Source organism: Pseudoscardovia suis (assembly GCF_002797875.1).
Lineage (GTDB): Bacteria > Actinomycetota > Actinomycetes > Actinomycetales > Bifidobacteriaceae > Pseudoscardovia > Pseudoscardovia suis.
The window spans coordinates 1-57,671 of the sequence record NZ_PGFC01000002.1; the positions used below are offsets into that span (position 1 = coordinate 1).

Below are 57,671 nucleotides of genomic sequence, written 5' to 3' on the forward strand. Positions count from 1 at the left end.
TCATTGTCTAGCGACTGAAAATCGTACCCGGCGCGGCCCATGTCCTTTTCCATCAAGGCCGGAATCCGAAAATGCGCAAGAATTCGGACGTTATCCGACAAAGAACGCCACTGTTGTGCGTCTCACATTAATTTAAGAAACGTCATCAATCGAACTGCAACGTCAAACAGACCAAGTCGGTTTGACGAGCCGATTCTCGGCGAAACGTCGAGGATCCCGCAGTGTTTTTGAGAGGAGGCATATGAGATTTACTGCGGACCTAGACAGAGGCATTTGCTCTTTCCTTGTGATTGTGGCATTGTCATCAGGTGCTTTGGGGCTCGGAACGGGTTCTGCTGAGGCGCTTCCCGTTGATTCAGCGTCAACTCTTCAGGTGGGTTCTGCGGAATCAGCTGAGGTCAGTCGACGCATCGGTGCCTCGGCCGTGGCACGCGCTGTGATAAAAGCATGGAGCAGAATCCCCGCTCCGGTGCGAAAAACTGTCGAAAAATATGCCGGAGCAGGAGGGTTCTTCGCAGCTCTCAACAGATTTACCGGTACAGAAGAACATGTGATTTATAGCGCATGTCGTGCAGTGGGCATGGGAGAGCCGGTTGCGCGATGGGTGACGAAAATTATTCTGCTCTTCATCTGACTGTATGAAGAAGAGACGATTCCTATTTCAAGGAGAGACAAATGAAATATATCAAGATGCTTGCAGCGACGGCAGTGACAGTTGCATTGGCTTTTTCAAGCGTGAATGTGGCAAATGCCGCTGAAGTGACGCAGTTGGAAGCGATGACTCAAATTGTGGCGGTTGACTCTTCCTTAAGTGAGCGAAAAGCTGAGGATTTGCAGCGTGGCCTTACATTGATTATGGCTATTCCTGATGCTGTTCTTCTTCAGGGGGATGAGGCGACGCGTAACTGGATTCAGAGCAATGTGCAACGGGCGCAGAATGGTTCTATACGGCGTGCTAATTTTTGGAAGTGCGCTGCCGCTATCGCGGCCTTGATCGCGTCTACTGCCTTTCCGGCTGCGAAAATCTTAAAAATTAAGAAGTTGATTAAGGCGCTGGGCGGTGTGGCGAATGCTGTGAGAATTATCGCTGGTGCCTCGTTCAGCTACGAGAAGTTGCGGGCGCTCGGTGGCGCTGCCGCGGCGCTCGCTGCTGAACTTACGGGTATCGGAAGCGTCAGGTCGGCTTGCTTCGCATGATGACAGGGGCGTAGGCTGTTTCCGTGCCGAAACAATGTGGATTCGAGAAGGGAGACTCGTGAAGGATTCTGGAAAAGTCTGGAAAATCGTCGGGACGGTCATTGTGTGGGCCACGTTGATTATCGGTCTCGTCATGAATTTCAAAATGCACATGGCTTTGCAGGGCGTCGAGGTGATGCTGCTCGGTGCGCTCATCGGCGATATCGTGAATCGACGGGCCGGTGGGAGCGTGGTAGACAGGCTGACTGCGGAGAGCCAGGCTTCTGCGCAGGCTGACGCTCAGGGGCGTGTGCAGGGGGATGCGCAGGGGAAGCAAGCGCAAGGGCAGGCAGAACTCGCACATAACCAGGCTTCAACGTGGCGAATCGTGCTGTGGGTGGTCCTCGCTGTGCTTGCGGTCGTTGGCATCGTGCTGCTGTGCATGCACCTTTCTGATGCTGCGATGTTTGCCTTCGCTGCTGGCTTTGCGATATTTGCCGTTGCTTCGCTCATAGAGACGGTTCGCGCCTGAAACAGATGCGCGCCAGCCGTGTGCGCGCTTGCGCTGTGTACACAGACGCGCGGCGTAAGAGCTGTGTGTCCAGGCGCGCACGCGGTTGAGGGATGGCATGAGGTTGGTTGCCGGCGGAGTTATGCGCGGGGTGGTGGATACTGGAGGCATGGAATATGCGCATGGCGATGATTATGAAGGACTCGTGTCAGATCGTGGCGAATCGTCGAGAAGGGTGGAGGCATCCGCAGACAAACCAGTACTGAGCAATCAGGGCACGCTCGCGGCGCCTGCAGCTTCCGCGGCGCCTGTGATTCCCGCTGATTCCACGACATCCGCTGCGTTCGCTCCTGATTCCGCTCCTGCGTCCGCCGATGTGCAGGACGATGCGACGCCGATCCAAAGCCGCGACGGCGAAGTTGCCGCAGGCATCCCTGTTCCGCATGGTTGCGTGGTGCTCGCCGCAACGCCTATTGGCAACACCGGTGACGCCTCGCTGCGCCTCATCGCTCTGCTGCAGCAGGCGGATATCGTCGCTGCGGAAGACACGCGTCGCCTCTATGACCTTGCCCGCCGCCTGGGTGTGCACGTCAACGGCAGGGTGGTGGCAAACCATGACCACAACGAGCGGCAGAAGGCCGATTCCTTGCTGGACGAAGTGGAGGGCGGCGCCACTGTGCTGCTTGTTTCCGACGCCGGGATGCCCACGATCAACGACCCTGGGCTGGCGATTGTGCGCCGCGCCATTGAACGCGGTCTGCCCGTGACCTGCGCCCCGGGTCCTTCCGCCGTGCTGGATGCATTGGCGCTCGCCGGCCTGCCCACTGACCGCTTCTGCTACGAGGGTTTTGTGCCGCGCAAGGCGAGTGACCGTGAGCAGCGGCTGCGCTCGTTGCACAACGAAATGCGCACCATGGTGTTTTATGAGGCGCCGCATCGCATCGATGAGACGATGGATGCGCTGCTTGCGGCGTTTGGTCCCGACCGTCAGATGGCGTTGTGCCGTGAGCTCACCAAGGATTACGAGCAGGTGCGCCGCGGCACAATCAGGCAGGTGCGCCAAAGCGTGGTGGACGATCCGCCGCGTGGCGAGATTGTGCTGGTGATCGCCGGTGCCTCCACCGAGGAGGTCAACGAGGCATCCGCCGAAGTATTGACGGACGAGCAGCTTGCGCACCTCGCCCAAGAACGCTCCAAGGCTGAAGGCATTCGCATGAAGGATGCGATTGCTGAGGTCGTCAAGGAACATCCCTTGCCTGACGGCTCGTTCCCCAATCGCAAGAAGGTGTATCAGGCGTCGCTGTCGTTGAAGTGAGCGGCGGTGCCTCCGCGCCGGGTTCTTGCAGTGAATCGTGCAGCAGCTGCATGGCTTGGCGCACACCCGGTCCACCGGCGCGGGCAATCGCATTGATGAGTGCCGCCGGGGCAGCGGTGTTTGCGATGATCCACTTGCGCAATTCAGGGATGCGTGCCAATTCCCACAGGTCTTGCGGCGGCGTTCGCGGGTCGGACGCGCATTGCGCGGTCGCGGACACATAGATAGCTGCGGCAGGCGCGCTGGGGACTGCAGATACGCTGGCTGCAGCAGCAGGTGCGATAGGGGCTGCAGGTGCGATGGGGGCTGCAGGTGCGCTGGGGGCTGTGAGCGCCGGCGCGGACATGCCGTGTCTGCTGCTTTTGTGTTTGCTGCGCCATGAAAACGCTGAGCTCATCGCGTGTTCGGCCATCGTTCCTCCTGCATCTCTGGCCACTCAATCGCATGTGCAGTGCCTTGTTCCTTGTCGTGCAAACTGGCATGCGCCGGCACCATGACGGCGGGATGCAGCGTTGGCATCGATGGCAGTGGCGGCTCCTTTGCGCGGTCATGGATGATGTGTCTGAGCCGTTCCTCTTCGTCGCGCATATCGCGGAATAATCTCACTCCTTCGGGATGGCCCATAGTGTGTGGATTGTTTTGCAGCGCATGGATGCACGTTTGCGGTGCGAGTGCGCACTCCCTCATGAGCGTCGCCACCGTGGCTCGTTGCGTGGCATGCGATTCGACATCGGCATCATCAAGGCATGCAATGTCGCATGCGGTGCGCAACGGAGAAGACACACGCAGCCTGCGCAATATCACGAGGTCGCGTCCGTTAACTGTGCGGTTATGCAGTCTCAGCGCCCGGTTGTAGGCATCCGACATGTAACGGGTGGGCGCCACCACATCCAGCGCTTCGGGGAATTCGCCTCCCACCCAGATCCATGCGGCAAGCCACAGGCATACGGTGATGCCGTAGGGAAGCAGCGGTCGTACGAGTTCGGCCCTGCGCCAAGGCGACAGTCCGTCGCTTGACCGATACAGTGTCTTTCGCGCTGAGGCATTGACGGCGCCGGCATGGTGCAGCACGATGTGGGACATGCCCCCGGGCAGCTCATCCGGCTGGTAAATCGCGTCGAATGATTGCGTGATGTCATGGGTGATGGTGTGGGTAATAGTAGCCATGTCTGAACGCTATTCGATTTGTCGCGCGTGGGGGAGGCGCATGACGAAAATTGTGGATAAGGGGATAAATTGTGCGCCATGTGGAAAATTCTGCACGCTATGTGGAAAGCCAGTGTGGAAATCCAACGTGGAAATCCTGGGCGGAAAGCTCTTGCGGGAAGCCAACGCGGAAATCCCATGTGGAAGGCCAGCATGGAAAGCTCCTGCGGAAAGTGCATGCGGAAGGCTCATGCCGGCCACCGTCCGCGCCCGTCCTGCCGTCCGCGCCCCCACCGTTCGCATACCGTGCAATGCTCGCCCCTTGTCTGCGCAAACATCGATAATCGCAACTATGACTAACGTTCTTGTTTCCGTTGCTTGGCCGTATGCAAACGGCCCCCGACATATCGGCCACGTAGCCGGTTTTGGTGTGCCGTCCGACGTCTATGCCCGTTATGCCCGCATGAAGGGCGACAACGTGCTCATGGTCTCCGGCACCGATGAGCATGGCACGCCGATCCTCGTGCAGGCGGAAGCCGAGGGCGTGAGCGCGCAAGAGCTTGCCAACCGCTACAATGCGGTCATCGCGAAGGACCTATGCGATCTGGGCCTGAGCTACGACCTGTTCACCCGCACCACCACCGGCAATCACGAGCACGTGGTGCAGGAACTCTTCCGCCAGTGCCTCAAGAACGGCTACATCTACAAGGGCACGCAGCAGGTCGCCATCTCGCCCAGCACCGGGCGCACGCTGCCTGACCGCTACATCGAGGGCACCTGCCCGATCTGCGGCGCGGATGGCGCTCGCGGCGACCAGTGCGACAACTGCGGCAACGAGCTCGATCCAATCGATCTGATCAACCCCGTCTCCAAGATCAACGGCGAGACGCCGATTTTCAAAGAAACCGAGCACTTCTTCCTCGACCTGCCGGCATTGGCGGACGCGAACCTCGCCTGGCTCAACACCCGTGAAGGCTGGCGCACGAACGTCATCAACTTCTCCAAGGGGCTGTTCAAAGAAGTCCGTCCCCGCGCCATCACGCGTGACATCGACTGGGGCATCCCGGTGCCGGTGGACGGCTGGATCGACAACCCCAACAAGAAGCTGTATGTGTGGTTCGACGCCGTGATCGGTTACTTCAGCGCCTCCATCGAATGGGCCCGCCGCAAGGGCGACCCCGAAGCATGGCGCAAGTGGTGGAACGACCCGAACTCCCTGGGCTACTACTTCATGGGCAAGGACAACATCACGTTCCACTCCCAGATCTGGCCGTCTGAGATCCTCGCCTACAACGGCGAAGGCAACAAGGGCGGCGAACCGGGCGAATACGGCCATCTCAACCTGCCCACGCAGGTGGTGGCGAGCGAATTCATGACGATGGAAGGCAAGAAGTTCAGCTCGTCGCGTGGCATCGTCATCTATGTCAAGGACATCCTGGCGCGTTACCCCGTGGATGCCGTGCGCTACTACATTTCGGTGGCAGGCCCGGAGAACTCCGATTCCGACTTCACGTGGGCGGAATTCGTGCGCCACAACAATGAGGAGCTCGTGGCGAGCTGGGGCAACCTCGTCAACCGCGTCGCCGTGCTGCTGCACAAGAACTTCGGCGAGATTCCCGAGACAAAGCCCGAGGCGTTCACCGGCACCGACCATGCGCTGCTTGACGAGACGCTGGCCGCGTTCGACACCGTGGGCGACCTCATTGGTGAGCATCATCAGAAGGCCGCGCTTTCCGAAGCGATGCGCATCGTGCAGGACATCAACAAGTATGTCTCGGCCGAAGAGCCGTGGAAGATCAAGGACAACCCCGACCGTCTCGCCGCCGTGCTCTACACGGCTGCGCAGGCTGTGATGGATGCGAACGTGATGCTTGCGCCGTTCCTGCCTCATTCCGCGCAGAAGGTGTGGGAGACGATGGGCGGCGCGGGCGTGTTCTCGCCGATGCCACATATCGAACAGGTGGAGGACCTTGACAAGCCGGGCTTCACGTATCCGATCATCACCGGCGACTACAAGCTAGGCGTAAACGTGCATCCGTGGGCGCGCGAAGAGCTCAAGCCCCATACCCCGATTGCCAAGCCGACGCCGATCTTCCAGAAGATTCCGCCGGAGGCAGTGGAAGAGGAGCTGGCCCGTTTCCAGGCTGACCTTGACGCCCGCCGCGCCAAGGAAGCCGCCCGCCTCGCCGCCGAGAAGGCCAAGCTGGCCGCCTCTGAAGGCGCCGGTGCGGCTGACGGCGCAGCGGAGTAATCGCGTCAGTCATCGAACGACGGCCGTGTGATCGGCCGAATCTCTGGGACCTCGTAGTGCTTTCCGCGCTGCGAGGTCTTTTCTTGCTGTGCAGTGGAATCGGTGGAATCATTGGCAGGCTTATCGGCGGGCAGCACGTACTCGACGTTCGCCGAAAGACCGGTGGTCGTCAGGCGCATGCGCAGCTCCGATTCCGTCATCGCCGTTGCGAAAACATCGCCCAGCACCGTCGAGCACCCGAGCTTGCGCAGCTGTTGCACTTGGCGCGGCTGCGACACTCCGCTGAAAAACAGGCTGAAATCGTGACGCTTGGCCGATTGCAGCATTTCTGCCACGATGCTGTGCGTGCGGGGATTGTCAATGTCCTGCGTCACGGAGGAGTCAAACACCATCGAATTTGCGGGAATCGTGGACAACGCCGATAGCTCAGAGAACGACGTGCCTGCATCCGCAATGGCGATGCTCACGTTGGGCAGTGCTGCGAGCGTGAGTAGATCCTCCGTGAAATCAGGCAGCGACGGCGCCTGCTGCATGGCGTCATGCCCGAACTGCAGGTGAAGCGTGATGTTGGGGTGGGCTTTGCTTGTGTTCTCTATTTGCTCGTAGAATGCGGGGTCTTCGAGTTCGCCACCGTTGAGGATTATCCCCAAACTGTTCAGTCCCTGGGTGGTGGATTGCAGCTGCGTCAGGAAGGTCACGCCTTGCTGGATGATGCTTGTTGTGAGCTTCGCGCCCAAAGACAGTCGCAGCGCCTCGTTCACGATGAAGTCATGTGAGAGAACGTGTCCGTCGGCATCGGTGATATGCGGGATGGCGATGACTCCGATGATCGTGTCGTGATCTAGGTTGAGCACCGGTTGGTAACGCAGCGTGAACGATCCGCTTTCGATGGCTTCGCGCAGCGATTCGGATGGCATTGTGGAATGGCTGGTGTCTTCCTGGACGTCCGTCGACTCTTCCCCAAGGTCCACGCCGGCGCTTTCCAGAATTGAATTGAGCTGCGAGAAATTGCTGGGTGCCAGCACGGATGTGCTGACGATTGTGGAGACCGACACGATGTCGTGATCCACATGCAGCGGCAGTGACGTGGCGTCATGGAGCTTGCTGGCAAGGTCAGGCAGGTCGAGGTCGTTTGACTTGTCTTGCAGCACGACCACGAATCCATCCCCGCCCACGCGCACGAGCATGCCATCGTCGGGCATGAGGCTGCGGATTCTCGCAGCGGTGGTGCGCAGCACCATGTTGCCGGTGCGCCTGCCGTAATGCTCATTGACATGACGGAAGCGTTCAAGCTCCACATAGATGATGGCGATGGTGTTCGCGCTGTTTTCAGTCTGCAGCGTCTTGAGGTATGCGACCAGCGACGCATAGGTGTAGGCGCCGGTGAGCGGATCCGTTTCGCTTTCCGTGCGCAGCATCGTGACCTCGCGGTGCGCGCGAAGCTCTTCGGACAGGATTGCGGCGGCGGATGCAAGCACCTCCCCGTCCGCTGTCAGGAACGGGCGATTGAGCATGCTGCGTTCGAAGACGATGACGCGCGGGTTGCGCGTGTTGCCGATGGGCTGGGATACGCGGTATGTGTGGAATGTGCGGTAGGGCAGGTGGTGCGGTTCGCACACGAAGCATCGCACGTTCGGGAGCGTGTTGTTGATGATGGAGACGATGACGTCTTCTGGCTTGTCGTGCGGCAGCGGAAGGGCATCGGTTATTGCGGTGATGCTGTGCAATGAGTTGCGGGTGCGTGCAAGGTGACGCATCGTGTAGTAGCTCATGAGCGCCAAGGCATAGATATCCAGCAGCGACAGGAACAGCACGTGCACGTCGAGGATGTTGGCCAGATCGAAGGAGAATTCGAAGATAGCAGGAATCCAGATTGTGATAATGGCAGCGGCGAGGTCGGCGACGGCTAGGCCAGTGGTGCGGGTGACGCTGAACTCCTGCAATGCCGCGCGGATTGGACTCCCCGTGGCGATGAACACGATGATGTCGCACAGGAATCTCGTGGCGATGAAGGCGAAGGCGAGGATGACAAGCGGCACGATCCAATGGCCGATCAAATAATGGAACGCTGCGTCGGTCGGCACGGAATTTACCAGTATGTCGCGCAGCTTCCCAGGCTCGTCTCCCAGAACGAGGTAGGTCACAGGCACGATTGCCAGAGCGCTTGTAGCGCTTATGGATCCGAGGAGCACGCTACGAGCCGTCCATGCGGAGCTGAGCAGCGTCACGATGATCAGCGGCAGGAACAAGCCGTTGAACGTGCCGGTGACGAGCAGCATGATCGTCAGCAGCGGGATGACGCTGTGTCGGCAGGAAAGAGGGACGCTGGAAAGCTCCGTTGCATAAGCCAAGCACAGGATGAACGACATGATGGAAGCAAGCGTTGTATGCGGATGGGCTGATGCAAACGCCACCGTCGAGGGCCAATAGCTGATTGCGGTTCCTGCGAGCAGCGCGAGGCAGACGATGCTGAGCAGCCACACGCGGACGTTGCGGTTGCCGGCATGCGGCATGAATGACGGTGCGCTGGGCTGCATGGTCGGCTGCGCGTTTGACTGTGCGTTTGGCTGCGCGCTCGGCTGCGTGGAAGCTAGCTGCGCCGGTGATGGGGTGATCGGGGGTAATGCCATGATGCGCTCCTTGAGAGAATCATTGCATGGATTGCGAGTTGCATGGATTGTGCTTGCGTGAATTGTGCGGATTGTGTTCGGGTTGTGCGGCAGCGGTATTGCGCGGCACAGGCGCGGCAGTGCCGCCGCTTACTGATGCGGCTGGTCTAGCTTGTCGGGCCGATGAGCCTCCAGGGGGAGTCGGTGCCTTCGGCGGTGCTGTCGGGCTTGATACCGATGTTGGGCGAGAGCGCTTCGTAGATTTTGCTGTCCCAGACGACTTTATCGCCCTTGGAATACTGCGTGGTCTCGTTCCACTGCGGGTAGGCGCTGCCGTTTTGCTCCCATGTGGTGTTCATGTCGACGAGCGTGCCAGGCGTTCCGCGGAATCCCGAGCCTAGAATCGTGGCGAATTCGCCTTTGGTCTGCTTCACGCCGCTGCATGCGGTTTGCGTGGAGGTGACGGAGGCGTTTTCACCGCATTGCTGGTCGCGGTTGAGCGACCACATACTCACTCGTCCCAGATTCGCTTGCATGGCGAACGTGTTGATTTGCTGCGCGTCGTCAAGCGTCAGATATTCCCCGTCCGTGTCGTTTTGCCCGATGAGCACGGTCACGCCCATCATCTCCCAAATCTGCGTGTCGCTGAACAGCTTGCCGCGTGAATACAGCATGCTCTTGTATTGGGCGTGCACGGCGTTCAGGGCTTGCTTGATCAGTGTGACTTGGTCCACTTTCGTGGATTGCACGTTGAAATCCATCGCCATGACGTTGAGCGAGCCGAGGTTCACGCCTGCGTCGAGGAAGGATTCGACGGTATCCTTGCCTTCGCTCGTCAGACCATTGGTGTCGACAGGCAGCGTGAGGCCGACGGTGAGGGGATTGCCGGATTCCTCGGCTTTGCTTTGCAGCAGGGCGACGGCTTGCGCGCGCCGCGTGGCTGAATCGCTGTATCCGTCGAGATTGCTTTCTTCAATGTCGAAATCAAGGGACGACACATGATAGCGGGAGATGACGGATTCATAAGCGTCCGCGAGGTCCTGCGCGGTGGAGCATTGCGAAGCCAGTTCCGTACCCGCTTGCCCACCGAAGCTGATGGTGACGGTGCGCCCGGCGCGTGAGACGCGCGCGATGCGGCTGTCCATGTCGAGCTGTGATGCGGCGTCGTCCATCGTGTAATACCCGCCCCAGGTGGGCGTGCAACCGGAGGATGCCGTGATGAACCCCAGCACCACGTTCTTGTATACGTCGCCCACGTCGGACTCGAATGTGTAGCTGGGCGTGGATGTGACGTCGGCATAGCCGCCGAACCATGGGTAGGGAAGTTTCTTTGACGAAATCTTCGTGTAGGTGAGCCATCCCCACACGCTTGCGACGATGAAAATCAGCGCAACGAGGAATATTGCGAAACGAGCAACGGAAAAGCGGCGGCCTGGGAACAATGGTTTATTGCGACTCATGCATGCTTCTTTCCGCGTCCTTTTATCGCGCTAGCCTTAGTGTATCGATAAACGTTGCCAAGCGTTGGGTGGCTTCCAAACTGGAATCAAACCGGAATGCAGCCATGGGATAGAGCGTTTGGTATAACGTTGCAGCTCACTGTTTCCGTCATTCTATGCGGACAGTGTGAAAACTGCCCGTGCTCTGCATGGGCCTGTGTGAAAACCGAACTTGAGGTAGAGAAAATGGCAAGTCATAAAGCCGCGAAGCGTGCGCATGACGGCCGTAGCAGACAATGGGGCGCGGAACGCTCCACACAGCCGCTGTCCATCATGCATGACCGCCCGACCGGTCGGAAAATCGTCACGGGATACTGTGCGATGATCATGACCGTCGTGTGCTACGTCGTGTACATGGTGAGGATGGTGCTCACGCTTTTCGTGCACAACCCGAACATAACGCTGAGGTTTGTGCTCGAAGGCGTGTTGTATTTGCTGATCGTGACGGTGCTGATATTCAGCGCAATGGTGTATCTCGTCACGCGACAGGGCGCCATGCGGCGGTTCATCAAGCATCACCGCATCCCGCGCGCCATGCTCGATGAGCATTTCGACCACGGGTATTCCAAGGGGATCACCGTGCTCATCCCCTCATACGTGGAGCAACCCAAGGTGGTCGAGAAAACCATCTGGTCCGCCGCCCTCCAGGAATTCCCGGACATAGCCATCGTGCTGCTCATAGATGATCCGCCGAATCCCAAGGACGACGAGCACCGACGCATACTCAAAGCCAGTCGCGACCTTGTGCCCAAGGTGATGGACGAACTGGCGGCGCCCGCCGCCCGCTTCCGCGATGCCCGCGACAAAGCCCGCGATGAGATGCAAGACCACACGTATGCCCGACGCGGCATTGTGGCACAATGCGCGGAGGATTATTCCGCTGCCATCGCTTGGCTTGATGCGAAGGCAGATTCTTGGGTGGTGGAAGACCACACGGATGAGTTCTTCTGCGACCAAGTGCTGCGCGGCCTCGCGAGGGAATTGGGTGAAACCGATGAAGCGCTGCGGCAGGCCGTGAACCTTAACGAACGGATTCCCGCCGAACGTCTGCTTCAGCTGTACAACCGCCTCGTGCGAATCTTCACAGCCTCCGGCTGGTCGTTCGAACGCAAGCAGTATTGCTCCACCTCGCAAGAAGGCAACAAAGCCATGAACCTCAACTCGTTCATCGGCTTGATGGGGCATAAGCTCAAGCGAGAGCAGTCGGCGGACGGCATCGTGCTGCGCGACATCCGCCCGGGCGAAGCGCCGGACTTCGTGATGCGCGACTCCGAGTATGTGCTCACGCTCGACGCTGATTCCATGCTGTTGCGCGACTACTGCCTGCGCCTCGTTTATCAGCTTGAACAGCCCGGCAACGAGCGCATCGCAGTGATCCAGACACCGTATTCGTCGTACCGTGGCGCGCCCACGCGCATCGAACGCATCGCCGCAGCCACCACGGACATCCAGCACGTGCTGCACCAAGGCATGACGTATTACGACGCCACGTTCTGGGTGGGTGCCAATGCGGTGATTCGCAAACGCGCGCTGGACGACATCTGCGTCGTCTCCACGGAAGGCACCCGCACGATCAAGACATACATCCAGGACCGCACGGTTATCGAAGACACCGAGTCGAGCGTGGACCTGGGGTATTACGGCTGGCATTTGGTCAATTATCCCGAGCGTCTGAGCTACAGCGCCACGCCGCCGGATTTCGGTTCGCTCGTCGTGCAACGCCGCCGCTGGGCGAACGGCGGCCTGCTCATCATCGGCAAGTTCTTCAACATTGTGCGCGCGCGCAAAGCCGGGCCCGAGCCGGTGAAACTCGGCGAATGGTGCCTGCGTGTCAACTACATGGCGTCCATCGCATGGTCGAGCTTCGGCCTGATATTTCTGCTCGGATACCCGTTCGACCAACGCCTGCTCAGCCCATGGGTGGTCGCCGCGTCGCTGCCGTATTTCGCCTCATACGCCTCGGACCTCAAATACAACGGCTATAAACGCACTGACATATTCCGCATCTACGGTTTCAACATCGTGCTTCTCACCGTCAACCTCGCTGGCACCCTCAAATCCATCCAGCAAGGCATGACGAATACGAAAATCCCGTTCGTGCGCACGCCCAAGGTCTCGAACCGCACGGCTTCGCCGCCGCTTTACGTGGCGATGCCATGGGCGATCGTGATCTTCTCGTGCTTCGTGTTTTACTCCGACTACCTGTCTCAGAACTGGGGCAATGCCGTTTTCGCCGGCTTCAACGCCATCGTGACCACGTGGGCGATTGTGTCGTATATCGGCGTGTGGCATTCCGTGCAAGACATGGTGGTGGGCTTGGTGCGGTGGTTCTTCGTGCCGATCAAGCCCAAGGTGGAGCCGGCGCAGCGTGTGGCGCAGGATTCGATGACCAAGGCTTTGGGCGGCAACGAATCGTGGCGAGACGCGCTGTATTTCGGCGATCGCTCGATGGTGTTCGAGTCGCGGCTGCGCTAGGTGTGGTTGCTTGGCAGGGCGGTTTGCGGCGGGTTTGCGGTGGCTTGCGGCTTGCGGCGAGCGATGCGGCTTGTGGCGGATGATGCGGCTCGCGGTAGGCGATGCGGCTTGCGCTTTGCTTGCGGCAAGCAGGGTCTTATCCTCGGTGCCCGTGCCTGATTAAACTAAGCGCCCGCCTAGCTTGCACTAGACGGGCGCTTATTCGCGGCGGGCGGTGTGCCTTGCGCTATGCGCGCACGACGGAGATGCGTTCACCAATGTGGTTGCCATTGGCGATCTCATCCACGATGGCGATGGCGTAATCGGCATAGCTGATGATGGATTCGCCGCGATCGTTGAGCTTCAGCTCTTCGCCGGCGAGAATATACTTGCCGGTGCGCTCGCCGTCAGCCTGGAAATCGGCAGCCGGGGAAACGAAGGTCCAGCGCACGTCCTTGCGCTCGCGCAGCTCGGCGAGGGCCTTGCCCTGTGCCTTGGCGAGCGGCTTGAACGCGTCCGGGAAGTCCGGGGTGTCAACGAGCTGTGTCTTGTGCTCGGGATCCACGTACAGCGAACCGGCGCCGCCGACCACAATGAGGCGGGTCTGCGTGCCCGAGAGGATGTCCGCCAGGTGCTTGAGGGAAGTGGAGTGCTGCGGCAGGGTGTCGGGGGTCCAGGCGCCGAATGCGTCCACAACCGCGTCAAAGCCCTTGAGGTCGTCGGCGGTCAGGTCGAACAGGTCCTTGGTGATGACGTGCTGGGCGACGGTGTGGTTTTCGCCGCGCACGACCGCGGTGACGTCGAAGCCGCGATCGACGGCTTCCTTGACGATGAGCTTGCCGGACTTGCCGTTTGCTGCGACTACTGCGATGGATGTCATGGTTGTTCTTCTTTCTTTAGGGCTTCTAAGTTCCTCGGCAGGTGTTTGATCTGCCGCCTCCTGGGGGAGTTGGAGCTGGCAGGTGTTTGATCTGCCGCGGCGGCATTTGATCGGTTTCCCGCCGCCTAGGGTTGGTGGGTGTTTGATCAGTTTTCCGCCGTTGGGGCTGGCAGGTGTTTGATCTGCCGCTGCGGCACTTGATCGGTCTCCCGCTGCCTGGGGCTGGCAGGTGTTTGATCTGCCGCTGCGGCATCTGATCGGTCTCCCGCCGCCTCTTGGTTTCTTTTTGACACTATTGATGATACTGCGTAAACTATCAAAAAGTAACCAAGACTGTAAAAGTTACTCAGTCACCAAAAGGTAAGAATTTGATGATTTCAGGTATGAGGAGTGATAAAAATCATGGCAAATACAACGTTCGTCGGCGTGTCGCGCAAGGAATTGCCAGCATGTCCAGTCGAGACGACATTGCAGCTGATCGGCAACAAGTGGGAAGTGCTGATTCTGCGCGACTTGATGCCAGGGAAGAAGCGTTTTAGCGAGCTGCGCGCATCAATCGGCTCCATTTCGCAGAAGGTGCTCACTGCGAAACTGCGCGAGATGGAGGCGAACGGCTTGGTGCAGCGCAAGGTATACGCGGAGGTGCCGCCGCGCGTCGAGTATTCGCTGACGCCGCTCGGACGCAGCCTCAAGCCAGTGCTTGATTCCTTGGAGAAATGGGGCTATCAATACAAGGCGCAGATGGCTCAGTCGAGACCCCAGCGTTCCCGCTGAGCGCACAGCAGTGCAGGGTGGCGCGGTATGGTGCGGCACTGCAGGCGGCTATGTGTGAGTGCCGGCTGTCACATAGGGTCCTGTTGCGTCGGATTCCCCGCTATGTGTGAGTGTCGGCTGGCACATTGTGATGTTGTTGCATTGAATCTCTGCTATGTGTGAGTGCTGGCTGACACATTGGGTGTGTTGGGTGGTGTGGGGTGAATGTGGATTGGCTTGTTTCCTAGGGTTCGTTGTGTGGCTGGCGTTGCGATGGCGGTTATGTGTGAGTGCTGGCTGACACATTGAGTCCTGTCACGCCGGATTCCCTGTTATGTGTGAGTGGTGGCTGGCACATTGGGGGATTGGGCGTGGTGGTTGCTGTCTTGGGTGTTGGGAATTGTTGCGGTTGCTGGCTTTCGGGGTTCCTGTTGCGGTGCCCTGCCTCCTTGCCGGTGCTATGTGTGAGTGCCGGCTGTCACATTGGGTGTGTTGAGTGGTGTGGGTGAATGTGGATTGGCTTTTTCCCTGGGGTTCTTTGTGTGGCTGGCGTTGCGATGACGGTTATGTGTGAGTGCCGGCTGTCACATTGGGTGTTTTGGTGCTGCCGGTTGGTGTGGGGTTGGCTTGTTTGCGTGGTTCGTTGTGTGGTTGTCGCCGTTGTGTCCGTTATGTGTGAGCGGTCGCTGGCACATTGGGGGCTTTGGCGCTGCTGGTAGGGGAGGATGTGGCAGGTTTGCTGGGCTTTGTGGCTATGGCGGTTTCAGATGGGCGGTTATGTGTGAGTGCTGGCTGACACATTAGCCGTTGTGTTGGGTTTGCCTTGGTGAGGGTGGCATGGGAATGGCTTGTTTGCTGGCTTTTGTGTCCTGGATCTTTTTGGGCGGGCGATTATGTGTGAGTGCCGGCTGGCACATAGGGGCCTGTTGCGTCGGGCTCCCTGCTATGTGTGAGTGCCGGCTGTCGCATTGGAGACTTGGGGTGACGACTGACGGGGTGGAACAATCCGGACACGGTGGTCCCAGGGTTGATGGCGATGTGAAAATTGCGCGGTCGCGGCGTCACTGCACAATCCAACACAATTCCGACACAAAATTTGCAGCAGACTCTCAGGTTATTGCATGTGTTTCTCAAGCAAGGCGTGGCTTAATAATAACTGTCAGCAAGAAGCTGACCGGCATGAGCCGATAATTCAATCCCTTCTTCTCTCTCTCCTTTTTCTCTCCAACCCGGCGATTTCCCTTCCGCCGGGTTTTCTTTTGCTTTTCAGTGCCTTAACTCTTCGGGGCTCAATTCTTCCGACTAACTTCCTTCCGCCGCGCCCTCTGTTACTCCCTCCGCTCAACTCCTCCTTTCCCTCTCCTCCCGGTCGTCTGTAGTCGGCTCCTCCCGTCTCCCGCCCAACTCCAGTTCCCAGTCTCAAGCCCCGCCATGCCGCCGAACGCCGTGCGTAGACTGGAAACATGACCCATCACAAGCATCGCGATCGCAGCTGGCCGGCACTGCCGCAGCCGCTGCCGGAAGGCGCCCAGGTAATCGACAACCACACGCACGTGGCATCCGTGGTGAACTACTCGCAATACATGAGCAGCGAAGCAGCGGCGCGCGGCCAATACGATGTGCCGGTCTATTCGACGGAAGAACTGTTGCGTCGCGCGGCAAGCGTGGGCGTGACGGGCATCATCGACGACGCTTGCGAATACCCGCATCTGCGCACCGCCATCAACATGGCCAAGGCATACCCCGGCCAGGTGCACGCGGGCGTCGCGATTCATCCCAATGAGGCGGTGGCGCACGGGCATCGCGCGCAAATGGGGCCGGATGGCCTGGAGCCCCATTACATGCCGTGGCATGACATTCCCTTCGACGAAGCTCTCACCGAAGTGGACCGTTTGGCGCGTGAAAATCCGCGCGAAGTCGTGGTGATCGGCGAGACGGGGCTTGATTACTTCCGCTGCGGTGAGGATGCGCGGCGTTACCAGATCGAGGCATTTCGCGCGCACATTGCGCTCGCCAAGGAGCTGAATCTGCCCATGCAAATCCATGACCGTGACGCGCATGAGGATTGCATCGCAACGCTGCTGCGCGATGGGGCGCCAGAACGCACGGTGTTCCACTCGTTCTCCGGCGATGCGCAAATGGGCAGGATTTGCAAGGAAAACGGCTGGTACATGAGTTTCTCAGGCACGGTGAGCTACAAGGGCAATGACGGGATTCGCGAGGCGTTGGCGCTTGCGGATCCGACGCGGATTCTGGTGGAGACCGACGCGCCGTATCTCACGCCGATGCCGTATCGAGGGCGCACAAATTCGCCGTCGATGATTCCCTACACGCTGCAGGCAATGGCGCAAGTGCGCGGATGCAGCGTGGAGGAGATGGCTCGCATTACGCGCCGCAATACGCGTGAATGCTACGGCATCTGACGTTGGTGGCGTAGCCGCCGGGGCGTTATGTGTGAGTGGCTGCTGGCACATAACGCCCTTTTGTTTCTGATGCCCTGCTATGTGTGAGTGCCGGCTGTCGCATTGGGCGCGTTTGTGGTGTGGGCGGATGTGGAATTGGCTTGTTTGCTGGGGTCTGGTTTGGGGGTGGTTTCGGAAGAGTGGCTATGTGTGGGTGGTGGCTGGCGCATTGGGCGGCGGTGATGTTGAATCCTTGGCTATGTGTGAGTGGCGACTGACACATAGGGGGAGGGTGGTTTGCTTGTGGATGATGGGGCTATGGCCCACTACCCTTGGCACTGAGCGTACATCTCCACCCGCCCTCCATCCGCCCTGGCGCCAGGCCTACATGCCGCGTGCCCATCCGGGCAGGATCATGCGGAACAGCCATGCCGTGGTGGTCATCGGAACGAAAGTCCACAACGGCAGCAGGTAGATGCCTATGGCAATGGTCGCCACATCCAGCACAACAGCGGCGTTGCGCAACGAATTCACGTACCGCCCGCGTCTCGCCAGCCAATCCAGCCAATAGCATGTGGCGAGAATCACCCACGGCAAAAACGCTATGGAGTAGAACGAATACGTGGTGCGATTCATATACAGCAGCCAGGGTGCCCAGCCCGCCAGCATGCCGGACCACACGGCCAGCACGCGCCAGTCGCCGCGGCGGATAATGGCCATCACGAGCGCCGCCACCAGGCATGCCACGCCGGCCCACCACACCACAGGATTGCCTACATTCGCAACGGTCACCAGGCAGTCAGAGGAACCGGCTGATGGTCCGCACAGCGTGGGGAAGTCAAACGACAGCGGCTGGACGTGGTATTTCCCGATGAAGAGCGTGTCGGTGAGCTGCAGCGGCCAGGCGAGCGCCGTGGACGATGAGGGGCGAGGTGCGCTGATTGCGCTGGCGACTTGCACATCATGAATATGCAATTGCACAAGTGAACGCAGGGTGGACGGCAACCATGCGACGCCGCTTCCGGGGTTCTCCTCGGCCCAATGGCGGTAGAACGCATCCGGTGTTAGGAACCAGCTCATCCAGCTGGCCAAGTATGTGGCAATGCATAACGGCAGGGCGTACAGGGCGGTCAGCAGACCGTCCTTGGCGACCATGGCGCCGAACCATCCGCGATATCCGACGATGCGGCGGTTATAGCCGTCCCACAGCACGGAGATGATGGCAAACACCGCGAGGAAGTACCCTCCGCTCCATTTAATGCCGGTAGCCAATGCGAGCAGTATGAATGCCGCCAGCCGCCACCCGCTGAATGCTACGATCGGTCCGCTTGACGCAACCACAAGCCTGACGGACGGTTGGCCGGCGACAGCGTTCGCCTTGAGGCGGTCGCCGCCTTCGCCGCGGCGCTCGCGAGGCGTGAGAGTGACGGATCGAATCACCATGCCGGGGCGCGCAACGTCGAGTTCGTGCGCCATCCGCAGCGTGGCGAGCGCCCATTCGCGGTGATGCAGCAGGCAGAGGAATGCGCCGAGCACAAACACCATGAGGAATCCGTCGAGCATGGCGGTGCGGCTCAGCGTGATCGCTTGTCCGTCGAACGCCATGAAAATGGCCGCCGTCGTGGCAATTGTTACATTGTGGAACAACCTAAACGCCACTCGGGCAATCAGCAAAATCGCGAGAGTGCCGGCCAAGGCGGCGGTGAAGCGCCATGCGAAGGGATACGCCCCGCCGAACACCTTCATGCCAATCGCAATCAGCCATTTGCCCAGCGGCGGATGCGTGAAAATTTCTTCGGGTTGCGACAGGAAGATGTTCACGTTGCCGTTTGCGAATTCGTTGTCGATTTTCGCTGCACCCGCGCCCAGGTTGAGGATTGAGCCGGCGTCTGGGTCCGGCCATGCTCTTTCGGTGCCGGTTTGCAGCATTGCCCATGCATCTTTGACGTAGTAGTGTTCGTCGAACACGAGGACATGAGGTTGGTCCAGGCGGAAGAAGCGCAGGAATCCGCCGATGAACGTGACGATAAGTGGTGCGATCCACCCCAACGCCCGGGTGCTGGGGCGGTGGGCGCGCCACCATCGCACGAAGCGGCCTGGTTGGGGCGAGCCGCCGTTTGCGTATGCCTTAGCGCCGCGCTGTTTCGTGAGGAATTCCAGCACCGGGTTCGTGGCCTCCATGCCTCGCTCCTTTTCTCTCGGTTTCTGACCTCATGATAGCTTCAATCGGTCATTGTCGCGGGCTCGCACGTGGGGCGTTATGTGCGCGTGGCGGCTGTCACTTTGGGGGTTGGGATGGTGGTTGTGGTGTTGGGCGTTTGGGGGATTGTTGTGTTTGCTGGCTTTGCGGGTTCCTGTCGTGGCGCCTTGTCCTCTCGCGGGCGTTATGTGTGAGTGGCGGCTGGCACATTGACGGGTCGGTGGGATGGGTGTGTGCGGGGAGTGGCTTGTTTGCTGGGTTCTGGGCTGGGGTTGGTGTTGTTGTGGCGGTTATGTGCGAGTGGCGGCTGGCACTTTGGGCGGTGGTGGTGCTGAATCCCCGCTATGTGTGAGTGCCGGCTGACACATTGGGGGTTGGGATGGTGGTTGTGGTGTTGGGCGTTTGGGGGATTGTTGCGGTTGCTGGCTTTGCGGGTTCCTGTCGTGGCGCCTTGCTCTCTCGGGGTCGTTATGTGCGAGTGGCGGCTGGCACATTGGCGGGTCGGTGGGATGGGTGTGTGCAGGGAGTGGCTTGTTTGCTGGGTTCTGGGTTGCGGGTGGTTCCGGATGGGCGTTATGTGCGCGTGGCGGCTGGCACTTTGGGGGTTGGGATGGTGGTTGTGGTGTTAGGTGTTTGGGGGATTGTTGTGTTTGCTGGCTTTCCGGGTTCCTGTCGTGGCGCCTTGTCCTCTCGTGGTCGTTATGTGCGAGTGGCGGCTGGCACTTTGGCGGGTCGGTGGGATGGGTGTGTGCGGGGTCTGGCTTGTTTGCTGGGGTCTGGCGTTGTGTTGGTTCCTGACGGGCGGTTATGTGTGAGTGGCGGCTGGCACATTTAGGCCGAGGATGAGGTTGAATCCAAGGCCAAGGCCGAGGGGCGGACCGGAGGGGGCGAGGCCAAGACCGGGCAGAGCGGAACCGAGGCGGCGAACGATCCCCCGTGGCGTTTTAAGGCGACGCCATGAAATCTTCCAGACAAAATCGAAGGATATAGCATGAATCGATAACCGCACGCTGTGTTGTGCGGTGCTCATCGAATAGAGTGGAATTCATGTGTAGATTGCTGGGATACGCGACGGCGGGGACGAACAAGAGCCTGGAGGATGTGCTGGGCGAGGGCATCGTGCGCGAATACCTGCGCCTTTCCCTCGTGCATAACGACGGGTGGGGAGCCGCATTGGTGGCGGATTCCTCCCGCCGCGCTGGCGTCGATGACGGTGGTGCAGCGACCACCGGTAGCTATACGACGCTGTACAAATCCACGGAACCCGCCTACCTCGATCCCGCCGCAAGCTTGCTCGCCCAGCAGGGCGCCCGCGGCGCGCTGTTCCACTTGCGTCTAGCGTCATCGAACCTGCCTCTCATCATCGAGAACCAGCAGCCATTCAGCGCCGATGCCATTTCATTCATCCACAATGGCGACATTTCCGATGATTCCGGCCGCAACCTCGTGCATGACCCTGACCTTCCGGTCACACGCGAGCAGATCCTGGCAACGGGCGGCAAGTCGGATTCCGCCATCTACTTCGCTGTCGTGTTGCATCACCTGAGCGAAGGCAAAACGCTGCCCGAAGCGGTCTCGGCAGCCATCGCCGACCTGCGCAAGCGCTACCCGCACAGCTCCTATAACTGCATGGTGCAGACGGAAAACACCTTCATCGTCGCCAATGCGGCGGGCCGCGTGGAGACGAGCCCGCGCATCGTCGAAATCTACAATCGTTTCGGGCTGGGGGAGCGCTCCAAAGGCTACCGCGTGCTGCGATACCGCGACATTGATGGCGGCGGCGTGGTCGTGGCATCCAGCGGATTCCCCCAGGACTCGCGCGACGGTTGGCGCGAGCTGCCCAACAACCACATGCTTGTGGCGTCCAACCGCACCGGACGCTATGAAGTGCATCCGCTGTGAGCTTTGCCGTGGTGATTTCCCGGGTGAATTTCGAGAGGTGAATTCCGGGCGGCTCGGCGCGCGTTGCGATAGGGCAATGCCTATGGCGCCGCGCTCGTCGCGATTGCACCGTGCATGCATGCAACGGCAATAACCACCCCGCACGGTAAACAAAGGAACCATAAATAATTCATAGAGCTAAAGGCGCGAGTATCTGCGCGCCTATCGATAGGCTGGTGCCATGACGATTCACGAGTTTGATTACTTTCATCAAGACCGTTCGGTCAACCCCAAGCATCTGAGCAGCTTGGTGCATTTTTTTGAGGGCGGCATCCTCCAGCCCAAGGATTTCGGTTTTGGTGTGGAAATCGAGCATCTGCCAGTGCGCGTGGGCACGAATGATGCCGTGACGTATGCCGAGAAGGATGGCGTGCACGAGGTCCTCAACGAGCTGTCGGCGTTGTACGACCCGGCAACGCGGTATGTGGAGAACGGCCAATTGCTGGGATTTTCCAAGCCGGGCATCGCCGTGTCTCTCGAACCGGGCGGCCAGATCGAGTGCTCCCTCGGCATCGCCCACAGCGATGAGGATTTCGCACGCTTCTACACGCAATTCCGCCGCGACATCGACCCAATCCTCGCGCGTCACCACATCCGCCTCGTGAACTACGGTTATCAGCCGCACACGCATGCCTCCGACATCACAATCATCCCCAAGCCGCGCTATGACGGCATGACCAAGTTCTTCGGACGCACGTGGCGCCTGGGCTGGAACATGATGCGGTGCTCCGCGTCCACGCAAGTGAGTTTCGACTACTCCAGCGAGGAGGACGCCATCTCCAAACTGCGCATCGGCGTGGCGATCGGCCCGATTCTCGCCCTGTTCTTCCGCAACACTCCGTATTTCGAAGGTGAAGAGAACCCGTGGCCGCTGCTGCGCCAATACATGTGGGACGGCCTGGACCCGCAGCGCACCGGTGTGCCGGCGGGACTGTATGACGACAATTACACGTGGGAGGAATACGCCTACGACGTGCTCGCCACGCCGCTCATGGTCACCGACCTCACGCACACGCCCGAATACACAGGCGACGAGCCGGTGCGCGCAGCATGGCACGACAACGCGGCGGATGTTTACCCTGACCGTGAGCTCAACAAGGCCGAGATCTCGCACATCCTCTCCACGCATTTCCCGGACATGCGTCTGAAGAACTTCCTCGAGATGCGGCATTGGGATTCCCTGCCGTTCGAACGCGCGCGGCGGCTCGCCCAAGTGGTGCTGAGCAACTTCTACGACACGAAGCAGCTCGACAACCTCGCCACGTACTTCGACGGCGTGCGCACGGTGGACGTGTTCGCCGCGAAAGCTGACCTGCTCGCCAATGGCACGGACGCCCGACCGTACGGGCAGTCGCTGGACTTCTGGCGCGAATTCCTGCGCGTCGAAGGCACCATGAGCGATGTGCCGGGCGATCCGGAGCATCCGGACGTATTCCAGCGGTAACGGGCGCGGGGTGGCGGGGTGGCGAGAAAGCCGCCCCTGCCCGTCGCGTTACGCTGACAGCGGAGGTGCATGCGGGCGGCACGTGACGGGCTCCGTTGTTCCGCTGCTACCGCTAAAATCGGCGGTGTTCCAATAATTCCGCGCCTCCAAGCGGTGTCATGCATGCAGCGCGGTGTCGTATATGCGGCCGATTCACGCTCGACGGCCGCATGAATCCTATGGAAGGCTTCACATGGCAGAAAACACAAATGCAGGGAACGCCGGCAAGAAGGCAAACATCGGCGTCGTCGGCCTCGCGGTCATGGGCTCCAATCTCGCCCGCAACCTCGCTCACCACGGCAACACCGTCGCTGTGTTCAACCGCACGTACGCCCGCACCGAAACGCTCATGAAGGAGCACGGCACCGAAGGCGATTTCATTCCGGCCAAGACGATTGAGGAATTCGTGGCAAGCCTGTCCAAGCCGCGCACCGCCATCATCATGGTCAAGGCAGGCGCTCCGACCGACGCGATGATCGAGGCTCTGGCGGATGCCATGGAGCCCGGCGACATCATCGTCGACGGTGGCAACAGCTTCTACAAAGACACGATTCGCCGCGAGAAGGCGATTCGCGCCCGCGGTCTGCACTTCGTCGGTTGCGGCATCTCCGGCGGTGAGGAAGGCGCGCTCAACGGCCCGTCCATGATGCCCGGCGGCACCGAGGAATCATGGAAGACCCTCGGCCCGATCCTGAAGTCCATCGCCGCGGTTGCCGAAGGCGAGCCGTGCGTGACCCACATCGGCACTGACGGCGCCGGCCACTTCGTCAAGATGGTGCATAACGGCATCGAATACGCCGACATGCAGCTCATCGGCGAAAGCTATGACCTGCTGCGCCGCGGCCTGGGTATGACGCCGCAGCAGATCGGCGACGTGTTCGATGAATGGAACAAGGGCGACCTCAACTCCTACCTCGTCGAGATCACCTCCGAGGTGCTCCATCAGGTGGATGCCAAGACCGGCAAGCCGTTCGTGGACATTGTGGTGGACAAGGCAGGCATGAAGGGCACCGGCACGTGGACCGTGCAGACCGCCCTCAGCCTCGCGGTGCCCGTTACCGGCATTGCAGAAGCCGTGTTTTCCCGTGGACTTTCCGGCATGAGCGAGCAGCGCGCTGAAAACGCCCGCACCCCGCTCACCGGCCCCAACGGCGACCTTGGCATCGACGACGCTGACAAGGCTGCGTTCGTGGAGGCCGTGCGCCAGGCGCTGTATGCGTCGAAGATCGTGGCATACGCCCAAGGCTTCGATGAGATTCAGGCGGGCGCCAAGGAATACGGTTGGAAGATTGACCTGGGCGCCGTGGCACGCATCTGGCGCGGCGGCTGCATCATCCGCGCCAAGTTCCTCAACCGCATCTCCGAGGCTTACGACAACGTGGCGGCAGGCAAGCAGGAGGCGTTCAGCTCGCTGCTGTTCGACGATTACTTCACGAAGGCCGTGGAATCCGCGCAGGAGGCGTGGCGCGAGGTCGTGGCGAAGGCTGCGCTCGCGGGCATCCCGGTGCCGGCGTTCTCCAGCTCGCTGTCGTACTACGACGGCCTGCGTTCCAAGCGCCTGCCTGCTGCGCTGATCCAGGGGCAGCGTGACTTCTTCGGCGCCCACACGTATGGTCGCGTGGACCAGCCCGGTGCGTTCCACACGCTGTGGAGCGGCGACCGTTCGGAGATTCAGACCGCCTGATGCGGCGTGAAGCAGGACTGACTGGGGCGGCTGAGCGCAATGACGGCCGCCCCAGCCACGTGCGCAAGCACATTGTGGTAACCGGCATGGTGCAGGGCGTGGGATTCCGCTACGAATCCGTGCGTGCCGCGCGACGCATAGGCATCGTCGGTTGGGTGCGCAATTGCATGGATGGTTCTGTGGAATTGGAAATCCAGGGCGAGCCGGAACCGGTTGCGCAGATGATCGAGTGGCTGTGGCATGGCCCCCAATGGGCGCGCGTGGATGACGTCACCGTGGAATCCGAACTGCCCAAAGACCCCATTCATGCCGAGCGCACGTTCCTTGTCGTTCGGTGAGTCTCGCGTCTTGCGTCGTGACGGTTTCGTCTTGTGTCGCGCGTCTCTCGTCTCGTCTTTTCGCCCCTCTCCGTCATCCTGTATCGCCGATGACGGAGCATAGGGCTAGATAGCAAAGCCCCCATTGCCGTGATTGCGCTGTGCAAACGGCAATGGGGGCTTTGCTGTATCCGTGAAGCTTGCGTGAAGCCTGTATGTGGTGAAGCCCGCTCGTTAGCTCAGGATGTGCTGCTGAGCGGAGAATGCGTTGCGGTCCACCATCCACAGGGTCTGGCGATGGCCAGCTGCGAAGGAGCTGGGAATGTCCGGATCGCCGGGGCGCTCGATGGCGGAGTGCACGGCATCGGCCTTGGAAAGACCGGAGGCGACCATCCACACATAGTTCGTCTGCTGGATGAACGGCAGCGTGAGGCTCAGGCGCAGGGGCGGCATCTTGGGGGAGTGGCTCACTCCGGTCACGCGCTGATTGGGGTCGTGCACTTGCATTGCGTGATGGTGCGGGAACAGCGATGCGAAGTGACCGTCCGGGCCCACGCCGAAGAGTGCGATGTCAAGCGTCTTGCGTTCCTTGTTGCCCAAGGCGACGGAGAGTTCGTCGTTGTAGCGTTCTGCGGCAGCATCCAGGATTTCGTCATTCGTGCGTGCGGGGGCAACGTCTGCTTCGCGGCGCGGACGGGTGTCTGCGGGCATTTCGTGGATGTTTTCTTCGGGCAGCAGGCCGTTGCGCACCAGCCCGTCGAGCCATGCTTCTCGTGCCTGCTTGGCGTTGCGGTCGTCGGAATCCTGCTGCACGAAGCGTTCGTCGCCGAACCAGAAATGCACGCGAGGGAATTCGATGATGCCCTGCGCGGTGCTCACGCTGGCGGCCTTGAGCACGTCAATGCCGGTAGTGCCGCCGGTGAGAGCCACGTCCACGCGTTCCTGACGGGTCAGCAGGTCGCTGATCTTGAGCAGCATGCGGGTGGCGACCGCGGTCACGAGGATCTGCTTGTCGGGGTAGACCACCATCTCGCGGCGCGCCAGCGCTTCCTTCAGGCCTTCATCGGAATCGTCCGAATCTGAGTGATTGATGTAAAAAATTGAATCATTCATGTTTGTTTATTATTTCTATGTTGTTTGAATTATGTTCAATAATGTTTGGAACTTGAGCGTATATGAACAAAAGTGCATCGCGTCGCCAGCGAATCACCGTATTCGTGGCAACGCGATGCAATTCAGCCTACATATCACGGCGCTGGAGCGCCACCGCAGCATCACCGCATCTCGCAGCATCACCGCATTTCGCAGGATGCTGCACTGCCGCGGAATGCCGCAACGTCACGCAGGGCGTCGCACCAAATCCCAACCTTTGTCTACAACCTCAGCATAAATCTCATCCGGGTCAAGACGGCGCAGTTCCTCGCTCAGACAATCCTCAAGCGTGCGGCGCGGCACGGAAAGCGTCTGCGGCTTCTGATTCGGCAGCGAGATGATGCACTTGTCCTCATGCGGGCGATCAAGCGACATCTCGCCATCCTCGCGCCACAGCGACACACCCGTCACGACTTCGCCATCGGGATCGGTCTCCAGCGTCACCGGCACTTTCAGCGTCAACGCAAGCCATGCGGCCAGCAGATACGCGGGCAGATACGCGGGACCGGAACGCACGGTCGCCTTGAGCACAGGCGTGTAGGGCGGGCGGTCGAGCAGCGACGCCACCAGCGCGCGCCACACGGTCAGTCGGGTCCACGACATATCGGTGTCTTCGGGCGTGCGGTTCTCGCGCAGCTCCGCGAACGTCGCGGCAGGCGAGTCGCTGCGCAGCGCATCGGTCACACGTGCGGTTGCCATGCGGCCGAGCGAGTCAGCGGACGGATTGAACGGCGGATTTGTCGGCCACCACGCCACAATCGGCACATCCGGCACGAGCAGCGGCATCACGAGCGTGTCGAGGTGATCGTTCAAACCACCATGCGGGTGCAGCACAATGCACTCGCCGGCACCAGCGTCCGCGCCAAAGCGCACCTGCGCGTCCAGCGGATGGCAGGTGCCGTCATCGTCCACGATCGGGGTGCGCGAGCTCGATGGCACCACCGCGATGATGCGGCACGGATGCTCACGGCTCGCAGCGTTGGCGGCCTCCAGCGCGTTCTCGAGTTCGGCGTCCGTCGTTGAAATGATCAGTGTGAGCACGCGGGATTGCGCAGATTCGCCGCGCTCCTCGTGCAACTGGTCGATTTTGCGCGAAATCTCGGACGTCGTGCTGTCAGGCATTTCCACAATCATGGCATCCTCCACATCCTGCCCTCGCGGGCAAGCATCTCGTCGGCTTCCTTCGGGCCCCACGTGCCGGCGCGGTACGGTTGCGGCTGGCCGAGCGTGGCCCAGTATTGTTCGATCGGGTCAAGAATCTCCCACGAGAGCTCCACTTCGCGGGTGGTGGGGAACAGCGGCGGATCGCCGAGCAGCACGTCGAGAATCAGGCGTTCGTAGGCTTCCGGCGATGCCTCAGTGAACGAGCTGCCGTAGTTGAAGTCCATCGACACGTCGCGCACTTCCATGGCGGTGCCGGGGACCTTCGCGCCGAAACGGAGCGTGATGCCTTCGTCGGGCTGCACGCGAATCACGACGGCGTTCTGCCCCAGCTCACGCGTGGCGGTTTGCTCGAACGGAAGGTGCGGGGCGCGCTTGAACACGACGGCGATTTCCGTCACGCGCTTGCCCAGGCGCTTGCCGGTGCGCAGGTAGAACGGCACGCCAGCCCAGCGGCGGGTATCGATGTCGAGACGAATCGCGGCGTAGGTCTCGGTGCGGGAATTGGGATCGATGCCCTTCTCATCCAAATACCCGATGACCTTCTCGGAGCCTTGCCAGCCGGCGGCGTACTGGCCGCGGGCAGTGGTGTGCGCCAGGTCGTGGGGCACCCGCACGGCGGAGAGCACCTTCGTCTTCTCGGCGGTAAGGTCCGCGGCGCTGAACGACACCGGCTCTTCCATGGCGGTGAGGGCGAGCAGCTGCAGCAGGTGGTTCTGGATCACATCGCGTGCGGCGCCGATACCGTCGTAATAGCCGGCGCGGCCGCCGATGCCGATGTCCTCGGCCATCGTGATCTGCACATGGTCGACGTAGTTGGCGTTCCAGATCGGTTCGAACATCATGTTGGCGAAACGCAGCGCCAGCAGGTTCTGCACGGTCTCCTTGCCCAGGTAGTGGTCGATGCGGAACACGGAGCCGGGGTCGAACACGTCGGAAACCACGCGGTCGAGCTCCTTGGCACTTTGCAAATCATGGCCGAACGGCTTCTCGATGATGACGCGACGCCATGCCCCCGATTGCGAGTGCGACAGGCCGGAATCGCGCAGCATCTTCGACACTGTGGGGAATGCGCGTGGCGGCACCGACATATAGAACGCGTGGTTGCCCTGTGTGCCGCGCTCCGAGTCAAGTTCGGAGACCGTCTGCGACAGGCGCTGGAATGCAGCGGGGTCGTCGAAGGTGCCTTGCACGAAGCGAATGCCGCCGCTGAGGAACTTCCACGTGGCTTCATTGAATGGCGTGCGGGAATGCGCGCGCACGTTCTCTTCGACGAATGCCGCGAACTGCTCGTTCGTCCAGTCGCGGCGGCCGAAGCCGACCAGGCCGAAGTTCACCGGCAGCAGGCCGCGGTTCGCCAAGTCGTAGACGGCGGGCAGCAGTTTCTTCTTGGATAGATCGCCGGTGACGCCGAAGATGACGAGCGAGCACGGTCCTGCGATGCGAGGCAGCCTCAGGTCTCGGCTGTCGCGCAGCGGATTATGCCACGGTGTTGAAGCCTGCTGTGCTGAAGCCTGCGGCTGCGCTGGTTTCGGTTCTGCCATCGTTCCTCCTTTGAGCTCAATGTGCAGATGTATGGACGTATATGGTGTGGCGCTGGCCTGCCGGGCTGCCTAGCTGTGGCGTGCGCGTGGGCCTGCGGTGTGCGGCCGCGGTGGGCGGGCCTGTGGCGGCCTGCCTTGTCTGGCGGGTCGCTGCCTTTATGGGGCTAGCTCCTGTCCGGTGTGATCCTCGCCAAGGTTCACTTACGATGACGTGAATGCAATACTTCCTTCGTTTGTGGCGCTGTGTTTCCGCTTGGCGCGCCTCGCGCTTGGCGAAGCCCCGCATTTTCGCTGCGGCGTGGCCTTTGCGGAGGTGCGGCTTTCGCTGCGGCACGGCAATCGCAGAAAGTAACCAAACCTATGGCAAGTCTATCCAATGGTCTACGAAATCGTCCGATGTGAATCGCTACGACAGCGTCTATTAAGCCCAAAGCGAAGCGCGCCGAAGACCTGAAGGGTGCTGAGCAGCTGCCGACGTGTCATAGAGGGGGGCTATGTGTGAGTGGCGGCTGGCACATTGGCCGCTGTCGTGCCGGATTCCTCGCTATGTGTGAGCGGTGGCTGTCACATAGCAGGTGTTTGTGGTGCGAGTGGGTTAGGGGTTGGCTTGTTTTCTGGGGTTCGTGATGTGGCGGGTGCCGTTGTGGCGGTTATGTGTGAGTGGCGGCTGGCACATTGGCCGCTGTCGGGTCGGATTCCTCGCTATGTGTGAGCGGTGGCTGTCACATAGCAGGTGTTTGTGGTGCGAGTGGGTTAGGGGTTGGCTTGTTTTCTGGGGTTCGTGATGTGGCGGGTGCCGTTGCGGCGGTTATGTGTGAGCCGTGGCTGTCACATTGGGTGTGTCGGTGGTGTGGCTTGATGCGGGAGCGGCCTGTTTTCAGTGTTTGCTTGTGTCTCCGGTGCTGCTGTGGTCGCTATGTGTGAGTGGTAGCTGGCGCATTGCGGTGGGCGTGCGGCTTCAAATATGGGGTGGTGTACATCATTGATGCCGACCGATGATGTACTGGTAAGAATCAAATAACCCGCATCAATACCACCAGAGGGTGGTACCGAAACGGGCTATCTGTTCCCAGAGTATCACGTTCTTTGCGGGCTGGCTGAGCTGCGGCACATTGAGGGATTTTGGTGGTGTGGATGATATGGGGGATTGGCTTGTTTGTTGGGGTTCGTGGTGCGGCGGGTGCCGTTGTGGTGGCTATGTGTGAGCGGTGGCTGGCGCATTGGGCGCGCGGGTGGTGTGGGTGGATTCCGGATTGGCTTGTTTTCGGGGTTTCCTTGTGCGGTGGGTGTTGTTGTGGCGGCTATGTGTGAGTGGCGACTGGCACATTGGGTGTGTCGGTGGTGCGGGTGGATTCGGGAGTGGCCTGTTTTCAGTGTTTGCTTGTGTCTCCGGTGCTACTGTGGCGGCTATGTGTGAGCGGTGGCTTGCACATTGCAGTGTTGATGCGCTGGATTCCTGCTATGTGTGAGTGGCGACTGGCGCATTGGGTGTGTTTGTGGTGTGGCTCGATACGGGAGCGGCCTGTTTTCGGGGTTTCCTTGTGCGGTGGGTGTTGTTGTGGTGGCTATGTGTGAGTGGCGGCTGACACATTGGGCGGTTGGTTCGGTGTCCTGCTGCGTAGCGGTTTTGCTGCGGCATTGCCATCCGCCGCCATGTCGGGAATGCCGTGGCACTATGGGGAATATGGATACAACAACTCCTGGCACCGCAACCCCTGGCACCGCGATTCCCGGCACTACTTCTGGTACAACAACCCCCATCACCACAACCCCTGGCATGACCGGAAACATGGACTTCCTCCCGCTCACGGAAGCCACGGGACTCACCGAGTTCGACATCGAACGTGTCGCCGCGCTGCACCGCGCACTCGCGCCGTCACAGCACGCTTACGACATCATCCACACGCATTGCGTCATCGTCGCACGCCTCGCGCTGAGCCTCGTCCGCGCCGACGCCATCACGCACGCCGACGGCACGCCGCTCGACGAACGCCTTCTCGCGCTGGGCGGCATGGTGCACGACATCGGCACGTACCAGCTCATCAAATCCGATGGCAGCGATGGCGAACCGCTGCGGTTCAAGCATTCGAAATACATCCAGCATGGGTTGCGCGGCTACAAGTTGCTCAAAGCATGCGGATTCGGTGAGGATTTGGCGCAGTTCGCGCGCAATCACACGGGAATCGGCCTGACCGCCAAGGCTGTGAAAGAACAAGAGCTCCCGCTCCCGGTGGCGGATTATGTGCCGGTCACCGCGGAGCAGAAGCTCGTCATGTACGCCGATAAATTCCACACGAAGTCAGATCCGGCGGAATTTGTGGGCTTTGATCGCTGCATCCGCCGCGCCGCAAAGCACGGCGAGGCGAATGCGCAGGGTATGCGCGACCTTATCGAACGCTTCGGTATGCCGCCGATTGAACAGGCCGCGCGGGAATACGGTATGGAACTGCGCTGAATCAGTCGAACCGGTCGCGCTGTGCTGCGCCGCGCTGTGCCGCACCATGCCGTGTTGCACCACGCGCTGCCGCAATCAACCGCCACCTCAGCCAGCCGCTGCCTCAGTCAACGACGCCGTACAGCCTGTCGCCGGCATCGCCCAGACCGGGCACAATATAAGCCTGCTCGTTGAGGTGGTCGTCGAGCGCACACGTGAGCACGTGGAAGTCAATCGAGGGGTCCACGGTTTCGCGCAGCCGCTTGATTCCTTCGGGCGCAGCGATGATGTTAAGCGACGTGATGGTCTTCGCACCGCGCTCATGCAGGTAGTGGATCGCTGCCACGAGCGTGCCGCCAGTGGCGAGCATCGGATCGAGCAGGAAGCACTGGCGACCGGAGAGGTCGTCGGGCAGGCGGTTGGCGTACGTGATGATGTCAAGCGTGGATTCGTCGCGCTTCATGCCGAGGAATCCCACTTCGGCGGTTGGCAACAGCGACGTCATGCCGTCGAGCATTCCCAGTCCGGCGCGCAGAATCGGCACGATGAGCGGGCGCGGTCCGGCGATGCGCTTGCCCACGGTGGGCGCCACAGGCGTTTCGACGGGCACATCCTCGACGGCGAGGTCTCGCGTGGCCTCGTATGCCTCAAGCGTTACGAGCTCCGAGACGAGGCGGCGGAAAAGGGACGACGGCGTGTTTTTGTCACGCAGCACGGTGAGCTTGTGGTCCACCAGCGGGTGGTCAAGCACAGTGAGTTTCATGGTCATGCTTTCAGGATACTTCGCCGGCGGAGTTCAGCCGACAGGTGGGGTGTCCGTGACTGGTGAGATCGGGGATTTCTGGCGGAGTGGATGTGGCCGGTGGCGTGGAGCTGGTTGCGGTTCGGGCTTAGATAGCATGGTGGCATGGCAGATGACAAGGGACGGATTACGCAGGGAACAGACACGGCTGTGGTCACGTCCGTGGAGATGGCCACAGACATGACTGCAGACGATGCCGCCCACACTACGAATGCGCACACTGGCGCGCCGATTCCTGTGCGCGCGGATACCAAGCAGCGCTCGCCTTATGAAGGCGCGATGCGCGAGGCGTTGCGCCAGGCACAATCCGCGGCTGTTGCCGGAGACATGCCGATTGGCGCAGTGGTGCTGAACGCCGATGGCGCGGTGATTGCGACGGGCCGCAATATGCGCGAAGTGCATTGCGATCCGCTGTCCCACGCCGAGGTCGAGGCGATGCGTGCGGCGGCTCGTGCGCTGGGCACGTGGAATCTTGCGGATTGCACGCTCGTCGTGACGTTGGAACCCTGCCCGATGTGCGCGGGAGCGGCGGTGAGCGCTCATATGGGACGCATCGTGTTTGGTGCGTGGGATCCGAAGATGGGCGCGTGCGGTTCTGTGTGGGATATCCCCCGTGATCCGCATGTGGGCGCCATGCCGCAGGTTTATGGTGGAGTGCTCGAATCCGATTGTTCCCGTCAGCTCACCGCATACTTCCATACCCTCCGCACTGCCTAGCGAGGTGGTTCGTGCCATCGAGCGGCATGGGTGATAACGGCGCGGATGCTGGTGGTGTGCAGCGCTGGTGGCGCGGGCAGCGGCGTGGAGCGGCAATAATGGAAGACAGAAGCGGGCCCAAAGCCAATCCAGCCCAAGGCCATCCAGCCTCAGGCCGTACAGTCCAAGTCACTGAACTCGGGTCGCACACAGGCACCGCAACGAAGCCAAGAAGCGGCCTTGCCGAGCAGAAAGGATCATCATGACATCCACTCAGCGCATCGAACTTCCCGATAGCGTGCGCACCAACGGCGCATCGCCCAACCCATGGTGGGCCAATTGCGTGGTCTATCAGATTTATCCGCGTTCATTCCAAGACACGAACGGCGACGGAATCGGCGACCTGCGCGGCATCACCCAGCGTCTCGACTATCTGGCACGCTTGGGCGTCGATGTCATCTGGCTCAGCCCCGTCTACAAGTCCCCGCAAGACGATAACGGCTACGACATCGCCGACTACCAGCAAATCGACCCGATGTTCGGCACTCTCGCTGACATGGATGCACTGCTCGCCAAGGCACACCGGCTGGGCATGAAGGTCGTCATGGACCTCGTGGTCAACCACACGTCGGACGAACACCCATGGTTCCAAGCCAGCCGTAGCAAGGACGACCCGCACGCGGACTGGTATTGGTGGCGTCCGGCCAAGCCCGGCCATGAGCCCGGCACGCCCGGCGCTGAGCCCAACCACTGGGGATCCTACTTCGGCGGCAGCGCGTGGCAATACGATCCCAAGCGCGGCGAATACTACCTGCACCAGTTCTCGAAGAAGCAGCCGGACCTCAATTGGGAAAATCCTGCCGTGCGCCACGCGGTGTACGACATGATGAATTGGTGGATGGATCGCGGTATTGACGGTTTCCGCATGGACGTGATCACGCTTATTTCCAAGCATCTGGGCCCCAATGGCGAGATGGAGGATGGCGAGATCGGCCCCGAGGGCTACTCGAACGTGTATTGGTTCTGCGAGGACGGCCCGCGCCTTGACGAATTCCTCCAGGAGATGCATCGCGAGGTGTTCGATGGCCGCGACGGCTATATGACCGTGGGCGAAGGCACCGGCATCGAGGGCGGCCCCCGCGACGAACACATCACCGATCCGCGCAATCGCGAGCTTGACATGCTGTTTGTGTTCACGCACCTCGACATTGACCACGGCGAGGGCGGCAAATGGACCCCCAAGCCCATGCGCCTCACCGATCTCAAGCGCACGATGGCGTCGCAGCAAAATGCCGTCGCCAGCAACGGCTGGGCGAGCATATTCCTTGACAACCACGACCAGCCGCGCGTCGTGAGCCGCTGGGGCGATACGTCGAGCGACGACATGCGAGTCAGGTCCGCCAAGGCGCTCGCATTGCTGGCGCACTTGCACCGCGGCACGCCTTACATCTACCAAGGCGAGGAACTGGGCATGACGAACGCTGGTTTCACGCGCCTCGACCAGTATCGCGACCTGGAGTCCATCAACATGTATCATCAGCGCGTCGAGGAAGCCAAGGTCGAGTCAGCGGATGACATGATGGCCGGTCTTGCCGCCCAGTCGCGCGACAACGCCCGCACGCCGATGCAGTGGGATTCCACGAAATACGCGGGTTTTACGGCGGAATACGCTCCAACCGAACCGTGGATCAGCGTGAACCCAAACCACGATGTCATCAATGCCGAGGCGCAGGTGGATGATCCCGATTCCGTGTTTGCGTTCTACCAGAAGCTCATCGAGCTGCGCCACACGAATCCCATTGTGGCGGCCGGCGACTGGACGCTGCTGGACCCGGAGGATGAGCAGGTGTATGACTTCCTGCGCTCGCTGCCGGATTCGGACGGCGGCGTGGAAGGTCGTCTGGCAGGCAGTGCGGAAGGTCGTTCGGACGGCGGTGCGGCAGGCAGTACGGAAGGTCATCTGGAGGGCGGTGTGCTTGGGAATGCGCGCCGTTCGCTGCTCGTGGTTGTCAATTGCAGCTCTCGTTCGGCGCATGTGCCCGCGCAGGCCGCTGCGGCGCTCGACGGCAAGGTGGATGCTTCGCGCATTGTGCTGTCGACCACCGACCCCGACGATGCGGCTGCGAGCCTGCTGCTGGGCAAGCTTTCGCCGTGGGAAGGCGTGGTGTACGAGCTGTAAGCCTGTGAGAACCAGCGAGGCCGTAAAGAACCGGCGAGGTCTGTGAGAACCGCTAGGCGTCTGCGGCGAACTGCAAGGCGCTTGGCGGTTCTCTGAATCCCCGCGGCGCAGGCGCCCGAGGCGGCCTAGGGCAAGGCGGCCTAGGACTGTGGAGTCTGTGGTATTTGTTCTGATGCCCTGCGCGCTGTTCGACATATCTGCCCGCCACAGAGCGAAGTGTGCACAGAAAATCGAATTGTGCACATGAATTTTCGCGACACGGGGAACGACTGAGAAACGCCCGGTGTGGCGTAATGCAGCGGAACTTGCTCCCGTGTTAACATCGAAAACAGCAGATGCGCGATTGCCGAAGCCGGCACGTTCCGGTTTCGGGCGTTCGAGAGCTTGGGAGAGCGCGAGTCCTTAGGAATGCCTGATTTCTTAAGGGATTTCGCATACGCGCATATATCGAACGCAGACATACGGCGCCAGTGGCAGGGATACCACGGCGTCTACTTCCGGCACGCCGGAGGGAAGGGAGGCCGCAATGGTTGGCATGAGAGATGTCGCTCGCAAGGCAGGGGTGTCGCTGAGCACGGTGTCACTCGTTGTGAACGACACGGGTTATGTCTCGCAAGACATGCATGACCGAGTGATGCAGGCGGTGAAGGATTTGGGCTACATACCCAAGAAGAAGCTGCATCGCGCGGACGCCCAGCGTAGTGGGCTCGTGGGCGTTCTGTTGCCTACGCTTAACCATCCGTTCTTCGCTTCGCTGGCGTCGGAGATTCACAAGCAGCTTGTCACCATCGATGAAGTGCCGGTGACTCTCGGCGTGGAGCAGATGCCCGGCGCCGAAACCGTGCTGCTCGACATGCTGCGGCACAAGAAGCTTGACGGTCTCATCACCTGCTCCCACGCTGAGGATGAGAGCTCCGTGGCGGCCCTTGAGGCGCCGATCGTGGCGTTCGACCGCTTCATCGACCCCTCGATCCCCATTGTGCAGAGCGATTGGCTGCAGGCAGCGCGGCTGGTATGCACCCAGCTGCTGGATAGCGGCGCCAAGCGCGTGGTGGAAATGGGCGGCCCGCGCTCGCAATTCCGCGACATCCCCATCGATTCGCAGGGCAACGACACGTCGTTCCCCACGACCCATTACCATCGCGCCCTCGAAGAGGAGCTCGCTTCGCATGGCGTGCGTGTCGACTACGTGCAGGTAGATCACGTGGCACAGCTGCCGTTGTTCAGCAAGGCTGCGGTGGCCGCTTTCGAATCGTTTCCGCGTCTGGACGCGATTATTGCACCGGATATGGCGGCGGCGTATTCTGTACAACAAGCGTTGAAGCGTGGTCTGAAGATCCCGCAGGACGTTCAGATTATGTCGTTCGATGGCACATTGGTGGCCGATGCCGCAGGGCTGCGCATCACCACCGTGCGCCAAAACGTCGGTATGCTGTCCCACAGCTTGGTGCACCTTCTCGCAGAGGAGATGCAATACGACGGTAAGCGCCGCGATCGGCGCGCCGAACGCAAAGTCATTCCTGTGAGGCTCATCAAAGGCGATACGACACGCTGACAGCCGTTTGGCAAACGTTTGACGGTTGCTGTGCAGTGAAATGAGTCTGAACTGTGGGAATCCTTGGGGTAATCACAGTTTTCGACGTTATGCTGCGCCTCATAATTGAAACACAGATAGTCGCACATGATAGGAGGAAACAATCATGAACGACGACGCATCAGATCGCTTGGGCACTGGCAACGATGCCGATGCCCGCGAAGAGCTGCGACCTGCGGTTGATCCATCTGAACCCGCTCCAGAGGCAGCTCCCGGGTCTACGGCGGCCGACGAGGACCGTGAGGCGATTCCCGGTATCGAACGCCCGGATGTAGGCCATGCTTTCACCCAACAGCAGTTCGAATCCGTCGACAAGCTCGGCGAACCATTCATCACCAAGGAAAATCGGCCGGAGGGATCGCCTGAAACGGTCCAAAACACCGATGTGCAGAACGTTGTGGCGGCAACGGATTCCGGTGCTCCCGCGACAGCGCTTTCCAGCGTGGTGGGGGCGGAAGCATTGAACACCGAATCCGCCTTCAACGACATGCGTGACCCGATGGCAGCCGCGGATGGCAGCATCCCCACAAAGACCGAAGTGGTGCGGCTGGGCATCGGTTTCACCCTGTCCGCTGTGCTGTGCGCAATCCCGTGGGTGGCGCTTTCGTCGATCATCCTGCCGGCAGTGCTTGAAAACATCAACGCCGGCGCCAAGGAATCGATGCTCGGCACCATCAATGCAGTGGGCTCGATTGTGGCGCTGCTGGCCAACATCATCTTCGGCACGCTCTCCGACCTCACCCGCAGCAAGTGGGGCAAGCGCACACCGTGGATCATCGCCGGCGGCATCGTCGCAGGCCTGTCGGTGGGCGCCGTCTCGCTCGTGCAGCACAGCTTCGGCGCCGTGCTGTTCTTCTGGTGCATGGCACAGCTGGGATACAACGTCATGCTCGCCCCGTTCGTCGCCACGATGTCCGATCGCGTGCCCGACAAGTTCCGTGGCCGCGTTTCCGGCTTCTACGGCGCTGGCATTGCCGCCGGTCAGACAATCGGTAGCTTCGTGGGCGCACGCTTGCTGGCGCAGGGTCAGTCCGGCATGGATGCAGGCTGGGTGATGGGCCTGGCTGTGTTCGCGCTCATCGGCATTGCCGTCGTGGCCATCTGGCCTCGCGAGAAGAGCAACGAAGACGAGCCGCGCGAGAAATTCTCGCTGCGCATGCTGCTGCTTTCGTTCCGTCCGCCGCGCCACGCGCCTGACTTCTACTACGCGCTCGCCGGCCGCACGCTCATGATGGGCGGCTACTGGATGATCAACTCCTACCAGCTCTACATCGCACAGGATTACGTGTATGCCGGTGATCCGGACGGCGGCACGAAGGCGGCCGCGTTGATCGCCACGATGTCGGTGATCACACTCATCGTGTCTCTCGTCGCCGCGTTGGGCGCTGGACCGCTGACCGATAAGATCGGCATGCGCAAGGTGCCGGTCGCGCTCGCAAGCTGCATGTTTGCTCTCGGTGCCGCCATGCCGTTGCTGTTCCACAGCGCGGTGGGCATGTATCTGTTCGCCGCCATCGCAGGTCTGGGCTACGGCACTTACAACGCCATCGACCAGGCACTCAACGTCTCCGTGCTGCCCAACCCCGAGGAAGCCGGCAAGGACCTGGGCATTCTCAACCTCGCCAACACGCTGTCGACGGTCATTGGCTCGGTGTTCACCTCACTGATTGTGGTCATCGTCAAGTCCGTGATGGGTGTGACCAGCACGCCTAGCCAGGCCTACACGGTGGTGTTCATCGTGGCAATCGTCATCGTGCTTATCGCGGCGTGGCTCATCGTGCGCATCAAGAAGGTCCGCTAAGCCCGCGGTGCGCGGTGCGTGGTGCGGTGCGCGGTGTGTGGCGCTGCGGCGTGCGGTGCGGTGCCGAGCTGCACGGTACGTGCGGTGCATCGGTGTGGTGCATCAGTGTGGCGCGGTGCTTGCGTGCGGTGATGCTGTGCGGTGTGCCGTGGCGCGGTGTTGAACGTCGCCGCATGCATGGCTCATGCAGTATGAGGCGCTCGCCGCACAATGCACATGTTGCTCGGCTCGGCGCGATGTGCGCGGTGCTGCGGCGTCGTGTTGCAGCGCGGATGGTGCGATGCATAGCGGTGTGCAACGCTGATACTCACTAGCGGTGTCGCGCCTAAGCCCACGCCCTGACCCTATCCAATCCTGAACCAATCCTCGATACTATCCATTAGCCCCCGAGATTCCCGACTACGGAATCTCGGGGGTTCTTTGTTTCTAGGCTCCTCCCGTCGCGGCTTTGTCCCCTGCTGGCGGCTATGTGTGAGTGGTGACTGGCACATTGGCGCGTTGCCGTGCAAATCCCCGCTATGTGCGAGCGGTGGCTGTCACATTGGACGTGTGGCGGCGCGGGTGGATTTGGGATTGGCTTGTTTGCAGGGGTTCCTTGTGTGGCTGGCGTTACTTTGGCGGTTATGTGTGAGCGGTGGCTGGCACATTTGCGCTTGGGTGGCGCGGGCGAACCTGGGATTGGCTTGTTTGCTGGGTTCCGGAGTTGTGGAGTTTCCGGATGGGTGGCTATGTGTGAGTGATGGCTGGCACATTTGCGCCTTGGGTGGGTTGTTGGTTTCGCGGTGGGGCAGGAGTGGCTGTTTTTCGGGGTTGTTGATGTTTGGGAGTACCGGCGGCTCGGTTATGTGTGCGCGGTGGCTTGCACATTGGGTGTGAGTTAGCGCGGGTGGACTTAGGGCTGGCTTGTTTCCTGGGATCCTTTGAGTGGTTGGTGCCGTTGCGGTGGTTATGTGTGAGTGGTGGCTGGCACTTTTGCGCCTTGGGCGGGTTGTTGGTTTTGAGGTGAGGTGCAGGAGTGGCTGTTTTTCGGGGTTGTTGATGTTTGGGAGTACCGGCGGCTCGGTTATGATGTGTGCGCGGTGGCTTGCACATTGGGTGTGAGTTAGCGCGGGTGGACTTAGGGCTGGCTTGTTTCCAAGGCTCTTTTGAGTGGTTGGTGCCGTTGCGGTGGCTATGTGTGAGTGGCGGCTGGCACATTTGCGCCTTGGATGGGTTTGTCGGGGTGCGGGGTGGTGTGGGGGTCGGTTTGTTTGCGGGGGGGCTGGTGGTCGTGGTGGTTTGTGCCGGATGGTTATGTGCGAGCGGTGGCTGGCACATTAGGACGGCGGATGGGTGTTGGGTTTGTAGGATCGGCTTATTTGCTGGGTTCTGGTGTTGTGGAGCTCCCGGACGGGTGGCTATGTGTGCGTGGCAGCTGTCACATCGGGCGCGTTGTGGTGCGTGCGGGTGATGGGATTGGCTTTTTCCAAGGGTTCTTTGTGCGGCTGGTGCTGTTATGACGGTTATGTGTGAGTGGTGGCTGGCACATTGAGGCGGCGAGTGGTTACCGGGGCTTTATGTGTGAGTGGCGGCTGGCACGTAGCCGCCCCGCTCCGCCCCGCCATCCAGCCCTGCCCGCCGCCCCGCCATCCAGCCCCGCCCATCCAGCCCCGCGCCATTGCCCGCATAGCACACATAACGAACGCGAATGTGTCCACTATGTGAACACTAGCGCTCAGCCGCTAGGCGACGGTGCCTAGGTTGTAGCCAACGTCAGCCAAACAGGCTGGGATTCATCAGATACAGGGTGTCCACCCGGTGGACGCACGGTTTGCGCTTCATCGCACATCGTGCCGCACGCCGCGGGATGCACCGGACTTTTGAGGAAGGAGGTCCACCGCTATGAAGGCTCAGGGTGTCGTTTCCGCCAATGTCGCAGCCGTTGCTTCCGTTGTGCTTGCTGTCGCTAACAGCATCAACAGCACTATCAGCACCAACAGCATTACCGGCATTATTGGCGAGATTATTAGCGACGCCATTGTCGTCCTGCGCAACATTCTGGTTGTCCTGGGTCGAATTATTAACTCGCCTTCATCGTTGGTGGACTGAAAATCATACAGAGCCCGCCTGCGGTGCAGGAAGGGCTCAACAGACACAATCCGTTGTGCCCGCCTGATAGCAGGGTTTTCAACGATGCCTCAAGCAATTGCACAAGCCATGTAATTGGCACACAATCGGCACCACAGTCGATTCGCAGCAATAAAAGCTCAACGCCAACAGGCCAATGCCCAATAGGCAGATGCCCAAGGCCAGCCAGAGCAATGGCAGTAGCAATCGCCCAGACGCATCGCCTCGTCGAAAACAACGGAGGCAATACTCATGTCAATGGCAGAAGGATCAGCGGCGGCAGAAACCGCAGTCGACAAAGCCATGCAAGCCACGGCAAAAGTGGCAAGGAACTCAGTCAAGCAGGTCATCGCCGCATCAATGGTCGGCACTGCAATCGAGTTCTATGATTTCTATGCTTATGGCACCGCAGCGGCGAACTATTTCCCCAAGATTTTCTTCACGAATCTTGACAACGACCCCACGGTCGCACTGCTCGCATCGCTTCTCACATTCTCCATTGCTTTCATCGCTCGTCCGCTGGGCTCCGTGATCTTCGGCCACTTCGGCGACCGCCTCGGCCGCAAGGCAACGCTTGTTGCTTCGCTGCTCACGATGGGCTGCGCAACCGTGCTCATCGGCTGCCTGCCCAGCTACGCTGTGTGGGGCGTGTGGGCTGTCGTCGTGCTGTGCCTGTGCCGTTTCATCCAGGGTATCGGCCTGGGCGGCGAATGGAGCGGTGCGTCGCTGGTCGCAACGGAGAACGCGCCTGAAGGCAAGCGCGCAACATACGGTTCGTTCCCGGCGCTGGGCGCCCCGATCGGCTTCTTCCTGTCGAACGGCACGTTCTTCATCCTTGAGGCGAACCTCGACGATCAGCAGATGATTCAGTGGGGCTGGCGCGTTCCGTTCCTGCTGTCGTCCATCCTGGTGATCGTCGGCCTCGCCGTGCGAGTCACGATGGAAGAAACCCCTGTGTTCAAGCAGACCATGGCAAAGCACAAGGTCGTCAAGTCTCCGATCGTCACGGTGTTCCGCACCAGCTGGCGTCAGGTGCTCCAGTCCACGTTCATCGTGGCTGTGACCTACACGCTGTTCTACACGCTCGCCACATGGTCCCTCGCTTACGGCACGACGCATTTGGGCTTCAGCCGTCAGGAATACCTTGGCTTCCTCATGATTTCGATCTTCGCGTTCGCCATCTTCATCGTGGTGTCCTGCAACTTCGCTGACCGCATCGGCCGTCGTCCGGCGCTCACCATCTCGTCCGTGGCGCTTGTGGTATTCGCGATCTTCTTCCCGTACTTGCTCATGCAGCAGCACAACACGTGGCAGGTGCTCTTGTTCCTGTGCGTTGGCTTCGCTCTCATGGGCATGGCGTTCGGCCCGATCGGCGCATTCCTTCCGGAGCTGTTCAAGGCTTCGGTGCGTTACTCCGGCTCCGGACTGGGCTACAACCTTGCGGCAATCGTGGGCGCGGCTTTCGTGCCGACCATCGCTACATGGCTTTCCAGCCACTGGGGTGTGAAGTCTGTGGGTCTGTATCTCGCTGTGATGGCTGTGTGCTGCCTCGTTGCAGTGCTCACTTGCCGTGAGACGAAGAACGCCGATTACATGGATTGATCATGGATTGATTCGGTTCAGATTGATTCGCACCATTCACATTGCATGATTCCATAATTCCATAATTCAAGACTTGCCAAGCGGAACGCACGGTTTGTGCTGTTTTGCACTGCGGCGGCGGTTTTAAACAAACGCTGCGAAAAACGTGTTCCAACTGGCGGACAACCATCAGGCCATTCCCATGTAATCATGGGTATGATAGGCATCAGGTTTAGGACAAAATCCTTCGCCGCCGTGCCTTGACGGTTCCATGCTGTAGTTTAGTAGTAGCGAGTTCTGCAGCATGGATCACAGAAACTCGCAACATGCAAAAATTAATTTGCAAATATTTATTAAAGGAGTGCTAAGTTATGGCAGCTCAGATTTGGTACGAAAAGGACGCTGACCTCTCCGTTCTCGAGGGCAAGACCGTCGTCATCGTCGGCTATGGTTCCCAGGGCCACGCTCACGCTCTGAACCTCCGTGATTCTGGCGTGCATGTGGTTGTCGCTCTGCGTCCTACCTCCAAGTCCGTCGAATATGCCAAGGAGCAGGGCCTCGAGGTTATGTCTGTGCCGGAGGCCGCCAAGGTCGCTGACATCATCATGATCCTGGCTCCTGATCAGTATCAGGCTCAGATCTGGAAGAACGACATCGAGCCGAACCTGAAGCCCGGCGCAGCCATTGCATTCGCTCATGGCTTCAACATCCACTACGGCTACATCAAGCCGGCTGAGGATCACCCGGTGTTCATGGTTGCTCCGAAGGGCCCGGGCCACATCGTGCGTCGTGAGTACGCCGCTGGCCGTGGCGTCCCGGTGGTCGTGGCTGTCGAGCAGGATCCTCGTGGCGATGGCTGGGCAATCACCCTGGCTTACGCAAAGGCTCTTGGCGCTCTGCGCGCAGGCGCTATCAAGACCACGTTCAAGGAAGAGACCGAGACCGATTTGTTCGGCGAGCAGGATGTCCTCATGGGCGGCATCAACCACCTGTGCGACATGGGCTTCGATGTGCTGACCGAGGCTGGCTACCAGCCGGAGATCGCTTACTTCGAGGTGTTCCACGAGCTGAAGATGCTTGTCGACCTCGCTAACGAGGGTGGCCTGAACAAGGCTCGTTGGTCTTGCTCCGACACCGCTCAGTACGGCGATTACACCTCCACCGTCATCAACGAAGAGACCAAGAAGCGCATGCAGTACCAGCTGAAGCGCATCCAGGATGGCTCCTTCGCCAAGGAGTTCATGGACGACCAGGCTGCTGGCGCTCCGAAGTTCAAGAAGCTGCAGGAAGAGTACTCTCACCCGCACCTCGAGACCGTTGGCCCGAAGCTCCGCGCTATGTTCTCCTGGAACAACCAGAAGGATGCTGACGCCGATATGGCTGAGTCCTTCAACGGCAAGATCGCTCGTACCCAGGTTCAGTGAGCTTGTTTGATTCAGGGTTGAGGCTCTGAATCGGATTGGAAAAGGCCGTCGCTCTGATGAGCGGCGGCCTTTTGTTATGCGGTTGTTGTGGAGGTGTGGAGGCGCAGAGGCGCGCGGCGTGAGGCGTGAGGCGTGGGGCATGTGACAGGTGGCGGGTGCCAATGTGCTAGCCGCCGCTTGCACATTGTGGTCTTTCCGGATTCGTTGCGGTGGAGGAGCCTAGGGAGCAGGCCGGTTCTCGTGCTGCCGGGCCCAGTGTAGGCGCCAATGTGTTAGCCGCCGCTTGCACATTGTGGCTTTTCCGGTTCTGTTGCGGCGGCGGAGCCTAGTGAACAGGCTGGTTCTTGTGCTGCCAGCATCAGTGCGGGCGTCAATGTGTCAGTCGCCGCTTGCACATTGTGGTCTTTCTGGTTCCGTTGCGGTGGCGGAGCTTAGGGAATAGGCCGGTTCTTGCACTGCTGGGCTCGGTATGGGCGCTAATGTGCCAGTCGTTGCTTGCACATTGTGGCTTTTCCGGTTCTGTTGTGGTGGCGGAGCCTAGGGAACAGGCCGGTCCTGGTGCTGTCGGGCCCAGTGTGGGCGCCAATGTGTCAGCTGCTATTCACACATAGCGTTAGCGCAACGGCAGAGGTGCCGCGATGGGATGCGTTCCGGTCGGCAGACGCCTAAAGCATGGAGTATTCGAGGCGCGTGAGTTCGCGCGCGGTGTCGATCATGCGCTGATAATCCCTGTGTGATGCCAGACGGGCTTCGCGATTTGCGATTTGCGCTATGTGTGCTGTGATGTCCGAGAGCTCGTCGGCCTCCGAATCGGCCAAAGTCGGCCCGTACTCCAGCGAAGCAATCCAGAAGTGCGGCAGAAGCGCGGCGGCAAGCAGCCCGAGGGAATGCTGATCAGCGATGGCGCGCAATGCGTCGCTGACAGTGCTGCACTTCCCGCTGCACTTCCCGCGGCATTCTCCGCTGCACTCTCCGCGGCGCTTTCCGTCATGCTCACTGCCAGTGTGCGTCACATCGCCATCGTAGGCGCAATGCCGGTAGCCAGTGGCAGCGGCGGGAATCTGCGCGCTGACATTCGATGCGCAGTGGATGAAGAACGCACGGTCGCTTGCGTCGCTTGCCTCGGATGCCGCTGCGATAAGTGCGTGGACATAAGCCTCGAGATACTCAGCTGGATACCGCGAAGCGAGTGTCGAAGTAGCGTTATGTGCCGTGGCATCATGAGATGCGGATTCCTGCTGTGATTGCGTGGCAGTCGGATTGTGCGCGCCATCACGATGCTGGGCGGCAGCCTGCGAAAGAATTCCCCAGTATTCATCGGTGAAAAGACGGGATGTGGGCGCGGACTCCCACGTGAAATCAATCGGGCCGTGGCCTTTGCCCACATGCAGGTCATTCGCGCCTGAGATGGCGCCGACCATCCAGTCTTTCGCTGCCTGTGCGGTCTCGCGCCAGTCAAGAAAGCGCGGGCGAAGCGCGGCGAGCGACGACGAGAGGGAATCCCCGGTGCCATGCACATTCACGGTTTCCACGCGAGGGCCATACAGCGTGGTGATGCGTGGCGATCCGGCCTGTGCCGAAGATCCGCTCTCGCTGCACAATGCCGCCGGTTCCACAAGGACGTCGTTGCACTGCATTACTGGTTCCACTCCGCGAGCGTCGTTGCACTGCATTGTTGGTTCCGCTCCGCAAGCGTCGTTGCACTGCATTGCCGGTTCCACTCCGCAAGCGTCGTTGCACTGCAGCGCTGATTCCGCTTCGCAGGCATCGGTCGTGTTGGATTCGGAATTTGCCAGTTGTTTGTCTGCCGCATGGTTTTCGCTTGCCTGCAGCGCAAACATGCCGGCCTTGGCATATACGCGCACGCCAAGATCCTGCGCGACGACGCACGCCATGTTCACGGCTTCGTCCCATGTGCGTGGCATCGTCGGAGTGCTTGCGGTGTCCGGAGCGCTTGCGGTATCCGCTGCGCCTATGCCTGCCGCTGTGTGCGCTCCCGCATGTGCCAGCGCCGCAAGCTCGGGCACGTTGGGCGTGATGATGTCTGCCAAGGGCAGGATTGAGCGCAGTTCCTGCTCGGCTTCCGGGGTGAGCAGCGAGTCACCGGATTTCGCATACATCACCGGGTCAATAACGATCCATGGGCGAGGCAATCCGCGGCGTTCATAATCATGCAGCAGGTCGACGAGCCAGTCGCGCACGCAGTCAACGATTTCCGGCGTGCCCAGCATACCGATTTTCATTGAATCGATGATTCCGTCGCTGGAGACAGAAATCAGCTGTTCGCGTAGAAAATCAGGCTCCATGTTGACGATGTCCGTCACGCCTTGTGTGTTTTGCGCACACACGCAGGTCATCGCGGCATATCCAAAAACGCCGTGTGCGGTGAATGCCTTCATGTCGGCCATTGTGCCCGCGCCCCCGATGGGGTCGGAGCCTTCGACCGACAGCACGCGTGCGCGGCTGGGATACGTATCGTCAGCGCCGTTGGTACGGCTCAGCATGGTGGCAGCGTGGTGCTGGATTTGCGCCAGCGAATGATGGAAACGGTCGGCCGAACCATGCGCGGGCGAGCTGTGCGCGGCCGAATCGTGCGCGAGGGGCGAATCGGCGTGTTGCTGCGAGGATTCGCTTGTGCAAGTGGATTGCGACGACGAATGCGATTCATGAACGTTCGCGTGCTCGTATGCCATGTTTGGTCCCTCCGACTATCCCACTGGCCAATCTCTGTGACCTCTCAGCAGGATGAGCGCTGCCAAACGCGCCTGAGCTGATGCGGTCCGAGTCTGTGCCAATCTGCACACGAGTCTAGCAAAGCCTAATCCGCCTGCATACTGCAGCTCAGTGCTGCGCACGCTGCGTTTCCGCCGTTAAATGCCGCGGCGCAGCACGTTCGACGTGGCATCCTGATGGGGCACGTCCTCAATCGGCGTGGAATCGACAAGATTCCACGAATGGTTGATCGGACCATTGCCCAACCCCACGCCGAGTTCGTCAGCGTGCTTGATCGTGCCGCGAATCCACGCCTTCGAACGCTGTGCCGTCTCCAGCCAATCCTTGCATTGCGGGCGGAACGTTGCCAGAGCGCTGGAGAGCGCGCATCCGGTGCCATGCGTGTTGCGCGTGTCGATTTTCACTCCAGGCAGGCGCGTCACCACGGGGTTGCGGCTGATGGCGCGCATTGTGCACGCATCAATGAACGCGTCGGCGCGGCTGGTGGAGTTCTCCAGATGGCCGGTCTTCACATAAATGCGCGTGCTGCCGCCAAGTTTGCCGAGCAATGTTGTGCCTTGCTCCACGGCTTCTTCCCATGTCTGCGCCACAGGCTGCCCGACCAGTGAAGCGAGTTCAGGCAGATTAGGCGTGAGCACGTCGATGAGGCCGGATGTGAGCAGCTCCGCCAGCGCGCCCTCCGCCGCGGGGTCGAGCAGACGCGTACCGCTCGTAGAAATCATCACGGGATCGAGCACCACCCACGGGCGCTGCTTGTCTGAGACGCGCTGCTTGATGCCGTGGTATGCGGCCACCGGGCGGCCATCGGAATCCGTGGCGAACGTTTCCGGCGTCATGGTGGAGCCCTCGGGATTCAGCAGCGGCTGGGAGCCGGGCAAGTTCAGGGAATCTTGCGCTGCGTGGCTGTGTTGGCTGCGTTGCACAATCGGCGTTGTGATGACACCAGTGTTTTGGATTTTGTGCGAGGATTTGCGCCACAGGCCGCCCATGCGTGTGAAATCCGTCGTTTCCAGCCATTCATGCACGGCGTTGATGGCGTCGGCAGTGCCCATCATGCCGATTTTGATGGAATCGATGGATACGTCGCTGGAAACCGCCTGCAGTTGCGCTGTGATCGCCTCGGCACTTTGCGGCCAGATGCCGCTGACCTTGCACGTGTTTTGCGCCACAACCGATGTGACGACGCCCATGCCGTAGCCGCCACACGCCATGATGCTTTTCATGTCGGCGAGGATTCCCGCGCCGCCGGTCGGGTCGGTGCCTGCGATGGCGAGAACCCGAGGTTTTTGGTTGACATGGCCATGCGCGAGGTTGGAAGGCTGGTATGCTCCGTTGGCTGAGACGCTGCGGGATGTGAATGAGCTGCGTGAATCGTGGGTGGCGTAGGAGACGTTCGATGTGGCGCCGGACGAGGGGGAGATGAATGCCGTCGATCCGTAGTTGCGAGCGATGCGGCCGCGCACTGTGCCGCTTGTGCTGCCTGTGCCGCGGGACGCGTAGGCAGAATGGTCTCCATTGACGAGCGGGAGAGTGGATGAGGCGGCGAGGGACCGAGGCGATTGATGCGTCTGCTGTGCGGGGGATGCCGGTTCGGAGGTTGCCTTGACAGCGTCCACGGCGGCGGCTGGCAACGTGGGCGCGGGGACGGCTGGCTGTGAGGGCGCTGTCGGAGACTGCGCTGTTGCAGCATTCATTGCGCTGCGCGCTTCCTGTGCGTTCGTTGTGTTTGCTGTGTGTACGTTTGTTGCATGCGCATGCGGTTGTGCGGATTGCATCTTGTGATGGAATTCGAATCCGGATTCCATCAATGCTTCTCGCACTGCTTCTTCTGCTGCGTTCATATTGCCAAAGTCCTTCTGGAAAAAACCGCATGCCAAGGCGATGCGTATTTGGCGCGTTTCTTCTGGATTCTCTCGTGCACTACATTACGTGTGGCGCAATCTATCCGTGTAAACATACGAATCATGTAAACATGCGGGTAAATCATGCCACATTCGTGGGAACCGCCGATGCTGCGAGCGGGAATTCCGCTGCACAGATGAATGCATTTTGTGCAAAAACTGACAATGTGCCCATGTTCGTGTTCCATCGTAAAGGCAGGCGTGGAGAACGAGACGGTGCGCAAGTGCATGTGCGAAGTGGCAGAGAAAAAGTCTGCGTTTTTCGAAAGGCCTGCGGCCGCTACGAAGTCCTTTCAGGGAAATCGCTGAGCCGTAGGCCTTGCAAATAGACGTCAGCGGGCGTTTTCCCAGGCGCTGCGTAATTCGTATGCAGCGTGTTCGATGCTGGGGGCGCGGCAGATGAAGGAAATGACGCATAATCCGTCGCCGCCGTTCGCTGCAATCTGGGGAGCGTCTTCCGGCGTGACGCCGCCGATTGCGCAATTGGGCAAGGGGCGTGCGGCGCGGGAGACGGCGGCGAAGCGTTCGGCCCCCAAGCCATCGGGGGCGTCGGCCTTTGAAATCGTGTCATGATACGGGCCGATTCCCACATAATCGATAATGTCGGCGAGGGGAGCGGCGGCCTGCGCTTCCGCCACCGAGCCAGTGGACAAGCCGATCACAGCATCATCGCCAAGCAGCGCGCGCACATGCCGCACCGGAAGATCGGTTTGCCCTACGTGCACACCATCGACCTTCAGGCCTTCCTGTCGCGCCGCCCACGCCACGTCCACGCGGTCGTCGATGACGAAATACGGCCGGTCGATGCCGGGTTCGCCCTGAGGCAAAATGGCGCTGATCTGTCGCGCGAGCTCGAGAATATCGCCTGCGTCGCCGGGCTTGGCGCGCAGCTGAAGGAACGTGATACCACCGGCGAGGGCCTGCTTCACCGCATCGAGCACGGTGCGTCCCAGCGGTTCCACATCTTGGGGTCCGAGCACGAAATACGCGGTCATAGCGCGGCGAATGCGTTCACGGTTGCGCGCTCCGTCGAACGGGGCGGGTGCCGCTGCTGCGCTGTCGGATGTGGGGTTTTGCGTGTCATTCATGGGATTTTCTGTGGGATTGTTCATCTCAGTCCTTTTGTGGTCCTTCCAGTTCGGCAAACGGATGCCTGGTGTTTGTTGCCATTATCGATTATCAGCCGTGGCAACGTATCTGCCATGCTCATTGTGCCGTTTGTGAGGCGACGGTGGCGTGTTCGATAAAACAAGCATTATTATGTCGAACGACAATGTGGTTCAGGGACGAAACAGGGGAGACGCCATTGGAGATGCCATTGAAGACACCACGGGAAACACCACGGGAAACACCCTTGCCAACGCAGACGTTCCAGATGCTATACACGGTGGAGCTTGAGGCACAGCCCATGCGTGTGGGGTTCTCCGTGCCCACAAAGCAGGTGCCCGTCTTGCTGCACCCTCCGCTGCCACCTACGCCCGCCATGCATGCCGCTGGCATTCATGAGGATTTGGCTTCCTGCGTGGGGCTCCAGATCCAGGGGAGCGTTAGTGACACCGCGCAATCGAATGGTGATGTTCACATTGCTACCATGCAATATAAAGATTCACATGGTAGTGCTAATTCCCATGAGGATTTCTGCGTGGATTTCACGCATAATGATTCCGCAGTTGATTCCGCTGTGGTCCCCGTGGCCGGTGAACGCATGAATCCTGCTTTCATCAGCGGTGTGACCATGGACGGCGAAGATAGCGACGCAACGAAGGAGGCGGCTATGAACGGAGCTCAGGCAGACCAGGCAATGGTTGACAATGCTGCGATGATTGGCGCGGAGGCGACCTCTGTTGCGGCAATGGCAGGAATCCCCATCAAAGTGGCGCTCGCCGATACCGAAGCTGCGGCTGTTGCGAATGCTGATTCGGCCGATGTCTCCGGAGCGGATGCGCACGCGGAAGCTGTAGAGGCAGGTGACGTGCAGCTGCGTGTGCCGGATGCGGCGAGTTTTCCCGAACCGGTGTGCCCCGGCACGATTCCCGTGGTGGGAGCGGCGATTATGCGCGATGGCAAGATTCTGTGCGCACGCCGGCCGTTCGATAAGAATCTCGGCGGCAAGTGGGAATTCCCAGGCGGCAAGGTCAAGCCTGGCGAGACGTATCGTGAGGCGCTTGCGCGAGAGATTCGCGAAGAGCTCGGATGCGAAGTCGAGGTCGGCGACCAGGTGTGCACCACGCTCAACACATACCGTTTCGGCACGATTTCGCTGGTGACGTTCCGTTGCACGTTGAAACCCGGCGAGGAGCCCAAGCGTCTCGAACATTTGAAGCTGCGTTGGATGGACCCGCTCGATATGCCATCCCTTGACTGGGCGCCTGCGGATTGCGAAGCCGTGGATCTCATCTCCATCGAAAGCCAAGGCTGACTGGCTTTCGTGTGACTGGCTCTCGTATGTCTCATAACGCTATCGGGAAGATGCCTGAGATGCCTGTGAAAAAGCCGAGAGAGCGGCTGTGCTTTGCTAACCGCGGGGCGCTGTGCTAGTGTTAACCGAACAGAACGCTGATTGGTGCACGGGGGAGTAAGAGAATACGAATGCTGTGGGTGCGTTTGACACGTATCGCGGATTCGTCGAGGTAGTGAAGCCACCTATTCTTCTTCCTTTCCCTTCAATCGGCACAGATGTGGAGGAAAGATGAGCCAACGAGGCGCGCATAAGGCCATGCACAGGGGTCTGGATTTTGTAGTGGTGCTGGCTGCGCTCGCAGGCATGATTGCAGCCCTCGCGCTGGGGGGGGGGTACCTCATTTGACGGATCTCCGCTAGCAGATAGCGGAGGTACTGGTACACCTGCTGGTACACCCGGGTGGTGTACTCCCCGAACGATTTCGCTTGGTGATGAGGCGACCCTGACAATGGGGGGAGCTTCCGGGAACACCACTGATTACGGCATCGCTACGTTTGCGACAAGTGGCATCAACATTCAAGGCTATGCCGTGGAAGCCGAAGGCCTGACGGCGACCCCAGGCGACATGTCCATCGATCAGGTGAAGAACAGCTGGAACGGCCGAGGCTTCCGCTTTGGAACAGTGGGATTCGGCTCCCAGTATCGCCCGACGGCGAATGTCGGCAACACTGCTGTTGCCGTGGGCGGCGTGGTGTCGAAAGGCTCCAACCACGGAGGTTGGATTGCCACCGGTGAGTATCAGGCTCGCATCGGCGGCAGCACCGATAAGAACGCTTTGGTGAACAACAACACGAGCGGTGCGTCGTCAGCTTCACAAAATAGCAATTGGTGGAATACCGCTGACCCCCTGAACGTCCAAGGCGATGACCACGACAATCCGGGCAGCCAGAAATCCGTTGACTATTCGAACTTTGCGGCGGAGACTTTCACCAATAAAGATTCTTTGCTCAACACGTTCAATTCATTCAGCACCGACACGACCTTGACCGGCATGTATCGGCATACGGTGACCGATGCCGACGTGTCGACATACTTGGGCAGCGTGACACGCAATCGCTATGACTACCAGCAGTCTGGGCAAACCACTGGCTATACAGCGACCTTTAACGTGACTGAGAAGGTAATTACATTCACGGGCGATGATTCGTCATCGCTCCAAGTGTTCTCGCTTCCCGCGAGCTATCTGAGTGGCGTTGGCGTATCTGACGGCAATACCGGTGTCTCATGGGATTTTGAGAACATCGCTGACGGCGCATCAGTGGTGGTGAACATCACGGGGAGCGGCTCCGGTCTGACATTCCGGAACGGATGGCGTTTTGTGTGGAATGGCACCGACATTGGTAACGGGTATTCCAACACGGCATCCGATACCGTCAAGAAGGCATATGTGTCTGCGGCTGAGCATGTGATGTGGAACTTTGCCTCCACGGGGAACGTCACCGTTTTAGGTGGCAAAGCGACCAATGCCACGGTCAAGGGCGATAAAACCGTCTCGCTCAACGGAGCATGGGGCTATGGAGGAGCTTCGTTTACAGCCAGCTCTACGGATGACCCAGCTGCCGCGATGATTGGAAGCATCCTGGTGAATGGTGATTTCGCTGACCATGTGACGACGAATGGTCGCATGTATGTGAATGGAACGTTCACGATGGTAAACAGCGCTGATGATGTTGTGAAGAATGGTAGCGGCGAGGTCGTGAAATATAGCGAGGGCGACCATACAACCGCCTCGACTTCCATCATCAACATGGACCAGGAGCGTCACAATTTTCCTTGGGCGACCACCTACAGCGTGACCTGCGCCACGCTGACGTGGAACAAGGTGGATAGTGTGCACGGTCAAACGCTGCATGGTTCCCAGTGGGGCATTTATTCCACTGACGAAGCAGCACAAGTGGGCTCTGACAGCACCTCAGATAGCACTCTCATTGCCAAGGTGACCGATGGAACGTTCACTTCTGATGCAGACAACAAGGTGATGGCCGATACGAGCGACACCGCTGCAGATGGCGTTCTCAAGGTCGAAAACCTGGCGCCCAACGCCACGTATTACATCCGTGAGCTCACTGCGCCCACGGGATACTCTCTTAACACGACTGTCTACACCGTCACGGTGGGGGCGGGCGGCACCACAACCACGCTGGCAGGTGATGACGGCAACGGCAACATCAAGGATGCGCTGCTGCCGGGCACGGTTTCGTGGAGTAAGAAGGCCGGCACTGTGGACGGCGCCGATCTGACCGGCTCGGTCTGGAAGCTGAGCAAGTGCGCGGATGATTCGGGAATTGCAGCGGATTGCAAGAGTTGGAACGATGAGAGAAGCGACATTTCTTCGACAACCGCGCAATTCACCATCGACGACATCAAGCCCAATGCGCTCTACAAGCTTGTGGAGACGTCGGCGCCGGCCGGTTATGCCACTGCCGGGCCGTTCTATTTCACCGGTCATACGAACGCCCCTACGTATTTCACTGATGAGGAAGGCAACAATCTTGCTGCAAGCGACAGCTACAAGTACGACTCGGACTCTGGCGTGAACTATATCGCCGACGCCCGCATCCTTGGCACGGTGACGTGGAACAAGGTCGAAGCCGATGGCGTCACAGGCAATCTCGATACCGCGACGTTGCTGAGCGGTTCCAGCTGGGCGTTCTATGCGTCCTCGGATGATGCAGCGAACCAGACCAATGCCATGGGAACAGTCACCGATTGCACGGGCACCTGCCCCGCATCCACGGCTGCTGCGCCGTATGTGGATACGAATTCCATAGCCGGCCAGTTCGCGGTAACCAATCTTGCATGGGGAACGTATTACGTGCGCGAAGCTGCGGCGCCTGCGGGCTATAACCTCAACGACACCGTGTTCACCGTAACGATCGATGCAACGCATACGTCCGTGAAGCTCACCGATGGAATCACTGATGATGCCGCGCGTGCTGCGGCGCTCGTGGATGCTGCGGGCAACATCGGCGACAAAGAAAAGACCTACCACTTGCCCAACACAGGACGCTGGGGTGGCGTTTCGGTCATCATGACCGCAGGCTTCCTCGCGCTCCTTGGCGGTGCGGCATTAGTGCTCAGACTGACGAGGAAATCTCAAGACTGAGTTGCTGGTGCGCTGAGACGCGTCGGTGGTGAGCTGCCGATGCGAAGCAAGAGGTACACACGCGATAACTGAATAATCCACTATTGATTCTTCCCAACTGAAGCTGGTGCAGCCGTGGCGACACGGCTTGATGGTGGAGGGGAGGGGAAACACGAGCTGCAGCACTCTTTGGAGGAAGTCTCCGATTTGTAGCTTGTGTCGTTAGAGAAAGGAACGAAGCATGAAAGCTTCAACCATGAAGAAGACATGGGCTGCGCTTGTGGCGCTCATCGCCGCTGTGGCGATGTCCCTGGTGGGCGTTGTGTCTGCAAACGCGGCATCAACCGCGAGCATTACGCTCAAGTCCACCACGAGCTTGGAGAATCGCACGTTCGAAGCGTGGGAACCGATTACGGTCTCGGCGGTGAATGGGGACTCCTATACGCTGGATATTGATTCCACGTATCTGTCTACGGTCACGAAAGCTGCTGTTGCAGCTGGCTTGACCACTGATGGCAGCACGGCGGTCACTGCCTCTTCGTCGAAGGAAGATGTGCTCTCTGCCGTGTCTTACCTTGGCGAGAAAGGCACGGACGCTGATAAGCGCACGTTCGCTGAGAAGCTGCTCGCTCAACTCACGGCGGATTCCAAGCCCGCCACCATTACCACCAAAGCAGGTGACTTCGTTCTGTCTGCTGATAAGCTGTCGCAGACCGCATCGAATCTGACGTATGGCTGGTATCTGGTCAATGAGACTACCGCCGATGATCCGACTGCTCCCTCGACGACGGCGAACAATTCCCCCGTGTCGTTGGTCATGACGACCCCGGCGACTGGCGATGTGACCATTGATGTCAAGTCCACCAGCCCTGAGTCCCACAAGAATATCGTGGATGCCGATTACAGCAATCAGCGCAAGGCCGAGACCGTCAACGAAAACGAAGACGTCACCTATCAGCTCACGTTCTTCGTGCCGTCCGAATGGGCGACCCAGTATTCCAATAATGGCTTCTGGTTCACGATGAACGATACCCTGAGCTCCAATCTGACCTTCGGCGCTGTCAAGGACGTCAAGGTCGGTTCCTCTTTCGACTCCACCACTGGCGACACCGATTTCAGTGCTGACAAGGGTCTGTACGCGGCGCCTACAGCCACGACCGTTACCAATGGCGATGGCACCACCACCTACACGTGGGCTTTCGGTGATTCCACCGGCGCCAACACGAAGAACAACAAGCTCAACCTCAACCTGGCCGGCAAGTGGGTCAAGTTGTATTACACCGCTCAGGTCAAGTCCGGCACTGCGGAAAAGACCGGTGTCGTCAACGGCTATGACGTGACCTACCAGCACAATCCGAACAGCGTGGCCGGCGGCGAGAAGACCCCGACGGAGCATGCCTATGTCTACACGTTCAACATCAATGTGCTCAAGGTTGATGGCAGCGACGACAAGACTGCTCTTCCGGGTGCGCAGTTCGAGGTCTATGCAGATGAGAGCCTGAAGACCAAGCTCAACTTCGTGACGACCGATGCCACCGTGACCAAGGCGACGGCCGGCACCTACTATTACGTGCCCGCTGCTACCGGTACGTCCACCTCCACCGTTGAAGTTGACAGCACTGGCAAGCTGAACCTGCGCGGTCTGAAGGCGACTGCGGATGGCACCAACTACTGGCTTAAGGAAGTCAAGGCGCCCGAAGGCTACCGTCTCTCCAGCACTCCCATCAAGGTGACTGCTACAGCTGAGGGCTTCAACAAGGGCACGTCCAGCACGAAGACTGATTTCGCTGATCAGACCATCAGCTACGTGGTGAATGACACTGCTGATGGCACCGTCACAGTGAAGAACTACAAGGGCTTCCTGCCGAGCACTGGTGCTGCCGGCATCGTCGGCATCGTTATTGCGGGCATCGCCCTTATCGCGGGTGGCGCGTTGATTCTGCGTCGCCAGCGCGCATAAGTGTTCTGCACTGCAGAGCGCTATCTGTGAACCAGGGGAGCACCATGGCAGTGGTGCTCCCCTCATTTTTCAGACATTGATATCTTCTCTTCTGCCGGGAAGTTCACATAGGAGGCAATAGGCGATGAAAGACAAGGAAAGGGCCGTGAAGACCGCACGGAAGAGCCACCTCGCGGCAACTATCTTCGCCGTGCTGGTGATGATCAGCGGCGTCTGCCTCCTCATGTATCCGATAGTGATGCAATATCGTTCGGCTCATGTGCAAGAGATGCGCGTGGGTGACTACGATTCGACGGTTCTGTCTATGCAACAGCAGCAGCGCAATGATTTGCTTGCACGCGCACAGGATTACAACACGCGCCTACGCCTGGGGCAGACACCGGTTTCCAATCTTGACGACAATTCCTTTGAACAAGACACAGACTACATGTCGCAACTGTCGGTAGGCGGCATGGTCGGAAGCATCTCGATTCCCAAGATCTCTGTTGTGCTTCCGATATATCACGGCACTTCGTCAGCCACTTTGAGCGCTGGCGTTGGGCATCTGTATGGATCCTCCCTTCCCATCGGAGGCAAAGGCACCAATTCCGTGCTCGCCGGCCACCGTGGGCTTCCCAATGCCTTGATTTTCACTCGCTTGGATGAGCTTGGGGCGGGGGACACGTTCTCCATAACTGTGCTGGGCGAGACTCATACATATCAAGTGGATGCTACGTGGGTCGTGGAGCCTGATGACACGTCGCATTTCACCATCGACTCTAGCCAGGATTATGTGACTCTCTTGACCTGCACGCCATACGGCGTGAACACTCAGCGGCTGCTGGTGCGTGGCGTGCGTGTCACAGTTCCAGTCGCAGCGCAGAAAGACACGGGCGTCTACCCGGTGGGTGTGTATTCGATGATGATTGCCGCCATTGTGGCCGTCATAGGGATCGTCATCATTTCGCTATGGCGTCGCCGCACAGAGTTGTCTCACGCAAATCAACTTCATGCCGCGCATCGCGGGTAGCGCCAGTAGTGCCAGAGGGTGTGGGGAATCCGCGCAGAACTGGGGGTGCGAGGTCGCGGTTGGCGCGGGTGTTCGACGTGCGTTCATTATCAAGAATGGGAATTCGCGGGCAAATGACACTACGCCCACCAGTGGCGTAGCGGGAACCGGCACACCCGGGTGGTGCATGCCCCAAGAGAGCGATTCGGATTTGTTGCTGAGCAGTGACGCCGACTAGACAACGGACGATGGCGTCGCTACTTACGTGGGTGGCAATATGTATATCGGCCAATCCACTGGTGCCACGAGCTTATTCATCTAGCAATGCAATCAACGGCTCTTATGCTGTGTATTTCACGGATGCGGAGGGCAGCACCCTTTGCCGCAAGCGACGGCTACAAGCATGACTCTGACGTGAATGTCATCGTCGATGCCCGCATCCTTGGCACGGTTTCATGGCAGAAGGTCGATGCCGCCAGCGCGGATCCGTTGGGCGGATCTGAATGGGCGCTCACCTACACGCCGGATTCCACGGGCGCCGCATCGGTCACATACACCGTGTCGGACGCGGACGGTACTGCTACGTGTACCGCTTCGGCAGAGGTGCTGTGTGATGAAGATAACACCAAGGGTTCGTTCAAACTGACAGGACTCCAAGGAGGCGCATATACACTTGTCGAATCCAAGGCTCCCGACGGTTACGTCATTGACAAGACGCCGCATGCTTTTACGATTAGCGCGGCACACCAGACCATCGTTGTTGGTAGTATTGATAACGAAAAGGCGGTGACGGCGCTTCCGCTGACCGGCAGCGCATGGACGCCACGGAATGTGGCGCTCCTCGGTCTTGGCTTACTGGGGGTTTCGATAGTAAGATTTGCCATGCGACACCGTAGGCGGAGGTGATGTGACGCTTAGGGGAACTGGACGGAATGTTGGCAATCCGGCACAGTTAGGCAGTGCGCGACGGTTACTATATGGTGATGGCTACCGTATGGTAATTGTTGCCACGCGGTGCTTGCGACTGTATGGCAATTGTGAACGTTCCGGTGCAGCTCCCCGCCCCTCGGCGGCATCCGAATGCGGCATTCGTGCAGCATCTGGGCGCCACTGAGACAAGTGAAAGATCTGTATCTCGGGCGTAAGACGTGCCTGCGACACGCTTTTACGCATGAGAGAGGGATAGACGACGCAAGTCGTCGGGAATGCCGCTTTATTACGATATGTAGTAAGGCAATTGGCGAAAGCCAGCCACTATGGAAGAACAATATGAAGAAGGAGAGAAGACATGAAGGCTTCTTTCAAAAAGGCGATCGCCGCGGCGGCAGCTGCGGTGACTGCATTGTGCGGCATGGCCGTGGGTGTGGGTGCCGCTGCAGCTGATGACTCCACCCCCCCCCATTACACCGAGTATGCCTCGACGGCATCTGGCAAGCTGACGGTCAACG

Annotated in this window: 39 protein-coding genes (1 of these 39 running past the window's edge); 26 read left to right on the top strand and 13 right to left on the bottom strand. The window is 59.9% G+C overall.

All coding sequences use genetic code 11. From position 1 onward, the window contains the following. The first annotated feature begins 241 nt into the window (after positions 1-241). The 4 genes from CLV65_RS08690 (at position 242) to rsmI (ending at position 3,002) form a co-directional block, all read left to right on the top strand. Complete coding sequence (locus CLV65_RS08690) at positions 242-634, top strand: hypothetical protein (protein ID WP_144441826.1); 393 nt, start codon at positions 242-244, stop codon at positions 632-634. Between the two features lie 41 nt (positions 635-675). Then, the gene (locus tag CLV65_RS02755; RefSeq protein ID WP_094690505.1) at positions 676-1,197 is read left to right on the top strand and encodes a hypothetical protein; all 522 of its coding nucleotides are present in this window, start codon (positions 676-678) and stop codon (positions 1,195-1,197) included. A gap of 58 nt (positions 1,198-1,255) precedes the next feature. Then, positions 1,256-1,708, top strand: coding sequence for a hypothetical protein (locus CLV65_RS02760; RefSeq protein WP_094690504.1), 453 nt, complete (start codon positions 1,256-1,258; stop codon positions 1,706-1,708). Between the two features lie 148 nt (positions 1,709-1,856). Beyond that, on the top strand, positions 1,857-3,002 hold the full coding sequence (rsmI, locus tag CLV65_RS02765; RefSeq protein ID WP_094690509.1) for a 16S rRNA (cytidine(1402)-2'-O)-methyltransferase: 1,146 nt from the start codon (positions 1,857-1,859) through the stop codon (positions 3,000-3,002). Here the strand turns inward: rsmI and CLV65_RS09265 are convergent. Both CLV65_RS09265 and CLV65_RS02770 read right to left on the bottom strand, forming a co-directional pair. Continuing rightward, complete coding sequence (locus CLV65_RS09265; protein WP_483407198.1) at positions 2,926-3,414, bottom strand: variant leucine-rich repeat-containing protein; 489 nt, start codon at positions 3,412-3,414, stop codon at positions 2,926-2,928. The genes rsmI and CLV65_RS09265 overlap by 77 nt on opposite strands. Beyond that, positions 3,396-4,169 carry a hypothetical protein gene (locus CLV65_RS02770; protein WP_094690503.1) on the bottom strand — a complete coding sequence of 258 codons (774 nt, stop codon included), beginning with the start codon at positions 4,167-4,169 and terminating at the stop codon, positions 3,396-3,398. Before CLV65_RS02770 ends, CLV65_RS09265 begins: the two co-directional genes overlap by 19 nt. 331 nt (positions 4,170-4,500) lie before the next feature. Here CLV65_RS02770 and metG point away from each other — a divergent pair, with 331 nt between their 5' ends. Next, positions 4,501-6,399: a methionine--tRNA ligase gene (gene metG, locus CLV65_RS02775; RefSeq protein WP_094690508.1), complete on the top strand. Its 1,899-nt coding sequence runs from the start codon at positions 4,501-4,503 to the stop codon at positions 6,397-6,399. A gap of 5 nt (positions 6,400-6,404) precedes the next feature. Here metG and CLV65_RS02780 read toward each other — a convergent pair whose 3' ends face one another. Both CLV65_RS02780 and CLV65_RS02785 read right to left on the bottom strand, forming a co-directional pair. Beyond that, positions 6,405-9,029, bottom strand: coding sequence for an EAL domain-containing protein (locus CLV65_RS02780; protein ID WP_094690502.1), 2,625 nt, complete (start codon positions 9,027-9,029; stop codon positions 6,405-6,407). Positions 9,030-9,175: 146 nt separating this feature from the next. After that, complete coding sequence (locus tag CLV65_RS02785) at positions 9,176-10,468, bottom strand: chitinase (RefSeq protein WP_094690501.1); 1,293 nt, start codon at positions 10,466-10,468, stop codon at positions 9,176-9,178. A 225-nt stretch (positions 10,469-10,693) separates the two neighbouring features. Between CLV65_RS02785 and CLV65_RS02790 the strand changes: the two genes are divergently transcribed. After that, a complete protein-coding gene (locus tag CLV65_RS02790; protein ID WP_094690500.1) occupies positions 10,694-12,982 on the top strand; it encodes a glycosyltransferase family 2 protein in 2,289 nt (762 codons plus the stop codon). 226 nt (positions 12,983-13,208) lie between these two features. On the opposite strand, the gene CLV65_RS02795 is transcribed toward CLV65_RS02790, so the two are convergent. Next, positions 13,209-13,841, bottom strand: coding sequence for an NAD(P)-dependent oxidoreductase (locus tag CLV65_RS02795; RefSeq protein ID WP_094690499.1), 633 nt, complete (start codon positions 13,839-13,841; stop codon positions 13,209-13,211). A gap of 402 nt (positions 13,842-14,243) precedes the next feature. Here CLV65_RS02795 and CLV65_RS02800 point away from each other — a divergent pair, with 402 nt between their 5' ends. After that, on the top strand, positions 14,244-14,615 hold the full coding sequence (locus CLV65_RS02800; protein ID WP_094690498.1) for a winged helix-turn-helix transcriptional regulator: 372 nt from the start codon (positions 14,244-14,246) through the stop codon (positions 14,613-14,615). Between the two features lie 1,442 nt (positions 14,616-16,057). Continuing rightward, positions 16,058-17,017: a TatD family hydrolase gene (locus CLV65_RS02805; RefSeq protein ID WP_094690497.1), complete on the top strand. Its 960-nt coding sequence runs from the start codon at positions 16,058-16,060 to the stop codon at positions 17,015-17,017. Positions 17,018-17,380: 363 nt separating this feature from the next. On the opposite strand, the gene CLV65_RS02810 is transcribed toward CLV65_RS02805, so the two are convergent. Beyond that, positions 17,381-19,177, bottom strand: coding sequence for a dolichyl-phosphate-mannose--protein mannosyltransferase (locus tag CLV65_RS02810; RefSeq protein WP_094690496.1), 1,797 nt, complete (start codon positions 19,175-19,177; stop codon positions 17,381-17,383). 1,066 nt (positions 19,178-20,243) lie between these two features. On the opposite strand from CLV65_RS02810, the gene CLV65_RS02815 reads away from it, so the two are divergent. The 4 genes from CLV65_RS02815 (at position 20,244) to CLV65_RS02830 (ending at position 24,642) form a co-directional block, all read left to right on the top strand. Continuing rightward, a complete protein-coding gene (locus tag CLV65_RS02815; RefSeq protein WP_094690495.1) occupies positions 20,244-21,098 on the top strand; it encodes a class II glutamine amidotransferase in 855 nt (284 codons plus the stop codon). 220 nt (positions 21,099-21,318) lie between these two features. Continuing rightward, positions 21,319-22,581 carry a glutamate-cysteine ligase family protein gene (locus CLV65_RS02820; protein ID WP_094690494.1) on the top strand — a complete coding sequence of 421 codons (1,263 nt, stop codon included), beginning with the start codon at positions 21,319-21,321 and terminating at the stop codon, positions 22,579-22,581. A gap of 232 nt (positions 22,582-22,813) precedes the next feature. After that, positions 22,814-24,304 carry an NADP-dependent phosphogluconate dehydrogenase gene (gndA, locus tag CLV65_RS02825; protein WP_094690493.1) on the top strand — a complete coding sequence of 497 codons (1,491 nt, stop codon included), beginning with the start codon at positions 22,814-22,816 and terminating at the stop codon, positions 24,302-24,304. Next, positions 24,304-24,642, top strand: a complete 339-nt coding sequence (locus tag CLV65_RS02830) for an acylphosphatase (RefSeq protein ID WP_094690492.1) — start codon at positions 24,304-24,306, stop codon at positions 24,640-24,642. Before gndA ends, CLV65_RS02830 begins: the two co-directional genes overlap by 1 nt. 213 nt (positions 24,643-24,855) lie before the next feature. On the opposite strand, the gene pgl is transcribed toward CLV65_RS02830, so the two are convergent. From pgl to zwf, 3 genes are all read right to left on the bottom strand, one after another. Next, a complete protein-coding gene (gene pgl, locus CLV65_RS02835; RefSeq protein WP_244569073.1) occupies positions 24,856-25,734 on the bottom strand; it encodes a 6-phosphogluconolactonase in 879 nt (292 codons plus the stop codon). Between the two features lie 225 nt (positions 25,735-25,959). Continuing rightward, positions 25,960-26,907, bottom strand: coding sequence for a glucose-6-phosphate dehydrogenase assembly protein OpcA (locus tag CLV65_RS02840; RefSeq protein ID WP_094690506.1), 948 nt, complete (start codon positions 26,905-26,907; stop codon positions 25,960-25,962). Continuing rightward, positions 26,904-28,478, bottom strand: a complete 1,575-nt coding sequence (gene zwf, locus CLV65_RS02845) for a glucose-6-phosphate dehydrogenase (protein ID WP_094690491.1) — start codon at positions 28,476-28,478, stop codon at positions 26,904-26,906. The genes CLV65_RS02840 and zwf overlap by 4 nt, the downstream gene beginning before the upstream one ends. Before the next feature lie 1,684 nt (positions 28,479-30,162). Here zwf and CLV65_RS02850 point away from each other — a divergent pair. Continuing rightward, positions 30,163-30,933 (top strand): HD domain-containing protein, encoded by a 771-nt coding sequence (locus tag CLV65_RS02850; protein ID WP_420848397.1) that lies wholly within the window; start codon positions 30,163-30,165, stop codon positions 30,931-30,933. 103 nt (positions 30,934-31,036) lie between these two features. Here the strand turns inward: CLV65_RS02850 and upp are convergent, their stop codons facing one another. Beyond that, the gene (gene upp / locus CLV65_RS02855; RefSeq protein WP_094691396.1) at positions 31,037-31,675 is read right to left on the bottom strand and encodes a uracil phosphoribosyltransferase; all 639 of its coding nucleotides are present in this window, start codon (positions 31,673-31,675) and stop codon (positions 31,037-31,039) included. 318 nt (positions 31,676-31,993) lie between these two features. Between upp and CLV65_RS02860 the strand changes: the two genes are divergently transcribed. The 7 genes from CLV65_RS02860 to ilvC all read left to right on the top strand — a co-directional run bounded on the left by CLV65_RS02860 (position 31,994) and on the right by ilvC (position 43,095). Continuing rightward, entirely contained in the window at positions 31,994-32,431 is a 438-nt protein-coding gene (locus CLV65_RS02860; protein ID WP_094691418.1) for a nucleoside deaminase, read from the top strand. Between the two features lie 241 nt (positions 32,432-32,672). After that, entirely contained in the window at positions 32,673-34,589 is a 1,917-nt protein-coding gene (locus CLV65_RS02865; RefSeq protein WP_094691395.1) for an alpha-glucosidase, read from the top strand. Between the two features lie 526 nt (positions 34,590-35,115). Next, a complete protein-coding gene (locus CLV65_RS02870) occupies positions 35,116-36,144 on the top strand; it encodes a LacI family DNA-binding transcriptional regulator (protein WP_094691394.1) in 1,029 nt (342 codons plus the stop codon). Positions 36,145-36,289: 145 nt separating this feature from the next. Continuing rightward, positions 36,290-37,984: an MFS transporter gene (locus tag CLV65_RS02875; protein WP_094691393.1), complete on the top strand. Its 1,695-nt coding sequence runs from the start codon at positions 36,290-36,292 to the stop codon at positions 37,982-37,984. 1,881 nt (positions 37,985-39,865) lie between these two features. Further along, positions 39,866-40,072, top strand: coding sequence for a hypothetical protein (locus tag CLV65_RS02880; RefSeq protein WP_094691392.1), 207 nt, complete (start codon positions 39,866-39,868; stop codon positions 40,070-40,072). A 321-nt stretch (positions 40,073-40,393) separates the two neighbouring features. Next, positions 40,394-41,692, top strand: a complete 1,299-nt coding sequence (locus CLV65_RS02885) for an MFS transporter (RefSeq protein ID WP_094691417.1) — start codon at positions 40,394-40,396, stop codon at positions 41,690-41,692. Positions 41,693-42,042: 350 nt separating this feature from the next. Continuing rightward, positions 42,043-43,095 carry a ketol-acid reductoisomerase gene (gene ilvC, locus CLV65_RS02890; RefSeq protein ID WP_094691391.1) on the top strand — a complete coding sequence of 351 codons (1,053 nt, stop codon included), beginning with the start codon at positions 42,043-42,045 and terminating at the stop codon, positions 43,093-43,095. A gap of 665 nt (positions 43,096-43,760) precedes the next feature. On the opposite strand, the gene CLV65_RS02895 is transcribed toward ilvC, so the two are convergent. The 3 genes from CLV65_RS02895 to thiE all read right to left on the bottom strand — a co-directional run bounded on the left by CLV65_RS02895 (position 43,761) and on the right by thiE (position 48,817). Beyond that, positions 43,761-45,788 (bottom strand): bifunctional hydroxymethylpyrimidine kinase/phosphomethylpyrimidine kinase, encoded by a 2,028-nt coding sequence (locus CLV65_RS02895; protein ID WP_094691390.1) that lies wholly within the window; start codon positions 45,786-45,788, stop codon positions 43,761-43,763. A 177-nt stretch (positions 45,789-45,965) separates the two neighbouring features. Next, complete coding sequence (locus CLV65_RS02900) at positions 45,966-47,522, bottom strand: bifunctional hydroxymethylpyrimidine kinase/phosphomethylpyrimidine kinase (RefSeq protein WP_211287608.1); 1,557 nt, start codon at positions 47,520-47,522, stop codon at positions 45,966-45,968. A 539-nt stretch (positions 47,523-48,061) separates the two neighbouring features. After that, positions 48,062-48,817, bottom strand: coding sequence for a thiamine phosphate synthase (gene thiE, locus CLV65_RS02905; protein ID WP_157847200.1), 756 nt, complete (start codon positions 48,815-48,817; stop codon positions 48,062-48,064). An 896-nt stretch (positions 48,818-49,713) separates the two neighbouring features. On the opposite strand from thiE, the gene CLV65_RS09180 reads away from it, so the two are divergent. The 6 genes from CLV65_RS09180 to CLV65_RS02935 form a co-directional block, all read left to right on the top strand. After that, on the top strand, positions 49,714-50,148 hold the full coding sequence (locus tag CLV65_RS09180) for a (deoxy)nucleoside triphosphate pyrophosphohydrolase (RefSeq protein ID WP_420848400.1): 435 nt from the start codon (positions 49,714-49,716) through the stop codon (positions 50,146-50,148). Between the two features lie 490 nt (positions 50,149-50,638). Further along, on the top strand, positions 50,639-53,296 hold the full coding sequence (locus CLV65_RS02915) for a SpaA isopeptide-forming pilin-related protein (RefSeq protein ID WP_094691388.1): 2,658 nt from the start codon (positions 50,639-50,641) through the stop codon (positions 53,294-53,296). A gap of 220 nt (positions 53,297-53,516) precedes the next feature. Further along, positions 53,517-55,235, top strand: coding sequence for a SpaH/EbpB family LPXTG-anchored major pilin (locus CLV65_RS02920; RefSeq protein ID WP_094691415.1), 1,719 nt, complete (start codon positions 53,517-53,519; stop codon positions 55,233-55,235). A 145-nt stretch (positions 55,236-55,380) separates the two neighbouring features. Continuing rightward, on the top strand, positions 55,381-56,244 hold the full coding sequence (locus CLV65_RS02925) for a class C sortase (protein ID WP_157847201.1): 864 nt from the start codon (positions 55,381-55,383) through the stop codon (positions 56,242-56,244). A gap of 339 nt (positions 56,245-56,583) precedes the next feature. Beyond that, complete coding sequence (locus tag CLV65_RS02930) at positions 56,584-57,129, top strand: prealbumin-like fold domain-containing protein (protein ID WP_094691386.1); 546 nt, start codon at positions 56,584-56,586, stop codon at positions 57,127-57,129. A 382-nt stretch (positions 57,130-57,511) separates the two neighbouring features. Beyond that, positions 57,512-57,671: the 5' portion of a SpaA isopeptide-forming pilin-related protein gene (locus CLV65_RS02935; RefSeq protein ID WP_094691385.1), read on the top strand. The gene runs 1,784 nt beyond the window's last position; 160 of the gene's 1,944 nt are visible here — the first part of the coding sequence; it begins with the start codon at positions 57,512-57,514; the stop codon falls past the right edge of the window.

What these genes read in the sequence shown, in the direction of transcription:
- CLV65_RS08690 (WP_144441826.1), top strand. Translation starts at nt 242, where the DNA reads ATGAGATTTACTGCGGACCTAGACAGAGGCATTTGCTCTTTCCTTGTG.
- CLV65_RS02755 (WP_094690505.1), top strand. Translation starts at nt 676, where the DNA reads ATGAAATATATCAAGATGCTTGCAGCGACGGCAGTGACAGTTGCATTG.
- rsmI (WP_094690509.1), top strand. Translation starts at nt 1,857, where the DNA reads ATGGAATATGCGCATGGCGATGATTATGAAGGACTCGTGTCAGATCGT.
- CLV65_RS09265 (WP_483407198.1), bottom strand. Translation starts at nt 3,414, where the DNA reads ATGGCCGAACACGCGATGAGCTCAGCGTTTTCATGGCGCAGCAAACAC.
- CLV65_RS02770 (WP_094690503.1), bottom strand. Translation starts at nt 4,169, where the DNA reads ATGGCTACTATTACCCACACCATCACCCATGACATCACGCAATCATTC.
- metG (WP_094690508.1), top strand. Translation starts at nt 4,501, where the DNA reads ATGACTAACGTTCTTGTTTCCGTTGCTTGGCCGTATGCAAACGGCCCC.
- CLV65_RS02780 (WP_094690502.1), bottom strand. Translation starts at nt 9,029, where the DNA reads ATGGCATTACCCCCGATCACCCCATCACCGGCGCAGCTAGCTTCCACG.
- CLV65_RS02785 (WP_094690501.1), bottom strand. Translation starts at nt 10,468, where the DNA reads ATGAGTCGCAATAAACCATTGTTCCCAGGCCGCCGCTTTTCCGTTGCT.
- CLV65_RS02790 (WP_094690500.1), top strand. Translation starts at nt 10,694, where the DNA reads ATGGCAAGTCATAAAGCCGCGAAGCGTGCGCATGACGGCCGTAGCAGA.
- CLV65_RS02795 (WP_094690499.1), bottom strand. Translation starts at nt 13,841, where the DNA reads ATGACATCCATCGCAGTAGTCGCAGCAAACGGCAAGTCCGGCAAGCTC.
- CLV65_RS02800 (WP_094690498.1), top strand. Translation starts at nt 14,244, where the DNA reads ATGGCAAATACAACGTTCGTCGGCGTGTCGCGCAAGGAATTGCCAGCA.
- CLV65_RS02805 (WP_094690497.1), top strand. Translation starts at nt 16,058, where the DNA reads ATGACCCATCACAAGCATCGCGATCGCAGCTGGCCGGCACTGCCGCAG.
- CLV65_RS02810 (WP_094690496.1), bottom strand. Translation starts at nt 19,177, where the DNA reads ATGGAGGCCACGAACCCGGTGCTGGAATTCCTCACGAAACAGCGCGGC.
- CLV65_RS02815 (WP_094690495.1), top strand. Translation starts at nt 20,244, where the DNA reads ATGTGTAGATTGCTGGGATACGCGACGGCGGGGACGAACAAGAGCCTG.
- CLV65_RS02820 (WP_094690494.1), top strand. Translation starts at nt 21,319, where the DNA reads ATGACGATTCACGAGTTTGATTACTTTCATCAAGACCGTTCGGTCAAC.
- gndA (WP_094690493.1), top strand. Translation starts at nt 22,814, where the DNA reads ATGGCAGAAAACACAAATGCAGGGAACGCCGGCAAGAAGGCAAACATC.
- CLV65_RS02830 (WP_094690492.1), top strand. Translation starts at nt 24,304, where the DNA reads ATGCGGCGTGAAGCAGGACTGACTGGGGCGGCTGAGCGCAATGACGGC.
- pgl (WP_244569073.1), bottom strand. Translation starts at nt 25,734, where the DNA reads ATGAATGATTCAATTTTTTACATCAATCACTCAGATTCGGACGATTCC.
- CLV65_RS02840 (WP_094690506.1), bottom strand. Translation starts at nt 26,907, where the DNA reads ATGATTGTGGAAATGCCTGACAGCACGACGTCCGAGATTTCGCGCAAA.
- zwf (WP_094690491.1), bottom strand. Translation starts at nt 28,478, where the DNA reads ATGGCAGAACCGAAACCAGCGCAGCCGCAGGCTTCAGCACAGCAGGCT.
- CLV65_RS02850 (WP_420848397.1), top strand. Translation starts at nt 30,163, where the DNA reads ATGGATACAACAACTCCTGGCACCGCAACCCCTGGCACCGCGATTCCC.
- upp (WP_094691396.1), bottom strand. Translation starts at nt 31,675, where the DNA reads ATGAAACTCACTGTGCTTGACCACCCGCTGGTGGACCACAAGCTCACC.
- CLV65_RS02860 (WP_094691418.1), top strand. Translation starts at nt 31,994, where the DNA reads ATGCGCGAGGCGTTGCGCCAGGCACAATCCGCGGCTGTTGCCGGAGAC.
- CLV65_RS02865 (WP_094691395.1), top strand. Translation starts at nt 32,673, where the DNA reads ATGACATCCACTCAGCGCATCGAACTTCCCGATAGCGTGCGCACCAAC.
- CLV65_RS02870 (WP_094691394.1), top strand. Translation starts at nt 35,116, where the DNA reads ATGGTTGGCATGAGAGATGTCGCTCGCAAGGCAGGGGTGTCGCTGAGC.
- CLV65_RS02875 (WP_094691393.1), top strand. Translation starts at nt 36,290, where the DNA reads ATGAACGACGACGCATCAGATCGCTTGGGCACTGGCAACGATGCCGAT.
- CLV65_RS02880 (WP_094691392.1), top strand. Translation starts at nt 39,866, where the DNA reads ATGAAGGCTCAGGGTGTCGTTTCCGCCAATGTCGCAGCCGTTGCTTCC.
- CLV65_RS02885 (WP_094691417.1), top strand. Translation starts at nt 40,394, where the DNA reads ATGCAAGCCACGGCAAAAGTGGCAAGGAACTCAGTCAAGCAGGTCATC.
- ilvC (WP_094691391.1), top strand. Translation starts at nt 42,043, where the DNA reads ATGGCAGCTCAGATTTGGTACGAAAAGGACGCTGACCTCTCCGTTCTC.
- CLV65_RS02895 (WP_094691390.1), bottom strand. Translation starts at nt 45,788, where the DNA reads ATGGCATACGAGCACGCGAACGTTCATGAATCGCATTCGTCGTCGCAA.
- CLV65_RS02900 (WP_211287608.1), bottom strand. Translation starts at nt 47,522, where the DNA reads ATGAATGCTGCAACAGCGCAGTCTCCGACAGCGCCCTCACAGCCAGCC.
- thiE (WP_157847200.1), bottom strand. Translation starts at nt 48,817, where the DNA reads ATGAATGACACGCAAAACCCCACATCCGACAGCGCAGCAGCGGCACCC.
- CLV65_RS02915 (WP_094691388.1), top strand. Translation starts at nt 50,639, where the DNA reads ATGGGGGGAGCTTCCGGGAACACCACTGATTACGGCATCGCTACGTTT.
- CLV65_RS02920 (WP_094691415.1), top strand. Translation starts at nt 53,517, where the DNA reads ATGAAAGCTTCAACCATGAAGAAGACATGGGCTGCGCTTGTGGCGCTC.
- CLV65_RS02930 (WP_094691386.1), top strand. Translation starts at nt 56,584, where the DNA reads ATGCGGAGGGCAGCACCCTTTGCCGCAAGCGACGGCTACAAGCATGAC.